This is a genomic window from Rosenbergiella nectarea (genome assembly GCF_900111105.1).
GTDB classification, from domain to species: Bacteria; Pseudomonadota; Gammaproteobacteria; order Enterobacterales; family Enterobacteriaceae; genus Rosenbergiella; species Rosenbergiella nectarea.
On the sequence record NZ_FOGC01000005.1, the window covers coordinates 34,557 to 92,227 of the forward strand.

55 protein-coding genes, 3 tRNA genes and 2 pseudogenes (1 of these 60 only partly in view) are annotated in these 57,671 nt (G+C 48.8%); 20 read left to right on the forward strand and 40 right to left on the reverse strand.

The genetic code is table 11. The features are described from left to right. The 3 genes from BMX14_RS07355 to BMX14_RS07365 form a co-directional block, all read left to right on the forward strand. Window positions 1–543 (forward strand): S-type pyocin domain-containing protein (locus BMX14_RS07355; protein ID WP_177173110.1); only part of this gene is annotated, 543 nt, incomplete at its 5' end. Then, entirely contained in the window at window positions 540–1,007 is a 468-nt protein-coding gene (locus BMX14_RS07360; RefSeq protein WP_092674909.1) for a DUF6392 family protein, read from the forward strand. The genes BMX14_RS07355 and BMX14_RS07360, both read left to right, overlap by 4 nt. 39 nt (window positions 1,008–1,046) lie before the next feature. Beyond that, a complete protein-coding gene (locus BMX14_RS07365) occupies window positions 1,047–1,544 on the forward strand; it encodes an S-type pyocin domain-containing protein (RefSeq protein WP_092674912.1) in 498 nt (165 codons plus the stop codon). A 66-nt stretch (window positions 1,545–1,610) separates the two neighbouring features. On the opposite strand, the gene BMX14_RS07370 is transcribed toward BMX14_RS07365, so the two are convergent. The 4 genes from BMX14_RS07370 to BMX14_RS07385 all read right to left on the reverse strand — a co-directional run bounded on the left by BMX14_RS07370 (window position 1,611) and on the right by BMX14_RS07385 (window position 4,095). Next, window positions 1,611–1,686 (reverse strand) — tRNA-Asn (locus tag BMX14_RS07370). 127 nt (window positions 1,687–1,813) lie between these two features. Continuing rightward, window positions 1,814–2,659 (reverse strand): S-formylglutathione hydrolase, encoded by an 846-nt coding sequence (gene fghA / locus BMX14_RS07375; RefSeq protein ID WP_092674914.1) that lies wholly within the window; start codon window positions 2,657–2,659, stop codon window positions 1,814–1,816. A gap of 9 nt (window positions 2,660–2,668) precedes the next feature. Beyond that, on the reverse strand, window positions 2,669–3,778 hold the full coding sequence (locus BMX14_RS07380; RefSeq protein ID WP_092674917.1) for an S-(hydroxymethyl)glutathione dehydrogenase/class III alcohol dehydrogenase: 1,110 nt from the start codon (window positions 3,776–3,778) through the stop codon (window positions 2,669–2,671). 241 nt (window positions 3,779–4,019) lie between these two features. After that, window positions 4,020–4,095: transfer RNA gene (locus BMX14_RS07385), tRNA-Asn, on the reverse strand. Between the two features lie 291 nt (window positions 4,096–4,386). Between BMX14_RS07385 and BMX14_RS07390 the strand changes: the two are divergent. Both BMX14_RS07390 and BMX14_RS07395 read left to right on the forward strand, forming a co-directional pair. Further along, window positions 4,387–4,632: pseudogene (locus BMX14_RS07390) on the forward strand (LysR family transcriptional regulator); the annotation flags it as partial. Between the two features lie 236 nt (window positions 4,633–4,868). After that, window positions 4,869–6,164, forward strand: a complete 1,296-nt coding sequence (locus tag BMX14_RS07395) for an NCS2 family permease (RefSeq protein WP_092674920.1) — start codon at window positions 4,869–4,871, stop codon at window positions 6,162–6,164. Between the two features lie 39 nt (window positions 6,165–6,203). Here BMX14_RS07395 and BMX14_RS07400 read toward each other — a convergent pair whose 3' ends face one another. Further along, a complete protein-coding gene (locus BMX14_RS07400) occupies window positions 6,204–7,649 on the reverse strand; it encodes an AMP nucleosidase (RefSeq protein ID WP_092674923.1) in 1,446 nt (481 codons plus the stop codon). Between the two features lie 221 nt (window positions 7,650–7,870). Between BMX14_RS07400 and BMX14_RS07405 the strand changes: the two genes are divergently transcribed. Further along, on the forward strand, window positions 7,871–9,313 hold the full coding sequence (locus tag BMX14_RS07405) for an EmmdR/YeeO family multidrug/toxin efflux MATE transporter (RefSeq protein ID WP_230527374.1): 1,443 nt from the start codon (window positions 7,871–7,873) through the stop codon (window positions 9,311–9,313). Between the two features lie 133 nt (window positions 9,314–9,446). Continuing rightward, entirely contained in the window at window positions 9,447–11,195 is a 1,749-nt protein-coding gene (locus BMX14_RS07410) for a putative bifunctional diguanylate cyclase/phosphodiesterase (protein ID WP_092674930.1), read from the forward strand. Window positions 11,196–11,236: 41 nt separating this feature from the next. On the opposite strand, the gene BMX14_RS07415 is transcribed toward BMX14_RS07410, so the two are convergent. The 3 genes from BMX14_RS07415 to BMX14_RS07425 form a co-directional block, all read right to left on the reverse strand. Further along, window positions 11,237–12,073, reverse strand: a complete 837-nt coding sequence (locus tag BMX14_RS07415) for a glycosyltransferase family 8 protein (RefSeq protein ID WP_092674933.1) — start codon at window positions 12,071–12,073, stop codon at window positions 11,237–11,239. After that, window positions 12,070–13,470, reverse strand: a complete 1,401-nt coding sequence (locus BMX14_RS07420) for a D-arabinono-1,4-lactone oxidase (RefSeq protein WP_092674936.1) — start codon at window positions 13,468–13,470, stop codon at window positions 12,070–12,072. Before BMX14_RS07420 ends, BMX14_RS07415 begins: the two co-directional genes overlap by 4 nt. Before the next feature lie 217 nt (window positions 13,471–13,687). Next, window positions 13,688–14,620 carry a 2-hydroxyacid dehydrogenase gene (locus BMX14_RS07425; protein ID WP_092675386.1) on the reverse strand — a complete coding sequence of 311 codons (933 nt, stop codon included), beginning with the start codon at window positions 14,618–14,620 and terminating at the stop codon, window positions 13,688–13,690. A 1,937-nt stretch (window positions 14,621–16,557) separates the two neighbouring features. Here BMX14_RS07425 and BMX14_RS07430 point away from each other — a divergent pair. The 4 genes from BMX14_RS07430 (at window position 16,558) to BMX14_RS07445 (ending at window position 19,790) form a co-directional block, all read left to right on the forward strand. Beyond that, window positions 16,558–17,940, forward strand: coding sequence for a hypothetical protein (locus tag BMX14_RS07430; protein WP_230527376.1), 1,383 nt, complete (start codon window positions 16,558–16,560; stop codon window positions 17,938–17,940). Continuing rightward, a complete protein-coding gene (locus BMX14_RS07435) occupies window positions 17,940–18,914 on the forward strand; it encodes a hypothetical protein (protein ID WP_092674938.1) in 975 nt (324 codons plus the stop codon). Before BMX14_RS07430 ends, BMX14_RS07435 begins: the two co-directional genes overlap by 1 nt. A 286-nt stretch (window positions 18,915–19,200) precedes the next feature. After that, a complete protein-coding gene (locus tag BMX14_RS07440) occupies window positions 19,201–19,458 on the forward strand; it encodes an AbrB/MazE/SpoVT family DNA-binding domain-containing protein (RefSeq protein ID WP_092674942.1) in 258 nt (85 codons plus the stop codon). Then, on the forward strand, window positions 19,458–19,790 hold the full coding sequence (locus tag BMX14_RS07445) for a type II toxin-antitoxin system PemK/MazF family toxin (protein ID WP_092674945.1): 333 nt from the start codon (window positions 19,458–19,460) through the stop codon (window positions 19,788–19,790). The genes BMX14_RS07440 and BMX14_RS07445 overlap by 1 nt, the downstream gene beginning before the upstream one ends. Before the next feature lie 322 nt (window positions 19,791–20,112). On the opposite strand, the gene BMX14_RS07450 is transcribed toward BMX14_RS07445, so the two are convergent. From BMX14_RS07450 to shiA, 4 genes are all read right to left on the reverse strand, one after another. Then, window positions 20,113–20,188 (reverse strand) — tRNA-Asn (locus BMX14_RS07450). Window positions 20,189–20,359: 171 nt separating this feature from the next. Further along, window positions 20,360–21,229: an EamA family transporter gene (locus BMX14_RS07455; RefSeq protein WP_092674949.1), complete on the reverse strand. Its 870-nt coding sequence runs from the start codon at window positions 21,227–21,229 to the stop codon at window positions 20,360–20,362. 63 nt (window positions 21,230–21,292) lie between these two features. After that, window positions 21,293–21,949, reverse strand: coding sequence for a RipA family octameric membrane protein (locus tag BMX14_RS07460; RefSeq protein ID WP_092674952.1), 657 nt, complete (start codon window positions 21,947–21,949; stop codon window positions 21,293–21,295). A 127-nt stretch (window positions 21,950–22,076) separates the two neighbouring features. Then, window positions 22,077–23,381, reverse strand: coding sequence for a shikimate transporter (gene shiA / locus BMX14_RS07465; protein ID WP_092674955.1), 1,305 nt, complete (start codon window positions 23,379–23,381; stop codon window positions 22,077–22,079). Window positions 23,382–23,561: 180 nt separating this feature from the next. On the opposite strand from shiA, the gene BMX14_RS07470 reads away from it, so the two are divergent. Both BMX14_RS07470 and BMX14_RS07475 read left to right on the forward strand, forming a co-directional pair. Further along, on the forward strand, window positions 23,562–23,837 hold the full coding sequence (locus BMX14_RS07470) for a hypothetical protein (protein WP_092674958.1): 276 nt from the start codon (window positions 23,562–23,564) through the stop codon (window positions 23,835–23,837). Between the two features lie 23 nt (window positions 23,838–23,860). Further along, window positions 23,861–24,814 carry a DUF808 family protein gene (locus BMX14_RS07475; RefSeq protein ID WP_092674961.1) on the forward strand — a complete coding sequence of 318 codons (954 nt, stop codon included), beginning with the start codon at window positions 23,861–23,863 and terminating at the stop codon, window positions 24,812–24,814. A 382-nt stretch (window positions 24,815–25,196) separates the two neighbouring features. On the opposite strand, the gene BMX14_RS07480 is transcribed toward BMX14_RS07475, so the two are convergent. From BMX14_RS07480 to fliF, 14 genes are all read right to left on the reverse strand, one after another. Further along, window positions 25,197–25,739 (reverse strand): flagellar biosynthetic protein FliR, encoded by a 543-nt coding sequence (locus BMX14_RS07480; RefSeq protein WP_268993436.1) that lies wholly within the window; start codon window positions 25,737–25,739, stop codon window positions 25,197–25,199. Beyond that, complete coding sequence (locus BMX14_RS17020) at window positions 25,627–25,974, reverse strand: flagellar biosynthetic protein FliR (RefSeq protein WP_329957804.1); 348 nt, start codon at window positions 25,972–25,974, stop codon at window positions 25,627–25,629. Before BMX14_RS17020 ends, BMX14_RS07480 begins: the two co-directional genes overlap by 113 nt. A gap of 3 nt (window positions 25,975–25,977) precedes the next feature. After that, window positions 25,978–26,247 carry a flagellar biosynthesis protein FliQ gene (fliQ, locus tag BMX14_RS07485; protein ID WP_092675389.1) on the reverse strand — a complete coding sequence of 90 codons (270 nt, stop codon included), beginning with the start codon at window positions 26,245–26,247 and terminating at the stop codon, window positions 25,978–25,980. A 16-nt stretch (window positions 26,248–26,263) separates the two neighbouring features. Beyond that, window positions 26,264–26,989 (reverse strand): flagellar type III secretion system pore protein FliP, encoded by a 726-nt coding sequence (gene fliP / locus BMX14_RS07490; RefSeq protein WP_092674964.1) that lies wholly within the window; start codon window positions 26,987–26,989, stop codon window positions 26,264–26,266. Next, window positions 26,986–27,360: a FliO/MopB family protein gene (locus BMX14_RS07495; RefSeq protein ID WP_092674967.1), complete on the reverse strand. Its 375-nt coding sequence runs from the start codon at window positions 27,358–27,360 to the stop codon at window positions 26,986–26,988. The genes fliP and BMX14_RS07495 overlap by 4 nt, the downstream gene beginning before the upstream one ends. A 10-nt stretch (window positions 27,361–27,370) precedes the next feature. Next, window positions 27,371–27,778 (reverse strand): flagellar motor switch protein FliN, encoded by a 408-nt coding sequence (gene fliN / locus BMX14_RS07500; protein WP_092674970.1) that lies wholly within the window; start codon window positions 27,776–27,778, stop codon window positions 27,371–27,373. Continuing rightward, window positions 27,771–28,775, reverse strand: a complete 1,005-nt coding sequence (gene fliM / locus BMX14_RS07505) for a flagellar motor switch protein FliM (RefSeq protein ID WP_092674974.1) — start codon at window positions 28,773–28,775, stop codon at window positions 27,771–27,773. The genes fliN and fliM overlap by 8 nt, the downstream gene beginning before the upstream one ends. 5 nt (window positions 28,776–28,780) lie before the next feature. After that, on the reverse strand, window positions 28,781–29,278 hold the full coding sequence (gene fliL / locus BMX14_RS07510; protein ID WP_092674978.1) for a flagellar basal body-associated protein FliL: 498 nt from the start codon (window positions 29,276–29,278) through the stop codon (window positions 28,781–28,783). Window positions 29,279–29,421: 143 nt separating this feature from the next. Then, window positions 29,422–30,492 carry a flagellar hook-length control protein FliK gene (locus BMX14_RS07515; RefSeq protein ID WP_092674981.1) on the reverse strand — a complete coding sequence of 357 codons (1,071 nt, stop codon included), beginning with the start codon at window positions 30,490–30,492 and terminating at the stop codon, window positions 29,422–29,424. After that, on the reverse strand, window positions 30,492–30,932 hold the full coding sequence (gene fliJ / locus BMX14_RS07520; protein WP_092674984.1) for a flagellar export protein FliJ: 441 nt from the start codon (window positions 30,930–30,932) through the stop codon (window positions 30,492–30,494). Before fliJ ends, BMX14_RS07515 begins: the two co-directional genes overlap by 1 nt. Then, a complete protein-coding gene (fliI, locus tag BMX14_RS07525) occupies window positions 30,932–32,296 on the reverse strand; it encodes a flagellar protein export ATPase FliI (protein WP_177173111.1) in 1,365 nt (454 codons plus the stop codon). Before fliI ends, fliJ begins: the two co-directional genes overlap by 1 nt. Next, window positions 32,296–32,997: a flagellar assembly protein FliH gene (locus BMX14_RS07530; RefSeq protein WP_092674990.1), complete on the reverse strand. Its 702-nt coding sequence runs from the start codon at window positions 32,995–32,997 to the stop codon at window positions 32,296–32,298. The genes fliI and BMX14_RS07530 overlap by 1 nt, the downstream gene beginning before the upstream one ends. Beyond that, the gene (fliG, locus tag BMX14_RS07535; protein ID WP_092674993.1) at window positions 32,981–33,973 is read right to left on the reverse strand and encodes a flagellar motor switch protein FliG; all 993 of its coding nucleotides are present in this window, start codon (window positions 33,971–33,973) and stop codon (window positions 32,981–32,983) included. The genes BMX14_RS07530 and fliG overlap by 17 nt, the downstream gene beginning before the upstream one ends. Beyond that, window positions 33,970–35,613 carry a flagellar basal-body MS-ring/collar protein FliF gene (gene fliF / locus BMX14_RS07540; RefSeq protein ID WP_092674996.1) on the reverse strand — a complete coding sequence of 548 codons (1,644 nt, stop codon included), beginning with the start codon at window positions 35,611–35,613 and terminating at the stop codon, window positions 33,970–33,972. Before fliF ends, fliG begins: the two co-directional genes overlap by 4 nt. A gap of 220 nt (window positions 35,614–35,833) precedes the next feature. Between fliF and fliE the strand changes: the two genes are divergently transcribed. Further along, window positions 35,834–36,133 (forward strand): flagellar hook-basal body complex protein FliE, encoded by a 300-nt coding sequence (gene fliE, locus BMX14_RS16855; RefSeq protein ID WP_268993440.1) that lies wholly within the window; start codon window positions 35,834–35,836, stop codon window positions 36,131–36,133. Window positions 36,134–36,330: 197 nt separating this feature from the next. On the opposite strand, the gene BMX14_RS07550 is transcribed toward fliE, so the two are convergent. Beyond that, the gene (locus tag BMX14_RS07550; RefSeq protein WP_230527380.1) at window positions 36,331–36,642 is read right to left on the reverse strand and encodes a hypothetical protein; all 312 of its coding nucleotides are present in this window, start codon (window positions 36,640–36,642) and stop codon (window positions 36,331–36,333) included. 175 nt (window positions 36,643–36,817) lie between these two features. On the opposite strand from BMX14_RS07550, the gene BMX14_RS16860 reads away from it, so the two are divergent. Then, entirely contained in the window at window positions 36,818–36,898 is an 81-nt protein-coding gene (locus BMX14_RS16860) for a helix-turn-helix domain-containing protein (protein ID WP_230527394.1), read from the forward strand. 220 nt (window positions 36,899–37,118) lie between these two features. Here BMX14_RS16860 and BMX14_RS07560 read toward each other — a convergent pair whose 3' ends face one another. The 4 genes from BMX14_RS07560 to ggt form a co-directional block, all read right to left on the reverse strand. Beyond that, entirely contained in the window at window positions 37,119–38,015 is an 897-nt protein-coding gene (locus BMX14_RS07560; RefSeq protein ID WP_092675004.1) for a formate/nitrite transporter family protein, read from the reverse strand. Between the two features lie 226 nt (window positions 38,016–38,241). Beyond that, on the reverse strand, window positions 38,242–38,421 hold the full coding sequence (locus BMX14_RS07565; RefSeq protein WP_092675007.1) for a hypothetical protein: 180 nt from the start codon (window positions 38,419–38,421) through the stop codon (window positions 38,242–38,244). Between the two features lie 645 nt (window positions 38,422–39,066). Beyond that, a complete protein-coding gene (locus BMX14_RS16395; protein WP_143056398.1) occupies window positions 39,067–39,165 on the reverse strand; it encodes a YoaK family small membrane protein in 99 nt (32 codons plus the stop codon). 94 nt (window positions 39,166–39,259) lie between these two features. After that, the gene (gene ggt / locus BMX14_RS07570; protein ID WP_092675010.1) at window positions 39,260–41,023 is read right to left on the reverse strand and encodes a gamma-glutamyltransferase; all 1,764 of its coding nucleotides are present in this window, start codon (window positions 41,021–41,023) and stop codon (window positions 39,260–39,262) included. A gap of 214 nt (window positions 41,024–41,237) precedes the next feature. Between ggt and leuE the strand changes: the two genes are divergently transcribed. After that, entirely contained in the window at window positions 41,238–41,876 is a 639-nt protein-coding gene (gene leuE, locus BMX14_RS07575; protein ID WP_092675013.1) for a leucine efflux protein LeuE, read from the forward strand. Between the two features lie 40 nt (window positions 41,877–41,916). On the opposite strand, the gene BMX14_RS07580 is transcribed toward leuE, so the two are convergent. Then, window positions 41,917–42,240, reverse strand: coding sequence for a DUF6388 family protein (locus BMX14_RS07580; RefSeq protein WP_092675015.1), 324 nt, complete (start codon window positions 42,238–42,240; stop codon window positions 41,917–41,919). A gap of 140 nt (window positions 42,241–42,380) precedes the next feature. Between BMX14_RS07580 and yedD the strand changes: the two genes are divergently transcribed. After that, window positions 42,381–42,821, forward strand: coding sequence for a lipoprotein YedD (gene yedD, locus BMX14_RS07585; RefSeq protein ID WP_092675018.1), 441 nt, complete (start codon window positions 42,381–42,383; stop codon window positions 42,819–42,821). Window positions 42,822–42,839: 18 nt separating this feature from the next. Here yedD and BMX14_RS07590 read toward each other — a convergent pair whose 3' ends face one another. Genes BMX14_RS07590 through fliD form a run of 3 tightly spaced genes read right to left on the reverse strand, consistent with a single transcriptional unit; the run spans window position 42,840 to window position 44,957 of the window. Beyond that, complete coding sequence (locus BMX14_RS07590) at window positions 42,840–43,154, reverse strand: hypothetical protein (RefSeq protein WP_143056399.1); 315 nt, start codon at window positions 43,152–43,154, stop codon at window positions 42,840–42,842. Further along, on the reverse strand, window positions 43,124–43,516 hold the full coding sequence (gene fliS, locus BMX14_RS07595; RefSeq protein ID WP_092675024.1) for a flagellar export chaperone FliS: 393 nt from the start codon (window positions 43,514–43,516) through the stop codon (window positions 43,124–43,126). Before fliS ends, BMX14_RS07590 begins: the two co-directional genes overlap by 31 nt. Window positions 43,517–43,526: 10 nt before the next feature. After that, window positions 43,527–44,957, reverse strand: coding sequence for a flagellar filament capping protein FliD (gene fliD / locus BMX14_RS07600; RefSeq protein WP_092675027.1), 1,431 nt, complete (start codon window positions 44,955–44,957; stop codon window positions 43,527–43,529). Window positions 44,958–45,133: 176 nt separating this feature from the next. On the opposite strand from fliD, the gene BMX14_RS07605 reads away from it, so the two are divergent. After that, a complete protein-coding gene (locus BMX14_RS07605; protein ID WP_092675031.1) occupies window positions 45,134–45,967 on the forward strand; it encodes a flagellin N-terminal helical domain-containing protein in 834 nt (277 codons plus the stop codon). Between the two features lie 229 nt (window positions 45,968–46,196). Then, the gene (locus BMX14_RS07610; protein WP_092675035.1) at window positions 46,197–46,913 is read left to right on the forward strand and encodes an RNA polymerase sigma factor FliA; all 717 of its coding nucleotides are present in this window, start codon (window positions 46,197–46,199) and stop codon (window positions 46,911–46,913) included. Window positions 46,914–46,951: 38 nt separating this feature from the next. Here the strand turns inward: BMX14_RS07610 and putA are convergent, their stop codons facing one another. Then, complete coding sequence (gene putA, locus BMX14_RS07615; RefSeq protein WP_092675038.1) at window positions 46,952–50,896, reverse strand: trifunctional transcriptional regulator/proline dehydrogenase/L-glutamate gamma-semialdehyde dehydrogenase; 3,945 nt, start codon at window positions 50,894–50,896, stop codon at window positions 46,952–46,954. Window positions 50,897–51,270: 374 nt separating this feature from the next. On the opposite strand from putA, the gene putP reads away from it, so the two are divergent. After that, entirely contained in the window at window positions 51,271–52,752 is a 1,482-nt protein-coding gene (gene putP / locus BMX14_RS07620) for a sodium/proline symporter PutP (RefSeq protein WP_092675395.1), read from the forward strand. Between the two features lie 85 nt (window positions 52,753–52,837). Here putP and efeB read toward each other — a convergent pair whose 3' ends face one another. The 4 genes and pseudogenes from efeB to BMX14_RS07640 all read right to left on the reverse strand — a co-directional run. Continuing rightward, window positions 52,838–54,097: an iron uptake transporter deferrochelatase/peroxidase subunit gene (gene efeB, locus BMX14_RS07625; protein ID WP_092675041.1), complete on the reverse strand. Its 1,260-nt coding sequence runs from the start codon at window positions 54,095–54,097 to the stop codon at window positions 52,838–52,840. Window positions 54,098–54,100: 3 nt separating this feature from the next. Then, entirely contained in the window at window positions 54,101–55,306 is a 1,206-nt protein-coding gene (efeO, locus tag BMX14_RS07630) for an iron uptake system protein EfeO (protein ID WP_092675044.1), read from the reverse strand. A 5-nt stretch (window positions 55,307–55,311) separates the two neighbouring features. Further along, complete coding sequence (efeU, locus tag BMX14_RS07635) at window positions 55,312–56,859, reverse strand: iron uptake transporter permease EfeU (protein ID WP_092675047.1); 1,548 nt, start codon at window positions 56,857–56,859, stop codon at window positions 55,312–55,314. Between the two features lie 177 nt (window positions 56,860–57,036). Further along, a pseudogene (locus BMX14_RS07640) lies at window positions 57,037–57,671 on the reverse strand (MBL fold metallo-hydrolase); it runs 198 nt beyond the window's last position.

Here is a 57,671-nt window from a genome sequence, read left to right on the forward strand (position 1 = left end):
CCGGTCGTAGTGGATCCGCTGCCGGAAGATAGCAGTATTGAGGCCACAACTAGCCCTGCACCGGAAGAGAAGAATTTTGCGGATTATATTCTTATTCTGCCGCTATCGGATATTCCGCCGATTTATGTATACCTTAGCAAGCCGCCTGTTGAGTTTTTGGATGTTGAGCGTTATAGCGATTTTTTGCGCAGATCTCGTCAAGGCAAGTATGAGGCTGATCATATGCCATCGAAAGCAGCAGTTAAGGCATATCTGAAAGCACATTATCCTGACATGACGCCTGAAGATATTGAGCTTGCTTCTCAAGATGTTGCTGCAATAGTGATACCTAAAAAGGTACACCAGCAAATCAGCGAAACCTACGGTGGGCGTAACACATCTGTACAAATTGAACTGGACTCAAAAAATCTCAGGGCCGCTCTTGATCGTAATCTTGATGTCATTAAACCAGCTCTAAAAGAGCAAGGGGCAACAGAAAATCAAATACAATCAGCAAGGCCGAAAATGCATAAACTAAACAGTGAAATGGAGTTATATAAATGACAGTGAATATTGACGCTTTAATAAGCTGTTTAGGGAAAACATATCAGGAACTTATTGATAATGAATTGATCCCTTATAAAAGCCCTCCTACAGGCTCATCTGGAGACCCTGACCTATGTCTTGATATGGCAAAAGAAGGCCTTTTCTTGTCCTTTAAGAGGGATGGCCGGATATTGCAGGCTATCGTCGTAAAAATCCAGAATGATAAGGCTAAAAACTGGATGTTTCCAAATGAATTACCACAGCCATTGCAGAGAAACATGTCGAGGAAATGGGTTCATGAAAATATAGGTGTGCCATTAAGAAGCAATCCTCCGAAGGTGGTTATGCGGCGGGCTTTTGGCTGGACAGATCTTTATGAAGCCCAAAACCGATTAATACCTACAATGATGCAGATAAGCTATGACACATCAGTTCAAGTCAGGTCTGTAACATTTCTTCCTGCTTCCGATCTTCGCTGGTAGCTTTCGTTCTTCTCATAAACGCAGCACACAAGATTTGTTGTGCTGCTTTATTTCTTATCCTTTCAAACTCAGCGGGCGATAGCCGCCGCGACAAGTGCTGCGAATGCTCAGACGGCTGTTGAAGGTGCCAGTGTTCTTGGATTGGTAGGTGGCAGTGCCATTACGTCAGGAACCTGGGCAGTAAAACTGGGTGAAATAGTAACCGGGCTCGGAAGGATTGCCGCCAGTGGCCCCGGTGCTCCGATCGCCGCAGTGGTGATGGGTATGATGCCCGGAAGACTCAATGACGGTGAACAGGATTATTTAGACCGGATAAGGTTGGCGCAACTGCGTGAAGCGCCAACGCGGGTACGCTATAGCTGGGAGCAGGACGATAAAGGCAATCTGGTTCCCCGTGGCTGGCATACGCCACCGGGTAAAGATAGGGTGCGTGTGCGTAAAATGGCGTGGGACAGCAGCCGAAAAGCTTATCCGTTTAGCGTATATCCCTTACGAGGGGCTTTGCATTTTTTACTAGACGTGAGTAGACAAGCTTGAGGGGGTAATCAATTGCTAGAAAAGCAAAAAGCCCGCTTAACTTGCGTTATGCGGGCTTCTTAAATATGGCTCCTCTGACTGGACTCGAACCAGTGACATACGGATTAACAGTCCGCCGTTCTACCGACTGAACTACAGAGGAATTGCTTGGTGCGTAATGTACGGCTTGTCAGCAGGCTTGTCAAAATAAAAATTAACGATAACAGTCTGATTGCCGCTTTTATCAGCAGAGTGATGAATAACTCAACACTCTGCTCAAGGCGTAACGACTAAGTCATTAACGCTTTGGCATGAAAGCGTAAATGTTCCTCGATAAAAGTGCTGACGAAATAGTAGCTATGATCATAATCCGGCTGATAACGGAAGGTAACCGGTAGCGCTTTCTCTTTACAGCGGGTTTCCAGCAGTTCTGTAGTGAGTTGTTGAGGATAGAAGGGGTCTGCAAGCCCTTGGTCGATCAAGGTCACCGGTAGCGAGTGACCCTGTTCCACTAACCTTAGACTGTCCCACTGTTGCCACTGAGTAGTATCGCTGCCTAGATAGGCGGTAAATGCCTTCTGCCCCCAGGGAACCTGACTGGGCGCAACGATTGGAGCAAACGCCGACACGCTCTCAAAACGGCCCGGATTATTGAGCGCGACCATCAATGCACCGTGTCCGCCCATCGAGTGACCGGCGATCGATTGCCGACCATTGCTGGGAAAATGCGCGCTAATCAGCGCGGGGATCTCTTTGGTCAGGTAATCGTACATCGCGTAATGGCTGGCCCAAGGCTGCTGTGTCGCATTGAGATAGAACCCAGCCCCTTGACCGAGGTCCCAGGCGTCATCATCTGCGATATGCTCGCCGCGTGGACTCGTGTCGATCGCCACAACCATCAGACCGAGCTCGGCGGCATAACGCTGAAAACCGGCTTTGGTGATCAGGTTTTGCTCTGAACAGGTTAGGCCCGATAGCCAGTAGAGGACCGGAACCGACTGATGAGCGGCCTGCGGCGGCAAGTACACCGCAAACTTCATGTCACAGTGTAGGGTCTCGGAGGTGTGTTGCCACACCTCTTGCCACCCGCCAAAGCTTGCGTGCCGCTCTATGCGGGTAAGTGAATCGGTAGCCATCTTTTCCCCTTAAAAACGAATGACGGTACGGATAGATTTACCTTCGTGCATTAGGTCGAAGGCTTGGTTAATCTCATCCAAGGTCAGGGTATGGGTCACAAAGGGGGCGAGATCGATCTTGCCGGTCATCGCTTGCTTCACCATATCGGGTAACTGACTACGCCCTTTCACGCCGCCAAAGGCCGATCCTTTCCAGCTGCGTCCGGTCACCAATTGGAAGGGACGGGTAGAGATCTCTTTCCCTGCACCGGCCACACCGATAATAATGGATTGTCCCCAGCCGCGGTGTGCGCTTTCTAAGGCTTGACGCATTACGTCGACATTACCGATACATTCGAAAGTATGGTCGATGCCCCATTTATTCTTCTCTAATAGGACATCTTTAATCGACTTATCATGGTCTTTAGGGTTAATACATTCGGTGGCACCGAATTGGGTGGCTAAGGCAAATTTCCCAGGGTTGGTGTCAATGGCGATAATTTTTCCCGCCTGGGCTTGGCGAGCACCTTGTATCACCGCCAGACCGATGGCGCCTAATCCGAAAACTGCGACAGAGTCGCCCGGTTGCACTTTTGCAGTGTTATGCACCGCACCGATACCGGTAGTCACGCCGCAGCCGAGTAAACAGACATGCTCATGATTCGCTTCAGGGGTGATTTTGGCTAAGGAGACTTCTGCGACCACGGAATATTCACTGAAGGTCGAACAGCCCATGTAATGGTAGAGAGGTTGACCTTGATAAGAGAAACGGGTGGTGCCGTCTGGCATGACACCTTTGCCTTGCGTCTCTCGCACGGCGACACACAGATTGGTTTTTCCGGATTGGCAGAACTCACACTCGCCACACTCTGCGGTGTACAGGGGAATAACATGATCGCCAGGTTTAACGCTGGTAACCCCTTCACCGACTTCAATAACGATCCCCGCACCTTCGTGGCCGAGGACAACCGGGAATAGGCCCTCAGGATCTTCTCCCGATAAAGTGAACGCATCAGTATGGCACACACCGGTATGGGTATTTTTGATCAACACTTCGCCTTTCTTAGGCGCTTCGACATCGATTTCAACAATTTTTAAGGGTTGATTAGGGGCAAAGGCGACCGCAGCACGTGATTTCATTTTAGCGTCCTTATTGGGATTGAGCAGGGCAAAAGATAAGTGTAGAGGGGGTTTGGTTCGGTGAGAAGTTAAAATTTTCTTATACTTAACCTTAGGTGCTATCAATGACTACCCGCCACGTGCGTAGCGGGTAAATACTCAGGGGGGAGTTTTTGTCTGTGGGAAACTAAGGCTTACCGAGTTAGGCAATCTATAGAAACCAAAAAACCAGACGTCAGTAGACATCTGGTTTTTTTAAATTTGGCTCCTCTGACTGGACTCGAACCAGTGACATACGGATTAACAGTCCGCCGTTCTACCAACTGAACTACAGAGGAATTGTCGTGAAGACGGGGCAGATAATAGTGTTGTGCTCGGCGCTTGTCAAAGCTCTTTTTCCATTACTCTGTGCGTTTGCTGGCGAAATAGCCAAGCTGGGCAGACTCTATACAATCGATGCTGCACTATAAGATCAGTCTTTGCTTTATAAGGGTGCAAGCTAGGGCAAGATGGGTAGGCGTGTAAGAAAAAGGCCTAGAAATGGGGGCTTAGTAACATTGGCCTGATAATTGCTTAGTAGTTTCACTTGCGGCGAGTCTCACGCCACTCATTCTTGGTAGGAGTTAATCATGAATCTAAGACGCTTAAAATATTTTGTGAAAATTGTCGACACCGGTAGCCTAACGCGTGCAAGTGAAGTCCTGCATATTGCCCAACCGGCACTCAGTCAGCAGTTAGCCACCTTAGAGGGCGAGTTTAACCAACAACTGTTAATCCGCACCAAACGTGGGGTAATTCCGACGGATGCGGGACAGGTGCTATACCACCATGCGAAATCGATTTTAAAACAGTGCGAATTTGCTCGAGTGGCAGTCTCTTCCACACCCTTGATGACACAAACCGCTTAATTCTCTGCTGATTACGCTAGCCGCCTGCAACTTTCTTGAACAAAGTGATAAAAAACTATTGCTCAGGCGGCTTCCCCCCTTTAGGATCCTTCGCCGGAACGAAAACGTTTACGTATTGGGTACGTTCCAACACCATGAGCACGCGATCAATCCTAAAGCTGGCATTGTATCGTGTATAAATGACGATAATTTGAGAAAACAACATGCTCGAAAAGCTCTTTAAATTGAAGGCAAACAACACCAACGTTAAAACAGAAATCATTGCCGGTATTACGACCTTTTTGGCAATGGCCTATATTCTTTTCGTTAACCCCTCTATCTTGGGCCAGACCGGTATGGACAAGGGCGCGGTCTTCGTGGCAACGTGTTTAGCCGCGGCCATTGGCTCAGTATTGATGGGCATGATCGCTAATTTGCCTATTGCTCTGGCACCGGGAATGGGGTTGAACGCCTTCTTTACCTACACCGTTGTGTTACATATGGGCTATCACTGGCAAGTCGCCTTGGGAGCCGTCTTTATCTCTGCCGTGCTGTTTTTCTGTCTTTCTATTTTTAAAATTAGAGAATGGATTATCCGCAGCATCCCCCTCGCGCTACGCTCAGCGATTGCCGCCGGAATCGGTCTGTTTCTCGCCATCGTTGCGCTTGAAGGTGCTGGTATTGTCGTCGATAACCCGGCGACCCTAGTGGGCATGGGTGACTTAACTAAACCGGGTCCTCTCTTAGCGATTGCCGGATTCTTCCTGATCGTCATCCTCGAAGCACGTCGCGTTACCGGCGCAATCTTAATTGGAATCTTAGTGATTACCGCGATTTCCATTCTGACGGGTCTATCACCTTTCGGGGGAGTCATCTCCTCTCCACCTTCGCTTGCACCGACTTTCTTACAGTTGGATATTGCAGGGGCCTTTAATGTTGGGCTGGTGAGCGTTATTTTTGCCTTCTTATTTGTCGATGTTTTCGATAACTCGGGCACGCTGATTGGCGTCACGCGTAAAGCAGGGCTGACCGATGAGCACGGGAATATTCCTTCGATGGGACGCGCGCTGCTTTCTGATAGCATCGCTGCGCTGTTTGGTTCGCTATTGGGGACGTCAACTACTACCAGCTTTGTCGAGTCCAGTGCTGGCGCGGCTGTCGGTGGCCGGACCGGATTAACTGCAATAGTCGTAGGCATCCTCTTCCTGCTGTCGCTATTCTTCTCTCCGTTAGCCGGTAGTGTGCCAGTCTATGCGACAGCACCTGCACTACTGTTTGTGGCCGTTCTGATGGCGTCAGGGTTGGCAGAAATCGACTGGAAGGATATTTCTACCGCTGCACCGGTCACCATTACGGCATTGGCCATGCCATTGACCTATTCTATTGCAAACGGTATAGCGTTCGGGTTTATCAGCTGGACGGTGATCAAGCTCTGTACCGGTAAATACAAAGAGCTGAACCCAGCCTTAATCGTGTTAACCGTATTGTTCGTGATTAAACTGGGTTGGTTAACCACCTAAAGGGTGAATAGCGTTAGGTCGATGACCTAACGCTTTTTTTTAACGGAATGGAGGTTCGACGAAAGTTCGTAACTTACGGGAATGTAGTTTATCGCCTTCCGCCCGCAGCAGGTCTACTGCACAAATCCCAATCTGTAGATGCTCAGAAATCGCCCCATCATAGAAACGGTTGGCTTGGCCGGGTAACTTAATTTCGCCATGTAAAGGTTTATCCGAGACACAGAGCAGCGTGCCATAAGGGACGCGGAAACGATAACCCTGGGCAGCAATGGTGGCGCTCTCCATGTCTACGGCTATCGCACGGCTTAAGTTAAACCGCAGAGCCGACGCGGCATAACGAAGTTCCCAATTGCGGTCGTCGGTCGTGACAACGGTACCGGTGCGTAGGCGCTGCTTGATGGTGGTGCTGTCGCTCTCACCCGACAGATGGCGTGTGGCGTCGTAGAGTGCACGTTGCACTTCAGCGATACTCGGTACCGGAATATCCGCGGGCAACACACTCTCTAATACATGGTCGTCGCGCAGATAGGCGTGGGCTAACACATAATCGCCAATCCGCTGACTCTCCCGCAACCCACCGCAGTGACCAATCATTAACCACGCGTGTGGCCGTAATACCGCGAGGTGGTCACAGATGGTTTTTGCATTTGACGGTCCAACCCCGATGTTAATCAGTGAGATCCCTTGATTATCCGCCGTCACCAGATGCCAAGCGGGCATTTGATGTTTCTTCCACGCATCTTGGCTTAATTCTTGCTCAATATTATCTACGTTTAACACATCACCGCCCGCGCAAACTAAGGCGATATAAGGGGAACTCGGGTCGGCGACTTGTTCTTTCCCCCAACGAATAAATTCATCGACATAGCGGGTGTAATTGGTAAACAGGATGTAGGGCTGAACGCTTTCGGGAGGCGTGCCGGTATAATGTTTGAGACGTGCTAAAGAAAAGTCGACCCGTAAGGCATCAAACTGGCCAAGAGGCAGCTCTTGATCATGGGTGACCAAGCCATCGGAGATATCATCGCCAATATTGGCCAAATCGGTGGTGGGAAAGAAACGGGTAATGGTGGCCATTTGCTGGCGTTCGATCGTTAATGCCAAACCATCCAATACATAGGGATAAGGGATCTCAACCGCAGAGCGTCGAACCTCGAGGGTGAATTGATATTCCTTGCTCAGCATCTCCAATTGTTCGCTCAGATAGCGGCGGAATAGCGCGGGTTGCGTAATGGTCGCGCTATAGGTGCCAGCATGGGTGAAGCGTCCCCACGCGCGCACGCGCTGTACCGGTGTTTGCTCGCCTTGCCAATGTAGCACCAGCTCAGGATACGAGAAGGCACCGGCTTGTCGTGCATCACTGCTGGGTAATTCGCCTGAGGTTACATAGCATTCTAACGCCGCTCGTAATGCTGTCACGGCACTCTCATAGTAGGATTCTAACTGGTCTAACGCTTGCTCGATGGCTAACTGGGGGTGTGACATGATGGTGAACCTCTCTTCATCCGGCGGGCATAAAAACGTAGATTTACTCTACCCCGTGTTTTTATACACTACAAACAGAACGCAGCCTAAGCCAGAGTTGTAGTAAATTTGTTAAATATTATTGAGTTATTAATTTTTAAACACTACAGTTAATCTATACCCATCGTAAGTGAAATCGTTGATTACCTCTGTCTTCTCCGTACGGAAAAAGGATGTGCATTGTGCAGCGTGTTATTCGTCCCCTTGCTCAAGTGATTCAACGAACGCCCTGGTACCGCCAACGACGTCGCTACCGAACGCTATTTTGGCGTGAAATAACCCCCTTCGCGGTCCCCATCCTTATTGAAAATCTCTGCGTCCTGTTAATGGGGGTGCTAAGTACTTTCTTGGTGAGTTGGCTTGGTAAAGCGGCAATGGCTGGGGTGGGGCTCGCCGATAGCTTTAATATGGTCGTCATTGCCTTTTTTGCGGCGGTCGATCTCGGGACCACCGTTGTGGTTGCCTTTAGCTTAGCGCGAGGAGATGGCGAACGTGCCTGCGCAGCGGCACGGCAATCTTTAGGGCTAATGACGGTCATGGGCTTTGTACTTGCCATCATTATTGAATGTTTTGGGAAAGATATTATTCAGGTGATTGCGGGCAGTGCCGAACCTGAAGTCAAGGCGATGGCGCTTAATTACCTGCATATCTCAGCGTGGAGCTATCCCGCCGCGGCGATCGCGTTAATAGGGAGCGGGGCGTTAAGAGGGGCTGGCAACACTAAAGTGCCGATGCTGGTGAATGCTGGAATGAATATTCTTAATATCATTATCAGCTCTATACTCATCTATGGATGTTTAGGCTGGAATGGTCTCGGTTTCAGCGGGGCGGGGTTAGGATTAACCCTTTCCCGTTATATCGGTGCGGTAGTCATTATTATTGTGTTAGCGAATCGCTTGAGTGGCGCATTGTTGATCCCGGTTAAGAGTTATTTCTCACGCTGGAATACACTCATCCTCAAAGAAGTGCTAAGCATCGGAGTGCCGGCAAGCGTCGAGTCGGTTCTGTTTAATGGCGGAAAGCTATTAACGCAAATGTATGTCGCGGGGATGGGGACCAGCGATATTGCCGGGAACTTTATTGCGTTTTCGATCGCCTCGTTAATCAATTTACCGGGCAATGCATTGGCGTCATCATCGACGATTATTACGGGTAAACGCTTAGGACTGGATCAGGTCTACCAAGCAGAAAAGCAGATCCGCCATGTATTTTGGCTGGCAACGGTTGGACTCACACTTATCGCTTGGTCAACTATCCCCTTCGCGGGACTTTTAGCTCGTTTTTATACTGCCGACCCTGAAGTTATCAAGGTCACTCAGCATCTCTTGTGGCTAAATGCAGCGTTTATGCCGATTTGGGCCTGCTCTTGGGTGTTACCTGCAAGCTTGAAAGGGGCTCGTGATGCCCGGTTCGCGATGTATGTCTCGATGTTCAGTATGTGGGGAGCACGCGTGGTAATGGGCTATGTGCTTGGCATCTGGTTAGGCTGGGGCGTGGTCGGGGTCTGGTTAGGGATGGTGATGGATTGGGCGGTCCGGGGCATCTGTTTCTGGTGGCGATTACACAGTGGGACTTGGTTAAATAATTATCAAAAAATGATCCAGCGGGCGACTAAAGCGAAGTAAATTATTTCGCCAGAAAATTCTTATTGCAATCCGCTTTATTAAGTCTAATGTGTAGAGTTGGCGATAAAATATTGTATTAAGCTTTCAACTTAACTCATCCGGTAAGCAAAAGTTCTAATCTTCTGAGGACATAATGACAAACACTTTACCTACGGCTGTCTCATCGCCTCCCTTCGATGATAGCAAACACGATAAAGGTCATTTAGAGACTTTACATGCTTACAAAGCGATGTTGGATGCGAGTATCGACTGCATTAACATATTGACCCCTGATGGGCGAGTGGTCAATATGAATCAATCTGGATGTTCTGCGTTAGGGGTTGACCCTCATTCTGGCTTTGGGATGGAGTGGCTACTCTTACTGCCAGAAGAAATTCGCAAAGCAGGTAAAAAAGCCCTACAGAAAGCCCGTTCTGGGGAAAATGCCCAGTTTCTTGGCAAAAGTATTAGTGAATGGGGTGAAACCACATTCTGGGACAACCTACTGACTCCAGTACTCGATGAGCAAGGGACCGTAGAAAGCATATTGTGTGTCTCACGAAATGTGACACAACAGTGCTCCGCAGAGACTAAATTACGTCACTTGAGCGAGTTCGACGAGCTCACAAATATTCCTAATCGCCGTCACTTCCAGTCCTATTTAAAAAAGGCGTTGCGTATTGCTAAAGCAACTGATCAGTCCGTCACGCTCCTCCACGCTGACCTCGATCATTTTAAGCTGCTCAATGATACGCGTGGCAGTTATTTCGGCGACCATGTTTTAAAAGTGGTTGCCAAAAGGCTGATCAAAAAATTATCCGGTCTGGGTTATGTCGCGCGCCTTTCAAGCGATGAATTTGCCATTATAATTCCTCAGACTATCAGTACTGAAGAAATTACTCAGGTCGCTCAAAATATTATCAGTACGGTTGCCAAGCCCATTAACCATAATGGCCAGTCAGTACGCCTTTCAATGAGTATCGGTACGGCAACTTGGCCTTACTCGGTTGATAACAGCGATATGTTAACCAAAGCGGCTAACGTTGCACTTAGCGACATTAAGCAGAATGGTTGCGGCGGGGTATTACAGTATCATAGTCAGCTGATGAAGAGCGTAACGCGTATTGCTGAACAATTAGAATTAGCCCAGTACGCTATCGATCACCATAAAATAGAGCCTTACTATCAACCTAAGGTCAGACTGGGTGATGGACAACTCGTGGGCCTAGAAGCTTTATTACGGTTTACCACTTCGACAGGAGAGCTAGCCTTTCCCGGAGCAATCTGCGCGGCGTTCGAAAATCGAGCGTTAGTCGAAAAAATTGGTGAGCAAATGCGTACCCGGGTGTTTAAAGATATTCAAGCCTGGACAGAGAAAGGTCTTAAGTTGGTGCCTGTGTCTCTTAATGCTTCACCGGGAGAGTTTATGTGGGACGACTATGCCGAAAAATGTCTCGCACAGATAAAGCATTATGGGATTGACCCACGCCTAATTGAAATTGAAATTACCGAACATATGATTGTCGGCCATGGTGCGGAGTTCGTCATCAGAGCCATTAAAGAGCTTAGAGCACAGGGTATTAGTATTGCTCTGGATGATTTTGGGACCGGTTACTCTACGCTAAGCAATATTAAAGATTATTCTGTCGACGTCATTAAAGTCGATCGTAGCTTTGTCAGTAGCTTACATCAAGGACGCGAAGGTAAGGCAATTATCAAGGCGTTATTATTACTGGCGAATTGCCTCGGGATGGATGTCGTCGCTGAAGGGGTAGAGGAGCAAGAGCAGTGCGATACGCTGATCGATGAAGGCTACGTAATTGGACAAGGTTTTTTATTCAGCCCAGCAGTGAGTATGACACAAATTGAAAAATTGCTAGAGTCAGAGATGACCTCTGAATAATCAACTGGCTTGGGATAAGTCCAAGCCAGTTGATGAGTAGCTTAACGTTCTTCTGATTGATAGACCTGCCACCACAGTGCATCCAGTGGCGTATCACGGTCTTGCTCATCCGCATTAGGATGACGAGGTTTCTGCCATGGCTTCTTAAGAATATAGTGAATATTCTTAACCTCATCGAATTTCCATAAACCCTTATGCTGAAACGGTAAGGTTTTTAGCGCGTTGTAGCCATAAGAAAGCGGTTTCCAGCGATTGTCATAGACTTCATTGAGCAAGTCCTGTTCTGAGAAGGGATAACGACTTAAGTCGTCAATTCCCTCAACTTTCTCCACTAAGTGTTGAGCCATTTCTGCGCTAGGCGTCAATACCAAAAAGCCACCATTCAAGTAAAGATCCAATGCCTCTGGAGGTTGCTGATGTTTCTCTTGCCAAGTGTAATGGCAGGCATTCGGTTGCCAGCTAGCAGGGTAACTGGAGATTTGATTAGGATTACAGCGGCACGCATGGCAAGCAGCGATATGGCCTTCTGGTAAAGGTAAGTCGAAAAGCTCGTCCATGTTCTTCACGGCTAACATGTCCGCATCGAGGAAAACGATACGACGGTAGTCGGTCAAGCCCCAAACACGTAATTTCGACCATACTTCGCCGAATTGGGCGGAGGCATAATGTTGACTCAGTTCAGCTTTAGGATACAGCGGGGTAATGTCTACCCAACGACAGCCTTCCGTCACCAGTTGTTCGCGCGTTGCCTGACTGATGCTGGGTGTCACCATTACCACTAAAGGCCACTTGCTCTGTTGCTGCTTAAGTGAGCGTTGAAGCGCAATCACTCCAACTAAATAGTTGTCTTGAGTGAGAAGGGTTGCCCAAGCGTTCATGCGTGATCTCCTATCAATGAGGGAAACAGTTGCTGGATATAGGGGTTGCTAAAGCGCTGCTGTGGATCGAGTTGCTGCTTCACAGCTGAAAAATCCTGCCACTTTGGATAGAGGCTCGACCAATCGTAGTGTTGGGGGTCATAGTATTTTCCCCAATGTGGTCGTCCACCATAAGTCGCCAGAATTTTCTCCACTTCGGTGAGAAAGTGCAGGCCATCTTGCGATAAAGAACCGTCATCGGCGTAATACACCACAAAGCCAAAGTAACACGTCTCCTGCTGATAAGCGGGACTTAACCAAGCTTCTGAAGCACCGGTGCAGCGTAAAATAATAGGGTAATGCATATGAGGCTGTTGCTCGGCATACCACTGTTTAATATGGCGGATAATGGCCGGGGTTTGGGCTAACGGCACACCGATCTCAACGTTGATTTGAGGTACAGCAATACCGCGACACAACAGTTGATAGATATCGCCGGTCAGATCGGTAAAATCTTTAAAGCGGGCAACAGTCCGAAATTGCTTACCCCCGTGTCCATGCACTTGGGTATCCGCATGCATCAGGGCAAGCGTCTGATCAATGGTGGCGTTTAAACTTTCGTTTTGATCAGAGGAATGGCGGACGACTTGCTGTGCATTCTCATGGTAACGTTGCAACGCTGACTCATCTGCCGGGTCGATATTCCAGACATGCAGTAAGTTATCATCGACAAACCACCAGGCCTTACTAAAAAGATGCTGGTTATTCCAATCGATAATATCGGTCTCAAGGGTATCAGCGCTAACGGCGGTTTTTTCGCAAGTAAAGAAGCCTTCAGGGGCTGTGGCGAGCGTCACTTCGGTGATAATCCCCAAGCAGCCTAGGTTGACCATCACCGCAGAGAATTCGGCATCACCGCGTTGGAAGGTCCGTTTCTCCCCATTCGCTAAGATCAGGGTAAAGCTTAGTACTTCATCAGTAATTGCACTTTGCCGAAGACCCTGGCCATGAGTACCGGTCGCGAGCGCTCCGCCGACCGTCTGTACTGCAATAACGCCAGGAGAGCATTTCAGCATTCGACCATTTTGTTGCAGGGTTTGAAACAGCTCTAGTAGTGGTGTACCCGCGGCGACGGTCACGCTGTTTTCATCAAGCGCTAACACCCCGCGAAAATGTTTTAAATCCAACAGGATGCCTTCGCTTTGAGGCGACACCATTCGTCCAGGGGATAGCCGGCTACCGATAATCCGGATGGGGCCTGAACTGTCTTGAAGCAGTGCTTGTAGGGTCGCCTCATCTTTTGGCGTATACAGCTGCTGCTTGGTGCCTATTTGCGCATTCCGTGCCCAGTTCAAGATCTGCTCTGCAGAAGGTTCATCCGTTGAACGCTGGGGGTAAAGTATTGGGTTCTGTATCACTTTCGCTCCACTCGCTCATTGGCATAAAAAAGGGTTATCGTTTAAGCGTAGTCGATTTTTATTAAAAACATGAAATAGATCACTGTTCTAGACGATCTTACCAAATTTTTTTGGCAAGGGGGCGATGTAAACGATGAGTGGGCGAATTTATACGGTAGAGTAGAGGAAGGGGGAAGCCACAGACGTTGTCGCGTAGCCTGGACTTCCCCACTCAGGGTTAATAGCCGTGATGCTTATCGACCTGATTGCGCAGTGGACGATGTTGCTCGACCCGCGCGATATTATCGATAAGCTGCGCCACAATTACTGAAACCTGAGCGGAAGAGGCCATGTGCGGCGTGACGATGACTTTAGGATGCGTCCATATCGGATCGTTATCGGGCAGCGGTTCGACTGGAAATACGTCAATCAATGCGCCGCCGAGCTGGCCACTGTCTAAGGCAGCCATCACCTCATGATTGATCATATGTGCGCCCCGTCCACAGTTAATCAAGGCCGCGCCCTGCGGTAATTTATTGAATAAGGGAGAGGCAATAATCCCGCGTGTCTGTTCAGTTAATGGTAGGACATTGATGACCACATCCAGATTACGGCAAAAGGCATCGAGTTGGTGTTCCCCGGCAAAGCATGTCACGCCAGCCAACGATTTTTCACTACGTGCCCAACCTGATACAGGATAACCGAGTAAAGCCAACTGGCTGGCGAGGTAACTCCCTATTTCACCTAGCCCCATTACCCCTACCTGAAATACATTACTCGCGCGTTGGGGATAAAGTTGCCAATGCTTGCGTTGCTGGTTACGGATCGCGCGATCAAAATAGCGTTGGAAATGTAATACCCCCCACAGCGCATATTCAAACATTCCATGGCGAAAATTATCATCCACCACACAGCAGAGAGGAATATCGCTCATGAAGAGTGCCTCCGGTAAGTGATCGACACCGGCGGAGGCGGCTTGTACCAGTTTGAGGTTGGGACAGTGAGTTAACAGTTGCGGATCAGGAAACCAACAACTGGCATAGTGTGCGGCGTGAGCCGAGGGATGAGTAGGTAATACGGCTTCGACCTCAGGGTAATAATCCAGTGCAGCACAGATTTCTTCTGCTAACAGGGGATCATCACAATCCACCACAACGATTGATTTATTCATAGTCATCTAAATAATCTCCCTTAAATCGGGTAGTCGCGAATGGTTGTTTATATACAATCAACTTCATGATGCGCTGCGAGATACGTTGTTCATATTAAGTTAAGGTGCCGCTATCTGGGCTCGCTGACTCTATCAGAGCGAAGCCGTGCGAGAGTACATAAGTGTCGGCTCTACAAACAGCTGTTTTCAAAAAAAATATTTATTCAGATTTATGATAGAAAATTATTTCTTTGATCCCGCGCAAGATTAACGGCGCTTCATTTTTTAAAACAAATTAATGGCCGGGTATACTTATGTTGCAAAGACTTTTTAATGATATGGACAAATAATAGAACATTAATAAACCAATGCACTAACTCCCAAGGAGCTGGCAACCTTGGATCCATAACCGTTTATGGTAGAACAATCGTCCTGGAGGTATGACGATGCATGTGTGCTCGTCCACGGGCAGCAGGTGCATTGCAACCAGCTTCCAGTTAACGTTCTATACCGCATTGCCATAAGGGGAGTCTTTCTTGGAAGGGGCAAGGTTCGCGCTGGAAGGTGAAGAGGTGGGGCGGAGAGAGGAAAGGATGCAGGGGGGCGTAATGGGGAACGTTTGAACTGCAATGGACGTGGAACAGCACTAGAGAGTTATAAAAACCACCAGGGTACTGAATGTATTACCCCAATACCCAATCATGCTGAGTTATCCTGCCGGGTCTAACTGGATTATTGCACCAGTAGGATTAGGGGCTGTATAACGTGCAATTGATTGTATCTTTGCCAAATTCTGTCTGCAGGGTCAGGGCTTTAATGATGCCAGAGAGGAGGCGGAACTTGATACCATTTTACGGCAATGGCATTTTTTTAGGCTATATCTTCTGCCACCCCTAACTCTGAGAGACTTGGTTCAACACGTCCAGGCCGCCAAGAAGAAAAGCTGTAGAAAATAGTATTAAGCTGAAGATGCGAAGCGCCTTGAATAGAGGGTAGTTTGCTCACCATGAGGACGTCGAATACCACTCGGCAACAGTGCAGCCAGTAAGCAGAGGGCGGATAAAGGTGCCAGTATTCTTGGATGGGTAGGTGGTAAACCTCTTATATCAGGAACCTTGGCGGGAAAATTTTGCGAGATGACGATGGGACTCAGAAGCATCGCTGCCGCCAGCAGTCCTCTCTAAATCAAGAATTGATGCATAGCATCAGGAGCCAGAACAATGCTATAAGGTCAACTGATTTTTTGCGCAGACTCAATACTACGCTTTCGTTCTGACTACGATGAAACAACAGCACTTCCGTTAATATCAATCCCAAAAACTATTTTTGCTACTGACCCTTTTTTTCTTCTCAAGTTCTTTCGTCATACCGCTCAGACCGATATTGAAGAAAAACACAGAAGCGTATCCAGTCAGTGGAAAAAAAGTCGGAGTCTCTTGCTGGCGCTACAGGAATGTCAAGCAGACAGTAAAATCCTGTTTCGGGGTTTTCCTCAGGAGTTGGTCGAGATTGCAGCTCAAATAAAGCGGGCTGAAGATGCCGGGCGTGGTACTAAACGCTATCAGCCGTTAATTAATTAGATAGAAAAAGAGTATCCATTACTACGGGAAGAATACCCGGAGAATATAGCGCAAGTACGGCAACAGGTTGAGCAGAGCGAGAAAACCTGGCAAACCTCTGCAATGCAAGTTCGGTTAGTGAAAGAGTTAGACAGAGTGCGTGCGCACCTTAATCCGGAATATGTTAATGCTCAGAAAATACTGGAGGATAAAGCTCAAGCACAAATCCTCTTATCTGGCGATCAAAAACGGCTGTAACAGGATGGCGAACGGATCAAAAAAGAACTCATCACTGCAAAAAATGAGTTAGCTGCAAAAGATAAGTTTTACTCGGATCTGATATCCGCGATTACTCACCACCGCGAGAATCGTGATGAGGCTAGAAGTAATCTGGATAATTTGTCATTTCCGTACACATTCGGCCTGGAAACTAACCTTGCCTCACAACTCGCGCATTTACAGAGCCAACTAAAAAAACTGAATAATAATTTAGGAGAGTGCAATACAACAACGTCTGAGACTCATCAGCAACGCTCAAACAAAGAATTAAACCTGAAAAACCAGAATGATAAACTCAGTGTCCTGATAGAAAAAAGTGAACAGATAACTCAGCAGCGCAACGCAATTATAAGCACATTAAAAACCGATGGCTCTTATGGTGAGCTGGAACCTGCAATGCGCGAGTTGCTGATAAATAGCAAAGCACTATCACCAGGGGCACCATTGCTGGTCGATCAATTCTTGCTGGCTCAACTGACCCGGCTAACTATTGAATATTCGATTTCTTCAGACGACCCTTTTATGCAGCAATTAGCGTCCTGCGGTCAGAGCACATCTGACATCGCTGAAGTCTGTGCCACGCTTTATAGCCACGCAGTGGCGCTGTTTCGCCGCCGAGCCCGTCAGGATATCCAGCGCACCACGCAACCCCGGGAAATGCTGCTGGCATTGTCCCAGGCGGCGAAAGATGCACAGATGATGTTGGCTGAAACCGAAGCCGAGTTTCGAATGCGCCGGGATGAACTGGCCGACGCGCTATCGCGCCGGATTAACGATGAAAAAAGAGCGATAAGTCGATTAAGTGCTGAACTCACCGGAATAGGTTTTGGGCAGGTTGCCAGCGTGCGTCTGGAAGCCAGAACGGTTAAACATTTCCAGGATACTCTGAACGCCCTGAAATCAGGCGGTTATGGCATGGACGATCTCTTTTCCACGGCAGGAACCGTTACCGAAGCGCTGGCAGGCCTGTATAAAAAAATCAATCAACATGAAATTGATGGTTCACATTTGCTGGATCATCGTAACTACCTGGATGTGAAAACGCTAATACAGCGTCGTGGTGCAGAGCAGTTTGAACTACTGAACGCTTCCAGCCTGTCAACCGGAGAACGAATCGGTTCTGGGCTGGCAGTGCTGGTTGCTGTACTCAGGCACTGGGGACGCAGCTCTCATGGCAATAAAGAGCCTTTCACTTTGCCGCTGGTAATGGACGAGGTTTCCCGTCTAGATGCCGCTTCTCAGGCGACTGTCCACGAACTGGCGGTAAGAACCGGGTGCCAGATGTTGGTTGCGGCCCCGGAAACGTTAGGGAGAATTACTGGAACCGGCTACCAGTTGGTACGGATAGTTAGGACAGATAACTCGGGGGTCAACGGACAAAGCGTTACACACCATCAGGTGAAAATCACCGGTGTTCGCGACGCCCAGCAGTTACCCTTTGACATTGATAGCTACCTGGCTACAGCAGAGAATGCCGAAAGTGACGAGGCGAAAGCAATTTAATGCATCAGGAACTATTTCAGTTAGGTTTCCCGGTCAGTGAACTTGGCGATATTCTTCAGCAACTAAAAGAACGGCAAATGATGTTCGAAAATGCTAAGGAAAAGTCGCTACGAAATTATCTGGCTGAACTGGGTATTATCATCCCTTCTACGCGCAATCGCTGGCGGCTGGTGGAAAGTGAACGCCTGGAAATTCTGCTCGCACAGGTACAGCAACAGATACAACAACAGACCATTGGTAGAAAAGAACTTCGTCCGGCTATTCCTCGCCGAATGCAGAGGATCCATCATAAATCAGCGTCAGCATGGCGAGGTAACAGCAAAGCTGGTCTGAGCCAACCCTTAGTCAAAGGGCAGACTGTTACATATGATGATGTACTACGACTTCGTAGCCAGGGAACGGATCTGCGACTAACGTTTACCTGCAATAATAGGGGAAACGTTTTGTTCGCAGATGATGAGAGTCGATGGCGGTCAGAGTGTTGTTTGCCAGAACGAATGCTACTTGACTTATTCTCAGTGGATATGTTTTCGGTGAAACTGGTCATGACCGTTGAAAATTTAGGTGCTTATGTTGATATGCCGCTTTTCGATGGTTTGATACTGATCTTCGCCCCTGGTCTAAATTATCTTCTCGCCTGCCAGTGGATTTCTCAATACGGACAGGATATACCCTGGGTACATTTTGCCGATCTTGATCCGAATGGTTTGATTATTGCCCGGCAACTATCTCTCTCATTGGCTCGACCTTGTCGTATCTGGTTACCGGACTTTTGGCCGTTAGCACACCAGGTTAATAACATTATTGGGGCCGGAAAAAATTCTTGGGATACCGCGCCAGATTGCCCTCAACTCAGGCAATTAAATCAGGAACAGCGCTGGATTGAACAGGAGGTGCTGGTAGTAGATTACCACTGCAATGCAGCGATACAGAAGTTGATAGGTAATCCGATGGAAGAAACGATAACAATATAAGTCACGAGGCTATTTAGCTGCGGAACCTACGCCGCATTTCTTTTTACCGATCGTCATAATTCCTTGAACCGCAAGAAGTTTTTTCTATTATTGACCTTATTACCATGAACCCGACACGCGCCTGCACAAAATGGTGTTGATCATCTAAAAGAACTGCCGGATCTGTTCTGCGATGAACTCATCTTACTCACAGTTTTTGCGTTAAGGAAATCACAATGGATCTGCTGAATAATTGTGCATCACCCACCTCAAGTGTTATATTAAAATATAATACTTGAGGTGTTCAATGTATACAACTCGTCTCAAAAAAGTAGGAGGATCCATCATGCTAGCGGTTCCTCCCGCCGTATTAAAAACGCTAGCGCTGACGACAGACAGCGAAGTGGGGTTGACCATTGATAATGGTTGTCTGATTATCGAACCCCAGCATAGGCCCCGTTATTCACTTGAGGAGTTGCTGGTGCAGTGCGATCCGCACGCTGAAATGAGTGAAGAGGATCGGGAATGGATCGATGCGCCTACGGTGGGTAAGGAGATCCCGTAATGGACAGAGGGGAAATCTGGCTAGTTTCACTGGATCTGATTGCTGGCCACGAACAAAGTGGAAAACGTCCGGTGCTGATCGTCTCCAAAGGGTCCTTCAATACGCTGACCCGGCTACCCGTTGTTGTTCCCATCACCCGCGGCGGCAATTTTGCCCGCGTAGCCGGTTTTACCGTTTCACTGAGTGGTGCGGAAACTAACACAACAGGGTTTATTCGCTGCGATCAGCCCAGAACGATTGATATGCAGGCCCGGAGCGGTAAGCGGCTTGAATGTATACCCGATGCCATTATGAATGAAGTGCTAGCGCGACTGGAAGCCATTCTGAGCTGATGTGTCTTATGTAACCTGAAATAGCAGAGGCGACAGCCGTAAGGATTGTTAAGTCGGTATAGGCCCTAAGAATCGGTCAGTTTAAGAGGTATTTCAGCAGGCATATTGCTGCGAATCTTCTCACTGGAAGGAGGGCGCGGATCACTCCATTATCGAACTCAAATGACTTAACTTCTTTCGCCAGGTGCATAACGCAAAAAGAGATTTAGTGACAAAGGTTTGTAAGCTAACGCCATGAATTAACGATTGAGGGGGGCTGGTGCTGAGAGGCATAAAAAAGCAAAAAACCCGCTAAACTTGCGTTAAGCGGGCTTCTTAAATATGGCTCCTCAGACTGGACTCGAACCAGTGACATACGGATTAACAGTCCGCCGTTCTACCAACTGAACTACAGAGGAATTGTCGTGAAGACGGGGCAGATAATAGCGTCTCGTCCTGAGCTTGTCAAAGTGGTTTTTAGCTAGAGGTGGCTGACTGCTGATAAAACAAGCAATCAGGTGGGTGAGTAGAGAAAATCCATGCCATTCGGGATAATAGGGCACCTTAGCAAGGTAAGATGCCCTGCAACATTAAGCTTGACGAGCTCGAATGTGCGCTGCTCCGAGGTAGTTAATCCCGACGGCTACCGCGATTAACGCACAGCCTGCCACTAAGCGGATTAAGGGGACGTCACTGCCCCAGAACAGTAAGTTGATCACTAGGCCGATGGGCACGTGAAGCTCGTTAAAAATCGCCAAAGCGGTCACACTGACCAGCGTGCTGCCTTTCGCTAACCATAGGCTACCTAATGCTGTAGCAATCAGTCCAAGGTAGACCAGTAATCCCCACTGCAACGGCGTTTGCGGCAATTGGTCGGTGTGACCAAAGAATCCAAACAGCAGTGCAGAAATGACTACCGCGCCCAAGAAGAAGTGGCCGAATATTTTGGTCATGCCCAGTTGTGGATGGCGCGCGAGCAACAAGCGGCGGCAAATCACTTGTCCTGCGGCGAAGGTGGCATTGGCTAACTGTAAAATCCAGAATCCACGCCAAAAATCACCGGTCAAACCATGATAGTGAATGACCATTCCTCCTGATACTGCGAAGGCGGCAGCCAGTAAGGTCCAAGGATTGAATTGACGATCCAGCGCGTTATTGATTAAGCCTATATAGAGCGGCGTCAGCGTGGTAAACAGTAACATTTCAGGTACCGTTAATAAGCGAAAGCTTTGATACGCCAATGCATAGGTGATCCCAAATTGTAACGCCCCGCACAGCCACAGGCCGACGATTAATTTTGCGGGAAGTCCACGCCACGTCATCATTGGCACAAAGACGATTGCCGCGATCAGCGTACGGACAAATACCGAAAAAAAACCATCAACGTGGCCGGCAAGAATATGGCCGGTGAGGCTGAATGATGACCCCCAGAGGAGGGTGACTGCTAACATATACCACACAATAATTAACCTTTACGAAATGAACACTGATCTAACCCGCTAGAGATGAAAGGCAACGCGAGATTAGGGAGCCTCGATGTGCTCGTCTGGTACCGAGGTTTGCGAAGCCTTAAGTAACTGAATATCTAACATCACATACACCATGGTACTGATAAACAGTGAAATAACACTGCCAATCACACCGCTGGTGGTAAAGGTGAAAAAGTTATACAGCACGACCCACGTCACACAGACAAACAGCGCCAAGGCGCTTTGTAATCCGGTATTGGAGTAATTTTGCGGGCCACAGTTTAAGCCCTCAATATACTGGCTGAGTTGTTGGCCAGCGCGAGTTTCTAAGGAACTAATAGTGGTGTGCCAGCTAAGGTTACGACGATACGCTCGACGGGTTGAGAAGAAAAACAGTACCGAGATAAAAAAGCCTGAGAACGAGATGAGTACCGGAATTGACTCAATGGCATAGCGTAAAGCGGTATGGCTGAAGTCTATCGGCGAGGTCGGTAGGGTGAGAGAGGCCCCAAGCATCAAATAGAGGAACATAAAGAGCACCATAAAGGCGCGGGTACGCTTATCCGCCAAGGCTTCCTCGTGGCGCTGCTGCTGACGCGCCGTTGTGAGCAGAGTGTTGAGGTGCCGCGAACTCTGCTCATCTAAGCAGGAGTGGGAAACGATAAGCGTTTCAATATTCGGCGTAGCAATTGACTCGGGGTTGATCGTCATAGTGTGAATACCTGTCATAAGGTGTGAACTGAATCTGGCCAGTGTAACACGTTAGCGCAGTGGCTAAGTGTAGGGTAATGTAGTCCTTTCAAAGAGAGCAGAACTTGCTGCTCCCTTTTACAGATCATTAGGCCGCACTGCGGGGTGCTTTTTTAACGAAGCAGACGGTAAACACCGAAAGCAGGCATCCCAAAGTTAAATAGAGTGCGACGCCGTGCCAGCTGCCGTGGGTTAAGGTGACCAATCCGGCAGCGACAAAGGGCGTAAAACCGCCGCCTATCACGCTGGCAACCTGGTAGCCGACCCCTGCACCGCTATAACGATAGCTCGGCCCGAACATCTCGGTAAACATCGGCTGCTGTACACAAACCACCATATCGTGGGCAAGATTCGCTAACAACAGCGAAAAGAGGATAATGGGCAGGGTGGCGCCCTGTTCAAGTGCCAAGAAAAAAGGCCACGCACTGACAGCACCTATGATTGCGCCAGTGACGTAGATGCGCCGGCGACCAAATCGGTCCGCAAGCCAGGCGAAACAGGGAATAGTCAAGCAACTGACCGCACCGACTATCAAACCTATCGATAGGAATAACTCGCGGGGTAAGCCGAGATTTTGCGTAGAATAATTTAGCGCGAAGGTGGTGACGATATACATCGTCAGTAATTCACATAAGCGTAAACCAATAATTAAGAAAAACGCGGAAGGGTGTCGTGTTAGCGCTTCAATAACCGGTAATCGTGGTTTTTTCTCCGTCGAGGCGACAACTGGCGACTCGTCGATCCCATTACGCAACCACAGCGTGACGGCGACGAGGACAATACTCAGTAGGAAAGGTAGACGCCAACCCCAGCTGGCGAACTGGCTTTCATTGGTTAAGGCGCTAATTAGGCTGACGGAGCCTGTGGCCAATAGAAGGCCTACACCATAGCCCATTTGTACCCCGCTACTGTAGAACGCCTTGCGGTGTTGAGGAGCATGTTCGACCGCCAATAAGGCTGCGCCGCCCCATTCACCACCGACCGCGAAACCCTGTATGGCTCTAAGGGTCACCAGTAATACTGGCGCCCACCAACCTAATGTATCAAAAGAGGGGAGTAGACCAATTCCAGCGGTAGAAATTCCCATCAACCAGACGGTGATGATCAACATTTTTTTGTGGCCTAATCGATCACCAAAGTGACCGAAGACAATACCGCCTAACGGCCTGAAGAGAAACCCTACCCCAAAAGTGGCAAAGGCCACTAAGGTTCCCATTGCCGGACTGATCGCCGGGAAAAATTGATGGTTGAAGACTAAGGCTGCGGTAATGCCATATAATAAGAAATCATACCAATCGACGACTGCTCCGGCGAAGCTTCCCCAAGCCGCACGTTTAGCTTGAGAAGATGAAGGTGACTGGGCGGGTGTTGAAAGGTTGCTGTTTGCTTGCATAATTATTTCTATTATCCACGACGAAGCGTTTTTTATTGGCGGACAAATAATACTGAGTTCTCATTGAAAAACAATCGCCCGTTACCAGCTTTACGCAGTGTTTTCGCTTGAAAATTGGCAGGATCCTGGGAATTGTGTAAAGCTAATTGAATGATCATCCCGACATTAACGAGGAAAGTTATGCCGAGAATACGTCTCACTGTTACCCGCCTCTACGCCTTGAACGATGAGCGGATGGTAGCAAGTAAAGCTACTGCCAAAATCTATGTGGGTGACGAGTGCATCGCGACGGAAGCGATCTCCGGGTTAACGGAAACCCCTGTCTATAAATATATCCACCACGCTTTTCCGGTAGGAAGACCGATTCGTGTGGAATGGGACACCCCGGGCTTTGCCGATATGACGGCAGTTGAAGAAAATGACTGCCCGTGCTGTCAAGACAGTCATATCATTTAACGCTACTGATAAGGATACCTATTTTGGCTGGAACAAGTTTATTTGCGCTGTTGGATGATATCTCGACCCTACTTGACGATGTCTCGATAATGGGGAAGGTCGCGGCGAAGAAGACGGCGGGCGTGCTTGGCGATGACCTATCATTGAATGCACAACAAGTCAGCGGCGTAAAAGCGAATCGAGAACTGCCCGTGGTTTGGGGCGTGGCGAAAGGCTCATTACTCAATAAAGTTATTTTAGTCCCTCTAGCGCTGTTGATTTCCGCCTTTGCGCCGTGGTTAATTACGCCATTATTAATGTTAGGTGGCGCTTATCTTTGCTTTGAAGGGATTGAAAAAGTTCTCGATTGGATTTTCCCGGAAAAAGATAAAAAAAGCCCGGAAGCCCGACAAGCGCGCTTAGCTAAGCTAAGCCAGGAAGATGCGGCGAACTACGAAAAAGATAAAATAAAAGGGGCAGTGCGAACTGATTTTATCTTATCGGCTGAAATCGTCACGTTGACGTTGGGGATTGTTTCCGACGCGCCATTACTCAATCAAATCGTCATTATGGCGGGGATTGCGTTACTGGTGACAGTAGGGGTCTATGGGCTGGTGGGCGTTATAGTTAAAATCGATGATGCAGGCTATTGGCTCGAAGAGCATAAAAATGGATTAGCCCGAGGCCTTGGGAAGTTTTTACTGCTGTTAGCCCCTAAGTTGATGAAATTCCTTTCCGTGGTCGGCACCTTAGCGATGTTTTTAGTGGGTGGTGGCATCGTCATCCATGGTTGGCCGTTACTCCATCACTGGATTGAACAGCTTACGCATAGCCTAACGCAGGCTCTGCCCTCGGCGATCAGTAGCCTTGGCGAGAGCGTGATTTCAAACCTCTCAAGCTTAGTCGTCGGGGCATTACTGGGCGGAGTGGTGTTAATCGTGGTGAAAGTGGTGAGCAAGCTGTTTGGTACCAAAAAATCAGAAGAGCAGCCCAAATAAGGGGTTAGCTTCGCGTGAACGGTATCGTCTCTTTCTTCGACGCGAGGCGTCGAAGAAAGAGCAATATACTGGATGCCCGTTAACAAATACCCCTCAACCTCATTAGCCTAATTTCCTCCTTCCACCTATCTTCGATCAACTTATCCTGTACAGAATAAAAAGCTCAGTTTGGATCCAAGCGCTATTGTTTCCCGTTAAATTAATACATACAAGAAAATCTAAAATAGCTAAGAGTAGAAAAAGGCTTATTTAAGCGCTGACGACTTTGCTGAGTAAAATACTTATTGTATCAATGAATCGAGGTGTAAAGCGTCCGTGAATTATCGAAAGGATTTTTTTGGTACCTGGGCATATTCTGACCCTGACAGCCTTTCGTTTCTTGCTACCTTGCACTGAAAATGAGCAATAGCTGTTGGCTTTGGTTCAGCAGCATAGCCTGGATGGCGTCCAATAGCATCGGCATACTTTGGTAGAGGGAAAAAATCCCTATCAATAATGTTAACGGAAAGCCAATCACAAACGCTGAAAATTGGGGCGTCATACGATTCAACAGACCCAGCGCTAAATTCACTGCTAACAACATAAAAATAAGCGGTAATGAGAGCTGTAACGCTTGAGAAAAAATAGCTCCGCCGAGTTGGGCGAGATCGATAAAGGACCCCGTTAACGGGGTAAGCGTATCGTAGGGTAACTGCTCAAAACTGTCGGCAAGGTGCTCGATCATCCAGACAATGCCATCGACATTGACAAACAGTAGCAAGCTCATATAGGTCAGTAGTCGAGAGACCACGGAAAGTGAGCTATGGCTGCCGCTATCGAAAAACGAGGCAAAAGAGAGCCCCATTTGTAGGGCAATGACCTCGCCGGCTAAGCGGATGGCGGCAAACACAAACTGCATGCTGAGTCCGAGCGCCGCGCCGATCACGCATTGATTGATAATGAGCAGGACACCCCGAGAGGAAAAAAGTGTCACTGGGTGAGAGGCACTGGGCAGGGGCAATCAGCAGGCTGATGACCAAGGCTAGCGCCACGCGTAGGCGAAGAGTGATCGATTTTTCTGACAGCAATGGGGCAAAGCTACAGAACGCGATCATCCGACAAAAAGGGTAAAATACCGAGGGTAAGCGGTCAAGCAAACCGAGCAGACTGAGCCATTCCATCGGTTAGCCAACCCAATGCGGAAAGGTCGTGAGTAGGCTCTTAATATACTCGGTCATTATGGTCAGCATCCAAGGGCCAGCAACCATCAGCGTGACCACTACGGCGATTATTTTGGGGATAAACGACAGCGTTTGTTCGTTTACTTGGGTAGCGGCCTGCAATAGGCTGATGATTAACCCCGTGATCAGTGCCGCAAGCAGTGGTGGCGCGGCGAGAAATAAAGCGACCTTCATCGCGGCTTGACCCAAGGTGGTGATCATTTCTGGTGTCATCATAGGCTCTCCCCCCTTAGCTTATAAAGCTCTGTGCCAACGAGCCGATTAACAGTTGCCACCCATCGGCCATCACGAACAGCATCAGCTTGAAGGGTAGCGCTAAGGTTGCGGGTGGAACCATCATCATCCCTAATGCCATTAAGACGCTCGCGACCACCAAATCAATAATCAAAAAGGGGATAAAAAGCGTAAAGCCAATCTGGAAAGCGGTCTTTAGCTCGCTGGTCACGTAGGCGGGAACCAGAACGCGAAAAGGCACCGCAGCGGGGCTCTCTGGTGCAGGCAGATGGGCTAAGCGGGTAAAGAGTGCCAAATCGGTTTCCCGTGTTTGATGTAGCATAAATTCCATTAACGGTTTTTTTCCGATATCCACCGCCTCAACTAACGTGACCTTTTGCTGTTGGTAGGGAAGATAAGCCTCTTGCCAGATGCGATCGAAAGTCGGCCCCATAATGAACCAGGTTAAAAACAGCGATAAACCTATTACCACCTGATTTGGCGGCGCAGCGGTCGTTCCTAACGCATTACGCAGTAAGCCAAACACGATGATCAGTCGGGTGAAACTGGTCATCAGTAATAAGGCTGCAGGAATAAAACTGAGCGCGCCAATCAAAACAAGGGTTTGCACGGGCAAAGCCCATTCTGGGTCACTGCCAAATAGGGGGGTAGCCCACGCGCAGTGCGGGAGGAGGCTTATCGCCACCACGGCAAAGACGCGATAACGCGTTGAATAACTCATAGTGTCTTCCTTGCGCGAAACTGTGCAAACTTCTCAGCAAAGCGTGAGGGGGGCGTAGGGGGCTGTGCCCTTGTCTCCCCGGTTGGTTCATTGAGCGTACAGAGAAACTGAATCGTCTGTGGAGTGACCCCGATAACAATCTGTTGATCCCCCACTTGAGCAATCATTAGGCGTTCGCGCGGCCCAATGACCAATGTTTCCTTGACGGCGAGACAGCGTGCGCCTCTGTATCGTCCGGCGTGAGGAAGATGCTTCAGTAACTTTTTGACCCCGAGCAGCAGCAGGATAATCACGATTAATGCCCCGCCTGAATGCAGCAGCATTTGACTCGTCGAGACTTCTACGAGGGGGGCAGTAGTAGTTGTAGTCATGACCGATTCACTATCGACTTAAGCGGCGCATGCGCTCGGAAGGGGTAATAATGTCAGTAATACGAACGCCGTATTTGTCATTGACCACCACCACTTCGCCCTGAGCAATAAGATAATGATTGATAAGAATATCGAGCGGTTCACCTGCCAACCCTTCCAATGGAACGATTGACCCTTGCGTCAACCGCAATAATTCCTTAATGGTCATACGGGTTCGGCCTAGTTCAACGGTCAGTTGAATAGGGATATCCATAATTAAATTAATATCCTGCAGCGGATCGACAGGCTCGGGCGGGGTGATCGCACGCTGAGTGTCCTGATCGGCCTGCTCGTCATTCACCTGTTGTTCTGCTAAGGCTTCGGCCCAAGGGTCCGCGGCTAAATCATTATTTTCTGGGGTTGCAGGGGTATCACTCATGGGAAGTTCCTTCTTGTAAAGTTGAGAGCAATGGCTTAATCAGTTGATTCACACTCAGGGCATATTGGTCGCGATGAATACCGTGAGAGGCGGTAAATACCGGCACATTGTCGACGGTCGCGATAATATTTTCTGGAGAATCAATCGCTAGCACATCGCCTACCTGTAGGCTCATAATTTGGCGTAAGGTAATGGAAAGCTCGGTGAGCCGTGCGGTGACTTCTAAGGGTGATTGTTGGACTTCATTAACCAAGTTTTCACGCCACAGACAATCCTCTTGCTGACTATTCTCCAACGGCGGATTCACCAACAGTTCACGGAGTGGTTCAATCATCGAGAAAGGGATGCAAATATTAAAATGTCCCACTAAATTACTGATCTCGACTTGGAAAGTGGTATTAATCACGATGTCATTAGGCGAGGTAGTAATATTGGTAAACTTAACCTGCATCTCCGAGCGCACATATTCCATGGTCAATGGGTAGATGGCTTGCCACGCTTCTTGATAATTATCTAATGCCAAACTTAATAAGCGACGGATAACCCGCTGTTCGGTATAGGTGAATTCGCGGCCTTCTACTTTGGTCGGAAAACGACCATCCCCGCCAAATAAGTTATCCACCACGATAAACACCAAGCTGGGTGAAAAGACAATCAGTGCCGTCCCGCGTAACGGTTTCATATGCAGCAGATTCAGGTTAGTGGGCACCGGCATATTGCGCGCGAATTCTTGATAAGGCTGAATATCGATCGATTCCACCGTAATGTCGGGGCTTCGACGCAGGAGATTGAAGACTCCCATGCGAAACTGGCGTGCAAAACGTTCATTAATAATTTCTAGGGCTTGCAGCCGTTCCCGTACTACCCGACGCTGTGTCGTCGGGTCATAGTCTCGAACGCTGTTCGGGTCACTGTTTTCGGTGATGGTTTCCGTTTTACCGGAATCACCGTTAAGTAATTGGTCGATCTCAGCTTGAGATAAACTCGTATCAGCCATTACTGCTACCTCAAGATAAAGGTGGTATAGAGAATGTCAGCGATATCTTGCTCAGGTAATCCAGGCGCGAAAGGGGGCTTTAATACCTTTTTGATTTCAGCTGATAACGCCGTTTTACCTTCCTCGGTTTGCAGCGCCGATTGTGCTTGATGACTTAATAGCAACAGAATCCGGCTTCTGACCTCGGGTAAATACTTCACTAAACGCTCTTCGGTGTGCATATCCTTGAGCCGTAAAGTGAAGCCAACATAGAGAACGCGTTCGTCTTGGGAGGCTGATTCCACTAAGTTAACGGTAAAAGGATCGAGTGGATAGAAAAGGGGCTGAGGGACGGTAATCTCCTCAGGGACCTGGGTTAGGGTCTGAGTTGGGGGTGAGGTCGTTAACGCCCGCAATTTCCATACCGCATACCCTGCAGCACCGCAGGCGATGAGCACGATAACGATTAAGATAATGATCCATTTTCTAGCGGACTTCTTAGGTGATTCGGATTTGGTCGACATGAGTCCCGATATCCTTTCATTAGCAATTAAATTGGTGTGGGGCTTATTATCCAAGGTTGAATTGGACGTAATTAGCGGAATAGCGGGGATTTATTTGGGGATATTACATCGTTCGCTCAGTCTGTAATCGACTGAGCGAACGCCTAGACCAGCAGCGATATTTGACTACCGTCACGCAGGAGGGCGGGCGAGTTATCCCCCGTAGGAGAGAGTTCGTTGCCGTCGCCTTGCGTCAGCGTGACCCTCGGGTGTGCCGGGGGCTGATTTGATGACGAGGTAGATTGTTGCCCAGAGGCTGAATCGTGCCCGACTTGACTGTTGCCTAATTGAATACCGTTATCGGCCAGCGCCTGGCGCAGTTGCGGAAGGGCCGCTTCTAAGGCTGATCTAACCTGACCATGATTGGAAAGCATGATTAACTCAGCATGGTCCTTATTTACCGTCATTGAGATCTTCACATCCCCCAACTCTTCTGGATGCAGCTTCAGATGGATAGTGTGTTGTCCCTGCTTATGAAAAATAATCTGTTGCGACAGGTCGCGTTGCCACTGTATCGAGCCTAGGGGGGCTTTTACTTCTTGAGCGCTAGCCGCGTGAAGGGCGAGTTCAGGAAATGCGGGAGGCTGGGTCAGCGAATGTGGTGCCGTGGGTGCTTGAGGCACGCGGCTATCCCTTAACGGGCTCTGTACGGTCCCCGCGGAGGATGATATGAGCTGTGCCGTGGCTGAGGTAATTGGGATGGAGACAGTGTTCGCTGAGGGTTGTCGAGAATCGATGGCCTGCTGCGCGGATCCTTGGCTCAGCGTATCGTTGAGCACACTCTTTTTCGCCGTTAGGGAAGGGGCTGAGTGCGGCGCTGTATTCATTAGGCTCACGGTGGGTTGCTGCGCTTCTGGCTCGGCCCGCGCTAGGGTGGCCGAGGGGGTAGAACCCAGGCTCGGCGGCTCGGCAGGTAACATTAAGGTCACTAGATTCAGTAAAGTCGTGGCCTGCGGCGGCTCAGAGAGGTCCTTATTGTCAGTCGTTTCACCTTTGGGTTCGGGGTGGGTGAGTGGGACAGTTTTTATTGCGCGTTGTTGAGGGGCCAGCAGCTCACCGAAAGAGGGCGTCAGGGAGTTTTCGGCGAGGAGTGTTTCAGTTTTGGGCATCAACGAATGCGATAGACTCGCGACTTTCCCGGGTGAAGTGAGCAGCGGTAATACGCTAATAGTCATTATTCTTTTCCTTGAAAACGACGGGTGGCAAATTCATCATTGGATTTCTGCTGGGCGCGAGCCTGACACCGCATAGTGCGTTGATGACGCCGTTCAATTAATACCTGTAAAGCGTTAACTTTCTGTCGCGACGCTTGCCAATCACTAAGCAGATGCTGCTGCTGTTGGTCGAGGACCTCGACCGCCGCGTTTTGCGCGGTCAGGGCGTGCTCAACGGTTTGTAAAAAGGCATGATAATTATCGCGTCGATAACCATATATTCCGCCTTCCGACTCATGACGTAACAGCTGTTGGTAATCATGCTGATAGTGATGCAGTAATTGTTGCTGTGCATTAGCTTGTTGACGTTCGTGTTGCAACGTCGCGAGCTGTTGGCTGACGTTATCGAGTTGAACCGTTGCTCGCTCTTTTAAGACCTCTAACACGCTTTTATGACTCATTATTGCTCCTCATTGACCGAGACCAGCGCCGCCAGCTCGGTACAGGCTTGCGTGTAATCGCAGCGCTCATTGATCTCTTGTTGAAGATAACGGCAAATATCGGGGTAACGCTCAATCGCCCGATCCACTCGTGGGTCGGACCCGGCGGTATAGGCCCCGACACTGATTAAGTCTTGGTTACGTTGATACAATGCTAATAATCGTTTGCATTCGCGGGCACACTGCAGTTGTTCCGGCGAGACAATTTCATGCATCACCCGGCTGATCGACGCTTCAATATCGATAGCAGGGTAGTGACCCGACTCGGCCAGCTCCCGTGACAGCACGATATGGCCATCGAGGATGGCGCGCGCCGCATCGGCGATGGGATCTTGTTGATCATCGCCTTCTGTTAAAACGGTATAAAAAGCGGTAATCGACCCGTTAAGACTCTCGCTGTTACCCGCCCGCTCGACGAGTGCAGGAAGTTTGGCGAAAACCGATGGGGGATAGCCTTTGGTGGCGGGGGGTTCGCCAATCGCTAACGCTATTTCCCGTTGCGCCATGGCATAACGGGTTAACGAGTCCATGATGAGCAGCACGTTATAGCCTCGATCGCGAAAGTCCTCGGCAATCCGCGTGGCGTAACTTGCGCCTTGTAACCGCAATAAGGGCGAGACATCTGCCGGGGCAGCCACGACCACCGCGCGTGATAATCCCTCTTCACCGAGGATGTGCTGGATAAAATCTTTCACTTCGCGACCGCGTTCACCGATAAGGCCAACCACAATCACATCGGCACTGGTATAGCGAGCCATCATGCCCAGTAGCACGCTTTTCCCGACGCCTGACCCGGCAAATAACCCCATCCTCTGCCCTCTGCCGACCGAGAGTAAGCCATTGATCGCCCTAACACCGGTATCCAATACCTGATCAATTGGCTTGCGCAGTAAGGGATTAAGCGGTGGGGTAGTCAGCTTTCCCGTCTCTAAGGGGGTAAGCGGACTGTTATCCAGCGGTCGGCCACAGCTATCGACGACCCGTCCTAGTAGGGCGGGGCCTAAGGGGAGGCTCCCTTCCATCCCCGCTTTACCTTGCGAGGCATAGACCCTGCATCCCGGACGGATCCCCTCCATTGCCTCAAGCGGCATTAAGTACAGCTGGTTGCCTTTAAAACCGACCACCTGCGCTTCGCATTTTTTTTCTGCTGCGCCATGTTCGCGTTCAATCCAACAGTGGCTGCCTAAAGGCAATTGCAAGCCACTAACTTCCAGTACTAAACCTGTCGCGCGGGTAAGGTAGCCATAATGGCGTGGGGCGAAGGGGGTACTTAGCCGTTGTTCAAAGCGATCTAACCGTTCCATCCAGCGATGTAGCGCAAGCATTAGTAATCTCCCTGCTGCGCGAGCTCGCATAAGCTTTGCCAACGCGTTGAGAGGGCACTTTCTAGCTCACCTTCTTCACTGACCAGACGGCAGTCACCGCGTGGTAAGGTATTATCCACCACCACTTCCCAACGCGGATGCTCAGTGAGTGTGGTCAGGTGGCCTTGTAAAAATTGGTGATCCTGTGGATTGATTTTTAGCGTAAGCTTGCCACTGAGCAAGGCCTCTTGCGCCAACAACTGCTTCACTTGTGTCATCACCATTCGCGCATCGTGGCTGACCTCTTCCCCTGTCAGTTGGTGGGCGATTTCCAGCGCTAATTGCACCAATCGATAGCTGACGGTCACCTCGAGCAGATCGAATGATAGCGTCACTTGTTGCACCAGTTTTTCCACACTGGCCAGTGCTTGTTGCTGTTGTTCGCTGGCCTGCTCAATAGCCTGTTGTGCGCCTTGTTGTAAGCCTTCTCGCTCGCCTTTAGCTAAACCTGCGGCATAGCCTTCCTCCCAAGCCTTGTCGCGTACCGAGGCACGAAAAGCCTCTATCTCTTGTTGCGCTTCAAGAGGGGCCGAGATCACTGGCGCACTGGCCGGAAGCGGCTCGGCAGGCACGGTGACCGCTGTGTGTCCTGGCTCGGCAAACTGTTGTGGCTGCCATTTCTGCCAGGCTATTGAGGGATCTTGTTTAGACATAGGCTTCATCGGCACCTCCAATTACCATATCGCCACTTTCGGCAAGTCGTCTCACAACCAGTAGGATCGCTTTTTGTGCTGTTTCCACATCGGATAGACGAACAGGGCCACGGTTGACGAGGTCGTCACGTAAAATATCGGCAGCACGCGTTGACATGTTATTCAAGAATTTGTCACGAAGTGCGTTATCTGCCCCTTTCAGTGCAATCAACAATTGTTCTGCATCGATCTCTTGAAGTAAGCGTTGTAGGCTGCGGTCATCGACGTCCACCAGATTTTCAAAGAGGAACATTTCGTCAATAATTTTCTGAGCCAGATCGCCGTCAAAAGCGCGAACCGCGTCGATAATGGTTTCTTCTTGCTGAGATTTCATCAAATTGAGAATTTCAGCCGCGGTGCGGATCCCACCCATCTTGGCACGCTTAATATTTTGACCATCAAGTAGGTTATTCAGCACTTCGGTAAGCTCCGCTAAGGCTGCCGGTTGAACACCACCGAAGGTCGCAATACGTAACATGACATCCTGACGTAAACGCTCATCGAAATGAGCCAAGATGTCGGCAGCTTGCGAGCGTTTTAAATGGACCAAGATTGTGGCGATAATCTGCGGGTGCTCCTCACGGATCAAGTCAGCAGCAGAAGGCGGATCCATCAGGTTCAGCGTATCCATGCCCGAGGTGGTATCGCGCGTTTCCAATAGATCTTCCAGCAAACTGCTGGCGCGTTCCTCGCCCAACGCTTTCACCAAAACCGTCCGCAGGTAATCATTCGAGTTAATCGACAGCGCAGCATACTGTTCTGCGTCTTGTTCAAATTGTTGCAGCACATGGGTCAATTGTTGATGGGACACTTGGCGCATGGTCGCCATCGCACTACTCAGGTGCTGGACCTCACGCTGATTAAGGTGTTTGAAGACCTCTGCCGCCCGTTCTTCGCCGAGGGTCATCATTAAAATTGCACTACGATCCGTGCCGGTCATTTTCATAGCTCGCTTCCCATCCAATCGCGGATCACTAAGGCCACCACTTGGGGCTCATTTTCTGACATCGTTCGAATACGTTGACTCATGTGTTCAGCATTTATCCGTAACTGTGCTTTACGCGCCACTTCGTTAAGGCTGGGATCAACCTCACTGGCTTGTGGAGGCGTCTCGGTAACCGGTGGATTGAGTGTCTTCTGGAATTGCCTGAAAGCGGGTGACACAATTTTGCGGTAGAGCACTAAAGCGATAATCATGACCACCAGCCAGCGTAATGCTTGGGTAGCCAGGGAGGTCCACTGGGACTGCTGCCACCAAGGGAGTGCGTCGTCAGCAAATTCATGCGTGGTAAAAGGTGTATTGACCACATTGACGCTATCGCCGCGAGCCTCTGAATAGCCCATCGCTTGCTTCACTAAACTGGTAATTTGGCTGATTTGCTCAGCGGAGAGGGCCGCTTCTTTACCTTCCTTATCCTGCTGATAATTCACCACGACTGCCACGGATAAACGCTTGATGCCCCCGGTACTCAATTGGGTATGGCGAGTAGTTTTATCGAGTTCGTAGTTGACGGTGCTTTCGTTATTCATTTGTAACGGCGTTTTCTTGATACCAGAGGCGGTGTCAGTCTGAGAAGCCGTTTTTTTATCCCCTTCAATATTGGCTTGTGCCGGGGGCGTCGGTTGATTCGATAATGCCCCGGGAACCCCTTCAGCTTGCTGTGAGTTTACTTCACTTTGGCTACGCTGAGCGGAGCGAATGGCTTGTTTAGCGGCATCGCTATTAGGTTGGTAGCGTTCATCTGTCTGTTCTTGGCGGTCAAAATTGATCTCAGCGGTCACTTGCGCGCGCACATTGTGTTGGCCGAGCATCGGTCGGAGTAACTGTTCGATACGTTGCTGGACCGTTTTTTCAACACGCTCGGTGTATTTTAGTTGGGTGGTATTTTGCGTTTGTGCAGCCAATCCGGCACCTGAGAGCAGTTCGCCAGCTTGATCGACGACAGTAACGTTATCGGCACTCATGCCCGCCACACTGCTAGCCACTAAATGAACGACAGCATTGATTTGTGAGGCATCAAGCACGCGGCCAGGTTGCAGTTTTAGCGTCACGGCAGCCGTTGGCGGTTGTTTTTCGCGAACGAAGACGCTGGGGCGGGGGATGGCGAGATGCACCCGTGCGGTGACCACTGGGTCGAGCGTTTCAATGGTTCGCGAAAGCTCCCCTGCCAAGGCACGTTGAAAATTCACTTGTTCGTTAAATTGGCTTAACCCAAACTTTTCATCATCCAATAACTCGAAGCCGGTAGTGCTGCTTTTCGGTAATCCTTGACTGGCGAGACGTAAACGGAGTTCTCGTACTTGTTGACTGGGAACAAGGATCGCGCCGGTATGCGGATCAAGTTGGTAGGGGACGTTCATTTTGGTTAAGGCGCTGACGATGTTGCCACCCTCGACTTCCGACAGTGAACCATAGAGCGTACGATAGTCTGGGCTACGAGCCCATAATGCTAGGGCCGCAATCACCGCAATAGACATCGCGGCAGCCACGATAAATACCACCTTCTGTTGGTCGCGTAAGGTTGCAATAGATTGCTGGACTCTACTCCAAAGTGACGTGGGTAGGGTGGCAGTGTTTATGCTCATGCAGACACTCCTAACATAGCCCAGCGGTGGATGTGATGTGACAGCACATGATTCTCCTCATTGACACAAATTAATAATGACTCTTTATCAGGCTTATTATTTGAGTTATGAGAGGAAGTAATGGTCGAATGAGGGGATCTTTTCGTGGCTAATTTTTAGATTTGAATCATTAGCAGGCTGGTAGAGTGTGATGATACATTAATACTTTAGGAGATTTATCGTGACCACGGTATCATCAATTAACTTAACCCAGCCGACACCACTCTCTTCCACTTCATCCACTGGCGACCGTGCCGAACAACCCTTTTCGTCGGTATTTTCATCCATGCTCAACGGGATCAGTCAGTACCAAGATCACGCGGCTCAACAAGTCCGAGAGGTGGAGCTAGGCCAAAGCGAGGTGGGGATCAATGATTTAATGGTCTCGATACAAAAAGCCACGGTTTCACTACAACTGGGTGTGCAAGTGCGTAATAAAATGATTGCGGCCTATAACGAAGTCATGAATATGTCGGTGTAGGGTAGTGATTTACCGCCTGCGAGGTACTTAACTGTATTTAATCGCTTAGGAAAAATTAATAGAGTTTTCGTTAAATAATTATTTATTATTTTTGATATGAGAATCCTAATATTCTTATCGCTAAGATAATATCAGGCTTCTCTATTTGTTTGCTTGAATCTACCCTAGGATAGGGTAGACAACACGATTAATGAATTCTACTGGAAAAATAATGAGAAGAGCCCAGCCATCATAATAATTCCAGCGATCAATTCAAGCACGATCACAACAAGAGCCAGCACTCCCCAAAATCTAATCTTATACTTAAGTTGAAAAATGAGTCCTGAACATACGGCCAAAAGAAGAATTTCTCTCAAGCAATAACTAATAGGCAGCCAATACGGTGAGTCGGTATAAATGCCTAACGAACCGATGAGATTAAGCAAAAATCCGCCACAAAATCCCCAGCCCCAGAAGGTCTTGGGTAAACTTAATTTACCCGTAATGAGCTTGTTTAACATTCCCTGCATGGATTACGTCCTGACGTTAAAGACTTCAAAAAGGTAAATTATTTGACGACTTGATGCGGTTTGCTCAGCGAATACTACCCTCTTAGTATGCGATGAGTCGATATGATTACGGCAAATCACTATGAGTTGTTCGGTCACCATTAGCCAAATAGCTTGGCAGAATGGCTTCAACGATATGTCATACTTTTCTGGTGCATTTAAAAACTTTTATCAATGTTCGCCTAGTGACTATCGGGGCTTTACTCGGTCACAATGAGGCTAGCGGTAAATTACGGCGAAACCTTTTCGTCAAATTATTGAGTAATATCCCCACTGACTTAGTGGGAATAACGGATCCACTGCGGGTCTCAGCCCTTGATATGACGATCACAGAGCAAGGAATAGCGTAACGTGACGCGCCATGCATTCCCCTGCCAGAATGGGGAGTGATATCGTCTGAAGCAGCGAAGTCAGGCCCAGAATGGGCCTGATCCCTTTTAGTATTTGCCGTCGCGATGTTCCACTGAAGCGCTATGATCCTTTTGCATATCCATACGAATTTGCGCATGACTGAGCAGGGCAAAAATAAAGGTGCCGCCGCAAATATTGCCTAATAAGGTCGGAATCGCAAATGGCCAAATAAAGGATTGCCAAGGTAGCGCGCCAGTGAACACCAGATAGAGGACTTCGATGGTACCTACCACAATATGCGTCGTATCGGCCACGGCGATAAGCCAAGTCATCAACAAGATTACCAAAATTTTGGCATTCCCGGCCGACGGCAGCATCCATACCATGGTGGCGACAATCCAGCCAGATACCACGGCTTTAGCAAACATTTGTGTAGGGGTATTTTCCATTACCTTCATTCCAATATCGTGGAAGGCATGTTTAATGGAAGGGTCGAACACCGGCATGTAGCCAAATGCCCACGCCGCGATAGCGGTACCAATCAAGTTGCCTAATAGGACGACGGCCCATAACCTCAATAGTAAGTAGAGATTATTTGCAGTGGGTTTCTGCATGACAGATAGCACCGGAGTGATGGTATTTTCGGTGAACAGTTGTTGATGGGCCATGATTACAATAATAAAGCCGAAGGTATAGCCAATACTCTCGATGAGCATGCTACCGGAAAAATGCCCTAATTCTGCATGGAAGATCCCTTTAGCCATTAGCGAGGCGCTCATCGATAACCCCGCAGCAATCGCTGACCATAACAATGCCCAGACGTCACGTTCGAGCTCTTTTTCACCCTCTTGGCGAATATGCTCGTGGGTGGCCATGGCCTGCGAGGGGAGATTCTCCTCATCCACTTCGATGTTTTCACCCCGTTTGTTTTCTTCACTCTCTACCTGTGGAGAATGCGTATCATATTGTTTATTTTGATTCATCGGCCCTACTCAGAAAATAGCGTGGTACTTCAAGCCTAGCATTGTTTAGTAAAATTGCAGTACTCAAGGAAGAAGGAAGGATTTTTTTTCGACAAACTGCTCCGGCGCTTAACGGAGACGCCAGAAAGCATTGGGTCGCGAGCTATTTTTACTCAGCCGATCGGTAAGGTGGGGAAGGCGGCCTGATATGATCTTTTGACCTGATCGAAGAGATGCTTAAGGCCTATCAGGACGACTGAGGAGGATCGTAGAGCTTAATGAGTGCGTTATTCACGATTAGTGTCGAGAGGGCTAAAAGTCGTTCTTCCTCCTGCTCATTGTAGAGGCGGTAGGAATAGAGCTCGACAATTTGAACGTCGACGATATCCACCTCAAAAAAGGGGGTAAGGAACGCTATTTTTGTCATGAGCAATCTCCTTCCAACAGGGGCTGAGTTATTAGCACCTTAACCTATACAGTAGGAACGGTGGGAACCTCTCCCTCTAGGGCAGAGATGAATAAAGCATAGTGTATTATCGGTCAGCTAAATGAAAAGTTAACACGGGAAGGATATTTTTGTGATAGTTGCTTAGTTCATGTTGTTTACTGCTAAGCCTACGATGAGGAGGCGGTTACGCGGAGCCGGAGCAAAGCATTGCCCAATCCTCGGTCGGGATGACGCCTGGGTCGCCGTAAAGTCTTAAGAATATTATCCACGATGTGATCTTTAGACAAAAAAAACCCGCACGAAGCGGGAAGTAGGAACATAACAGGATTTCGAATGAACATACTGACAGTCACCGGGGAATGACTGCGACTTTCCGGACGAAAAGAGTATGTCTTCAATGATTAAGCCTAGTACCGACTTGCGTGATAATCAATTTTTTAATAGTTAACTTTATGATTATTAGTGCTATAACGCTTTAATGATAATTGGAGCAGTTTTTCAAAAAAAAACCCGCCAAAAGGCGGGAAAAAATTTTATTGCAGTTTTCAGGATGTAACAGCATTGAGGTGCTATACCTACTCTGACTGGTGCTTTTTTATTAAGTTCACAAAGTTTGCGAAAAAATTACGATCCTGGCAAATAAGCGCCACTGGCAATAAACCAAATCAGTAATGCAACGCCTGCAACAATGATCGCTACGGGAAAAAGATAGCCCAATTTCATAATGAATCATTCTCTGGTTGGTAAAACGCCCATTATCCCACGGTTTCGATGCCAGGCAATCCCCATCGATAAGATAATGGGCTGGTGCGTAGCGTTAATAGCCACGGGCTGATCCTGCTGGGCGTCTCACATCATTCGCCCCATACAAATAGCCTGGTCTAACATTACCCGAGACGGCGCTGTCGTTACCTGAACTCGTGGTTCCTACCCCCGCAGCCCCCGGTAGACCGACCATAATCAACTCGGCAGCTCCCCAAGGCGTTTGCTCTACCATGCGATATCCCATTTTACTCAGGATATTTAACGTATCGGCAGAAAGGCCGTTCTTTTCGTAGTACACCTCATCTGGATACCATTGATGATGGATCCTTGGGGCATCTACCGCTTCTTGGGGCTTCATCCCAAAGTCGATAATATTGAGCGCGGTCTCTAAGGTGATAGTGATAATTCGCGATCCCCCAGGTGAACCCAGCACTAAGAAGATTTTACCCTCCTTCGTGACCAAACTCGGGCTCATGGAAGAGAGCGGACGTTTACCCGGCGCGATACTGTTTGCGGTGCCCTGTACTAATCCGTAAAGATTTTTTGCGCCAATTTTCGTCGTAAAATCATCCATCTCGTTATTCATCAATACCCCTGTGCCGGGAGCCATCACCACAGCCCCGAAGCGTCCGTTGACGGTATAGGTGGTCGAAACAGCGTTACCATAATGGTCAACAATGGAGTAATGAGTCGTTTCAGGTTTTTCACCGGTGGCGACCAATGGCTTAATTTGTGTGGAAGGGGTCGCTTTATCTTTCTGAATCTTCTCACGCAACGATGCCGCGTACTGCTTATCCATTAATTTGGCTACCGGGTTTTGAACGAAGGCGGGATCACCTAAATAGGTATTCCTATCGGCATAGCTGAAGCGAAGTGCTTCAGTTAAGGTATGCACCATTGCGGCAGAATTAAAGCCCATCGATTTAAGATCATAACCCTCCAATATATTCAGGGTTTCGCAGAGTGTTACGCCGCCAGAACTTGGTGGTGGGGCGGAGACAAAAGTGTAACCACGGTAAGTACAGGTGAGGGGGGTGAGTTCGGTGGCGTGGTACTCTGCAAAGTCTTGTGCGGTAATGATCCCGCCACCGGCTTTTGAGGCCTGCTCGACGGCTTTAGGGAATTGACCCTGATAGAAGGCATCAGGACCCTCTTTAGCGATACGTGACAGCGTGCGTGCGAGGTCTGTTTGCCGTAAACGGTCTCCCGGTTGTAACGGCGTACCATCAGGGCGCAGGAAGATTCTTGCGACTGCTGGGTCTTGTTTAAAATGCGCCACCGTAGTGTCGAGAATATCGGTATCTGCGCGGGTTAGAATAAAACCGTCTTGCGCTAATTTTATGGCGGGTGCCATCACTGCTTGTCGGCTTAATTTGCCATATTGCCGGCGTGCCATTTCCATGCCCATTACTGTCCCTGGGACTCCTGTGGCTTTCCACCCATAGAGACTGCTTCCAGCAATCAGATCACCTTGGGCATCTTGGTACATTGCCGCACTGGCTGCTGCCGGTGCCATCTCACGGAAATTAATAAAGGTGTCTTTACCGTTTGCCAAATGGATGGTCATAAACCCGCCGCCACCAATGTTGCCACAGCAAGGATTGACGACCGCTTGGGCATAGCCAACCGCGACGGCGGCATCAATGGCATTGCCGCCCTGTTTAAGAATATTGACCCCAACCTGTGTGGCGAGATCTTGAGACGTGACGACCATACCGTTTTTGGCTTCGACTGCGGGAGCAGAGGCGGCTTGTGCGAAGTGGGGGGACGATAAAACAAATAGGGCGAGGGCGGAGAGCGTGTGTTTCCTTAACATTAATAAGTACCTCTTTGATGATTTCCTTCTACCATAACCTGACCAGAAAAAAACTCCAGTAATTCAATAAGCTATCATAAGTAAAAACAATATCTGTGATAGCGCACAAATAATCATCATCAATACTGGAGTTGTGGCGCGGCAATCTTTATCATTAAATCCCTTTTATTCGCTAATTTTTGACATGCTAAGAGTGTATTGAGCGAGGTTTATCGTGTTTGCAGAGTATGGTGTGCTAAATTTTTGGACTTATGTCGCAGGAGCTATTTTTTTAGTGTTAATCCCGGGGCCCAATACGCTCTTTGTGTTGAAGAATAGTATGAGTGGCGGGGTTAAGAGCGGTTACCAAGCCGCAGCGGCGGTTTTTATCGGTGATGCAGTATTAATGTTCCTCGCTTATACAGGGGTTGCCACCCTGATTAATACCACGCCGGTGTTATTTAATGTGGTGCGTTATCTTGGTGCGGGCTATTTGCTATGGCTGGGGATTAAGATGCTCTATACCACGTTTAGCCAGCGTGAACAGGCCGCTGTGACGCCAGGCAAGAAAGTCCGTGGAGCCGTCTTTAAACGTGCATTAATATTAAGCCTGACCAATCCTAAAGCGATATTATTTTATGTGTCGTTCTTTGTGCAGTTCATCGATGTGCAGAGTGCTCATCCGGGCGTTGCTTTCTTCATTTTGGCTACGGTGCTAGAAATGGCGAGTTTTTGTTATCTAAGCTTGCTGATTTTCAGTGGTTCATCGCTCACCCGCGCAATTGGCTCACGCCAGCGTTTAGCCAAGGTAGGAAATTCAATGATTGGTTTACTCTTCCTTGGGTTTGCCGCCCGTCTCGCGACTCTCCAGTAAGTAACAAAAAAAAGCTCACCTTAACGTGAGCTTTGACTGACTATAAATGGTTCTTCTCGCAGAACTCTTCCCACGTCATCCCCAGCGCCTCGGCGTGGCTACGCAGGTAACTCTCTATCGCTTGGGCGGCGACTGCATTATCCGTTTCGACTAACTGAATAGAGAAGATAATGCCGTCTAACTGTTTTTGACGAATAAACGCGGCGTAGATACGTTCAGCATGAAGATTTCGCAGTTGTTCAACCGTCATTCCATTGTCACGAGCATCTTTTTCAGTCACTTCGTCGAGTGCAACTTGAAAATCAGGGTGTGCTGAGAAAAAGATATCGCGGGCTTGGGCGTAGTATTGTTCAGGGGTTTTCATCGAGGGGCCTAGCTTTTGAAAGAATCTTACTCGATTATACCGGTTTCAAGCAAAGATGTCAGCGGAAGTCATTCCCTAGCTTGCATTGTGCTAGCGAAACATTATACCTTAGCGCCAGAAAAAATCTGTAGGGATGCCATATGAAAACTCGATTATTACTGTCTCTTTTTGTGCTTGCGGGTTGTAGTCCGATCACTAATTATCAAACTATCGTTAAAACCCCTGCACCGCAATCACTGGAAGGTGTGTGGCGGACATCAGGACCGCAATCGGGGTTGGTCAGTAAGGATGCCGTTGGCTATTTGATCATCGATCAAGCCGGTAACACCCTAGACTGCCGCCAATGGCAACGGGTGATTGCTAAACCTGGGAAATTAAGCCGGATAAACGATCAATGGGTAAACGTTAACCATCAAGTGAGAATTATGCCGCTAAAGCGTAAAGATGGTATGTTGCACTATGATCGCCTGACCTTGATTAAGGTTTCCTCGGCGAGTGAGGAGTGTCAAAAAGCCCTTGCCGAAGCAAAGGCTCAACCTCAAGCAGAAACCATTCAAAATATCGAGATTAACGGTCAATAATCGTCGTGTCAGGCGGGGTTAGACCGCTTGATACGCATGATTGATTTTATCTTGTGTCCCTTGGTCTATCCGCGAGTTTACATCTCTCTGTAATTGATAGAGAGATGTCTCCACACCCTCCTGGGCGAGCAATAACTGCTTAACTACCGCTGCATTATCAATTTGGCCTAAATGCCTCACAGATTCTGAATAAGCCTCTGCCATTGGCAGCAATGCCGTAAAATCTTTTACCTCAAGCGCCTGCCGCATCTTATCAAGCAGATCGAGGCTTCGTTGTACCTCGGGTAATGCCACCATGATAGTTATCCCTCTTGGCTTAGTGATGTCTGCCATGCCCCAGCAATCGTCTGCAGTAACTCACGGCAGTGTCCGAGTTTATCGCGATCATTATGGAGATTGGCTAACATCAATTGTTGTGCGACATAGTGAAATAATGACAAAAGTTGTCCTGCGAGTGGGTCTTTAGCGAGCGGTTCAATGGCCTGTATTAGGCCAGTATCGATGATCGCGACGGCTTTCGCGATCATGTTGCCTTTATCGATGATGTCCTGATTCTCCATTGAGATGGCGGCACGCCCTAAAGCATTCAGTGCACCGTCAAATAGTAGGGTCGTCAATTGATGTTGACTGGCACTTAACACCGAACTTTCTAGCCCCACTTGAGCATACACATTCGCGAGCTGACGTTTATTCATAGCGGTAACCTTAATCGTCCGAATTGGCGAATTGTGCCGTGAGATAATTTTTAGTGGTGTCCATCTGCGATAGGGTCTTTTTCAACTGGACGAATTGCGACTTGTAACGCGCCATGGTGGCATCAATCCGTGATTGCTGCTGATCGTAGCGGACCTCTAATTTATCGTAAGAATCATTTAACGCCTTCACCGCCGTCGTCAGCGTGCCTTTTGATGAATAGTTATCGCTCAGAATCGTATCGAGGGTGTTGTTGGCAAGTGTACTAAAGCCAGTGGTCTTGCTATCGCCCAAAAAGAATTGATAGACCGCCTGAGGAGTCGAGGTTAATGCTGACGTAAGCTTTTTTTCATCAATATTTAAGCTACCAATGCTGCCGTCTGCCCCTTTAGTGGTGTTTTGCGTAATGCCAAGTTCAGCCATAATCGTTACGGCACCCGCCTGCGTTGTGTTCAACACTGAGCGCAACTGGTTCTGAATATCACGCACCGTGCCATTACCCATTAATGGACCATTTGAACTGGTATCGCTCGATAATGTGCTGCCGCCAGCGTACTTAGTGATACTGGTGACTACAGATTGCACATTATTGTAGGCGGTCACCCATGCTTTAATATTTTTTACGGCATCTGCGGTGTTATTAGCAACTTCTAAACGTTCTTCGCCATTAGAAACCGCCTTGAGGTTTAACGTCACGCCATAAGGCGCATCGGATACGGTATTTGAGGCACTTTGCACCTCTATACCATTGACGCTCAATACGGCATCTTGCCCAGCGACAGATTGATGCATGCCGGTTGCAGAATCACCCCCTTGGTAACCTATCAGTGCTTGAAGCTGATCATCGCCGGAGACCGTGACGCTAAGAGTATTTTCTGCGCCAGTCTCTTTTGAGGAGAGAGAGAGATAATACTCCCCGTCATTCGACTTGATGCTGGTCGCAACGACTCCTGCGCCACTTTTATTAATGGCATTAACAAGTCCATTTAGACTGGTGTCATTGTCGTCCAAGGCAATTGTCACCGGTTCGCTATCGCCAGTCTGTAACGTTAACGTGCGGCCCTGCGCGCCAGTAGTCCCTAGAGGCTGGTTATTACTGCTGATTACACTCGAGAGCAGCGTCTGAGCGGTGGCAAGTTGTTTCACATTGATTTGATAATTACCAACACTTGCATCGCTATTACTGGTTGCAGTGAATGATTGATTGGTACTAACGATACTGGTTGCATTCAGCGCAGAGGCCGAACTGAGCGTTGTCGTCGCTTTTTGTAAAGACTCTAATGCACTACGAAGCTGGCCAAAGGCTGATAGTTGACTTTTAACGGTCGTCGCCTGTTGAGTGATCGGCGTTAAACTTTGCGTCTCATATGTTTCTAATTGCGTGTACAGTGTGTCTAAGTCAAAAGCACTGTTGCCAATATTCAAATTACTAATAACCGCCATGGCGTCCTCTCTTTCTAATAAATTGTAGAGTCTTTATCGGCAAAATAGAGAAAAGGGTTAATAGGGGACGTTAATTTTACGCTGTCGGTAAAGTTCATTCAGCACCTGCCGATAATCCCTTTGACCACGTACTGAGAGGCAGTACGTAACATTAACTCCGAGCAAAGGAATTGAATATGGCTGTTATTAATACCAATATCATGTCTCTAACCACTCAAAATAACCTGAATAAATCACAATCGGCGTTGGGGACGGCGATTGAGCGCCTCTCTTCTGGGCTGCGTATTAATAGTGCTAAAGACGATGCTGCAGGTTCAGCGATTGCCAACCGTATGTCGTCTAATATTCGCGGATTAACTCAGGCTTCTCGTAATGCGACAGATGGTATTTCACTGGCGCAAACCGCGGAAGGCGCATTAAACGAAATGAACACCAACTTACAACGTATTCGTGAGCTGACTGTTCAAGCGAAAAATGGGACTAACAGCGCTGAAGACGTTAAATCAATCCAAGCAGAGGTGGATGCGCGTTTATCGGAAATTACGCGTATCGGTACGGCAACCACCTTTAACAACATCCAACTGTTTGATAGCGACCAAAGTATCAATATCCAAGTGGGTGCGAATGATGATGCGGCGGCCAACGTTATCACCATTTCACTGACCGACGATGGTTTTAAAGCTAGTGCACTGGGTGCAGCGTTCTCTGTCAGTGGCGGGGACGCCGGCAGTGCCGATGCTTCGCTGGCAGAAATCGATAAGCGTATTGCTTCAGTCGACTCCGCACGCAGCAGCTTAGGTGCGATACAAAACCGTTTCGAATCAACCATTAATAACTTGAATACCACGGTTAACAACTTAAGTGCTTCACAATCCCGTATCCAAGATGCGGACTATGCGACGGAAGTTTCAAGTATGTCGCGTGCACAGATCCTGCAACAAGCAGGTACCTCTGTCCTAGCCAAAGCGAACCAAGTGCCACAAACCGTATTATCTCTGTTACAAGGCTAATAATGACTGTTTGGGGTGTTAATCTGCCCTAATAGTCACCGTGATGACGGCCTGGATCCCTGAGAGGATCCGGGCCTTTTTTTCGTATTAATCCATGAAACTGAACACCCTAGAGTACGAAAATCTTCTACACAAGCTCACCGTAAAACCGTGTTTTTTTCCTGCGATAAGAAACGGTTACTAGCCTCGATAATATTCAGTATGAATAAATGGAGATAGGAACTGCACAGTGGAGTGTCTATATAATCAAGAAGGGCTACAGGATGAAGCGATCGATTGGCCGCGTTACTTACAATTAGTACGCCATGAGGCATTAAGGTTGCAGGTTCGTCTGCCAGCCAGTGTTGATGTAGACGATTTAATCCAAGCTGGCGCAATGGGCTTGATGAATGCGATTTCGCGATTTGATGCGCAGCAAGGGACTGCTTTTACCACCTACGCGGCACAGCGTATTCGTGGCGCAATGCTTGATGAATTACGTAACCTTGACTGGGCACCACGACGGGTCAGGCGTGATGCTCGAAATGTTGCTGCGGCAATCGCAAAAATTGAGCAGCAAACTGGCTGTAATGCCACGGAAAAAGAGATTATTTCAGCGTTGAATGTCAGCCGAGAAGAGTATCGCACTATTTTGAGGGAGACGAATAATAGCCAGCTTTTTTCGCTAGATAATCTCTATGAAGACCATAGCGATGCCGCTGATCAATTTTTTGCCGCGATGGACGATCAGAATCCACTTGATTCACTTATTGATCAAGATCTGCGTCAACAAATTATTGCGGCGATCGCTCTCCTTCCAGAACGAGAGCAGCAGGTTCTCAGTCTTTATTATCAGGATGAATTGAATTTAAAAGAGATTGGCGCAGTGTTGGGAGTGGGGGAGTCGCGGGTCAGTCAGATCCATAGTCAAGCAATCAAAAGGCTGAGCAGCCGATTACGCGAATAAGCAAGGCATGGGGACATGCCTTGCTTATTTAGTTTTGATTAACCAATCGTCATTAGGCTAGCATTTCCCCCGGCAGCAGCGGTATTGACGCTTAGTGAACGTTCGAATAAGAAGCGTTCCAGCGCGATATTCGTTTCACCTTGATCATAACCTTGCACGATAGCAATTGGCCCAGATCGTTCGGCCACTTGTTGACACAATGCGGTAAGTTGGTCGGTATCTCCATGGTAGATCACGGCATCATAGCGATCATTGACAGCCTCTGCGGAGAGGTCAATGCAGTTGCGCACCGCATCCGGTAAGGTGGCCAGTAGCTGCTGGTGTTCAGAATCGTCAGGCCATAATGCACGACTGCCACAGGCAGTCACGGCGGCTAATTGTATTAATCGATCTGAAGCCTGTTTAGCGATACAGAGTACTCGGGCGCGAGGCAGTAATTGATAGGTGTTACGCTCACCTGTGGGACCCGGCAACAGCGCAATACGATTCGATACCGTGGTATCACGGTATATCTCACAAGCTTGTGCAAGAACATTATGCTGATTCTGTTCCGCCCATAGCTGTAAAGCGCTCACTGGAGCGACATCAGAAGGTTGATCCGCCGTCGAATGCAAAGGCAGGCGTGACAGTGTCACTTTTGAGGCATTGTTCGGTGAGCTGGACAATAAGCGGGTGAGGTAGAGCGGGCCACCGGCTTTCGGTCCGGTACCGGATAATCCTTCCCCGCCAAAAGGTTGTACGCCGACGACCGCACCCACCATATTACGGTTGACGTAGAGGTTTCCTGCCTGCATACGCTCAGTCGCCAGGCTAATGGTTTCATCAATACGACTGTGCACACCGAAGGTCAGTCCGTAACCTAATTGATTAATTTCAGACAGTAAGCGAGGTAGATTTTTACTGTTGTAGCGTACCACGTGCAATACTGGGCCAAAGATTTCACGGGTTAAGTCTGCCGCAGAGTTGAGTTCAATGAGTGTCGGGCGAACGAAGGTGCCTTGTGAAAGGCTTTGACTGTCGCGCTCTCCATGCCAGCTGAACTGTGTGACCTTAAAGCCTCGTTGCTGCATAGCGTCAATATGATTGACGATATTATCGCGGGCCTCTTCATCGATAACTGGGCCAATATCGGTGGTCAGTAATTCTGGGTTTCCGACACGATATTCTGCCATTGCCCCTCGCAACATTTTTAGGGTGTGGTCAGCAATATCTTCCTGTACACAGAGTAGGCGTAACGCTGAGCAACGTTGGCCCGCGCTATCAAATGCCGAGGCAACAATATCGACCACAACTTGTTCAGTAAGGGCGGATGAATCGACTACCATTGCATTGATTCCGCCGGTTTCTGCAATTAAGGGAATTGGACGGCCTTGCGGATCGAGGCGCTTAGCCAGTTCGCGTTGTAGCAAGGTGGCGACAGCAGTCGAACCCGTAAACATCACGCCGCGTGTGCGTTTATCGGCAACTAAGCGCGCGCCAACACGTTCACCATCACCTGGCAGGAATTGCAGCACACCTTGTGGAATGCCCGCTTCTAATAATATCGAAACGGCCTGATAGGCGATTAATGGCGTCTGTTCGGCCGGTTTAGCCACTACGGTATTGCCAGCGGCGAGCGCCGCAGCGACTTGCCCAGTAAAGATTGCCAGCGGGAAGTTCCACGGGCTAATACAGACGATCGGGCCAAGGGGACGATGGGTTTCGTTATCGAAATCTTGCGTCACTTGGTCAGCGTAATAGGTGAGGAAGTCTACCGCTTCGCGCACTTCAGCGATGGCGTTTGCATAAGTTTTACCGGCTTCTCTGACCAGTAAGCCCATCAACGTTTGTAACTGACCTTCCATTAACATCGCGGCGCGTTTCAGGATGGCCGCACGCTCTTCAGACGGCGTCGCAAACCAGATAGCACTGGCTTCATGGCTAGCATCCAACGCTAAATCGACTTGTGCTTCACTGGCGTTAATGACTTCACCGACGATATCGGTTAAGTAGGATGGGTTGCGTACCGGTTGTCCGGCCTCGTTTTCGCTTTCAACCCCCAGCACCGGCTTGGCGACCCAAGATTGCGATGCGGTAGTGAGTAGGGCGCTGGATAGCGAGGCTAACCGATGCTCATTCGCCATATCCAAGCCTGATGAGTTGTCACGGCTGCCATACAGCTGGCGTGGAAGGGGGATGCGCGGATGAGGAAGACCCACTTGCCCTTCTTCTCGTGTAAACGTATTAATTGTCGCGACGGGATCGACAATCAGCTCTTCAACGCTTAACGATTTATCCGCGACGCGATTAACAAAGGAGGTATTCGCGCCATTCTCTAATAGTCGACGGACTAAATAAGCGAGCAGCGTTTCGTGAGTGCCGACCGGAGCATAGATCCGGCATGGGCGGTTGAGTTTTCCATCGGTAGTTTTTCCTACTACCTGATCATAAAGCGGTTCACCCATGCCATGTAGGCATTGGAATTCGTATTGGCCTGGGTAGTAGTTATTACCGGCCAATTGATAGATTGTCGCTAAGCTGTGTGCATTGTGCGTGGCGAATTGCGGATAAATGAGATTGGGGGCCGCTAATAGCTTTCTCGCACAAGCAATATAGGCGGCATCGGTATACACCTTACGGGTATAAACGGGATAATCTTCAAGACCTTCGGCTTGTGCACGTTTGATCTCGCTATCCCAATAAGCCCCTTTCACTAAGCGGATCATTAGGCGACGTTGGCTACGCGCGGCCAAATCAATAAGTTCATCAATCACGAAAGGACAGCGTTTTTGATAAGCTTGAATAACGAAGCCAATACCGTTCCAGCCAGCCAGTGCAGGTTCAAAGCAAAGTTTCTCTAATAAATCCAGAGAGAGTTCGAGACGGTCGGCTTCTTCCGCATCAATATTGATACCAATATCATACTCGCGTGCTAATAGCGTCAGTGATTTGAGAATAGGGTAAAGCTCTTCCATCACGCGATCGTACTGCGCACGTTGATAGCGCGGGTGTAAGGCAGAGAGTTTAATGGAGATGCCTGGGCCTTCATAAATCCCCCGACCATTAGACGCTTTACCAATCGCGTGAATGGCCTGCTGGTAAGAGTGTAGATAGGCTTTGGCATCCTCGGCGGTCAGCGCCGCTTCACCCAGCATGTCGTACGAGTAGCGGAAACCTTTGTCTTCTAGCTTACGGGCGTTCGCTAACGCTTCGGCAATTGATTCGCCGGTCACAAACTGCTCGCCCATTAGGCGCATCGCCATGTCGATACCTTTACGAATTAGGGGCTCACCACTTTTACCGATAATGCGGTTAAGGGAGCGCGACATATTGACTTCATTATGGGTCGAGACCAGTTTTCCGGTGACTAACAATCCCCAGGTTGCCGCATTAACAAACATAGAGTTGCTTTGCCCAAGATGAGAGTACCAATCACCGTGGCTAATTTTATCGCGAATGAGCGCATCACGAGTGGGTTTATCGGGGATCCGTAGCAGCGCTTCGGCTAAGCACATCAAAGCGACTCCCTCCTGAGAGGATAGGGAGAACTCTTGCAGAAGACTCTGCACTAATCCTGAACGGCCACCTTGGTTCTTTTGATTACGTAGTTTTTCGCTTAAGTGTAGGGCAAGGGCATGAACTTTCTCTGCAACCTCTGGGCTCACTTTTGCTTGTTCCAGCACCATCGGTACCATATCCACTTCTGGACGACGCCATGCGGCGGTCACAGCAGAACGTTTCACGCTCTGTGGCAGTACGTGCTCGGCGAACTCAAGGAAAGGCTGGTAAGGCGTGGCAATCTCTGCCGTTTCATGGGCAGAAGACTCGATGGATGAGACGGAAGCGGTAGGGAAAATGGTTTCACCTGCTTCGACCTGTGCAAGTAGATTAAAAATGGCCTGTTTGATTAGCCAGTGCGGTGTGCGATCTATTTTTACCGCAGCACGCTTAAGTCGTTCGCGGGTTTCATCATCAAGTTTCACGCCCATTGTGGTGTGTGCCATGCCAGTTCCTCATCATAGAATTCAATAAAAGGTTGCACCTTGACTATCGCTTGAGTTGCACCTTTGGCGCAACCCATTTGTAGTAAAAAAGTGAACAAATTTAATTAAAGGATATTTATTAGTGGATTAATTCAAAATAAAAGCCGTGATAAGTGGGATTTAGTTCAAATAAAAAGCTTTGCAGAATAAAAAAACTTGACCAAGATCCCTGTTTTATAAATCGGGAAGTGAAGCCTATCGCTTTTATGTTAAAAGTTTGTATACATTGCAACCGACGGTGCAACTCTCACAATTCGAAATGTAGGCGACAGCGATAAAAAAAGAATATCTTAATTAGGAAAACTCATTGATAATACTAATAAAATAGAGGATTGATCATGGTAAGTACTCCCTTGTTAGTGACATTCTGTATCTATATTGCAGGAATGTTACTTATCGGTTTTATGGCATGGCGATCGACGAAAGATTTCGACGATTTTATTTTGGGTGGCCGGAGTTTAGGCAGTTTTGTCACCGCATTGTCTGCGGGAGCCTCGGACATGAGTGGTTGGTTACTAATGGGATTACCCGGGGCAATTTTTCTTTCGGGGATTTCAGAAAGTTGGATAGCGATTGGTTTAATACTGGGTGCTTGGATTAACTGGAAGATTGTGGCGGGTCGTCTACGGGTACAAACCGAGCATCATGGTAATGCGTTAACCCTTCCTGATTACTTCACTCATCGTTTTGAAGATCGTGGTAAGATTTTAAGGGTAATTTCAGCCCTGATTATTCTGGTCTTTTTCACCATCTATTGTGCCTCAGGCATTGTTGCGGGGGCGCGACTCTTCGAAAGTACCTTTGGTATGGACTACACCACGGCCTTGTGGGCAGGGGCTGCCGCGACGATTGCGTATACCTTTCTAGGGGGATTTTTAGCGGTCAGCTGGACGGATACTGTTCAAGCCAGCTTGATGATTTTTGCGCTGATCCTAACGCCGGTGATGGTTATCATCGCGGTGGGTGGTGTCGATACCTCGTTAGAGGTCATTCGTCACATCGATCCACAGCGATTGAATATCTTTAACAATCTTAGCTTCGTAGCGATTATCTCCTTACTGGGATGGGGGCTAGGTTACTTTGGTCAGCCCCATATCCTAGCGCGCTTTATGGCCGCAGATTCTCATCATTCTATGCGCAGGGCTCGCCGTATCGGGATGACGTGGATGATCCTCTGCTTAGCAGGCGCGGTGGCGGTCGGTTTCTTCGGTATTGCCTACTTTGCGGATAATCCCTCACAGGCAGCGGAAGTAACGGGTAACAGTGAGCGTATTTTTATCGAGCTAACGCGTATTCTGTTCAACCCTTGGATCGCGGGTATCTTGCTTTCCGCTATTTTAGCGGCAGTGATGTCAACCTTGAGTTGCCAACTCTTGGTGTGTTCAAGTGCATTAACCGAAGACTTCTATAAAGGTTTTATCCGCAAGAATGCGGGCCAACGCGAGAAAGTCTGGGTTGGTCGCTTAATGGTGCTGATTGTTGCCCTTGTCGCGATAGCCTTAGCCAGCAATCCTGATAATAAAGTACTTGGACTGGTAAGTTATGCTTGGGCTGGTTTTGGTGCAGCGTTTGGGCCAGTCATTCTGCTCAGTGTTTGCTGGTCAGGAATGAGTCGTAACGGCGCGTTGGTTGGCATGGTTGTTGGAACGCTCACTGTCATCATCTGGAAACAGTTTGCGTGGTTGGGTCTGTATGAAATTATTCCAGGCTTCCTGTTCGCGACAGCGGCGATTGTATTGGTGAGTCTGTGTGGTAAAGGGCCTTCACAACAGGTGCGTGACCGCTTCCATCATGCCAATCAAGAGTATTCAAAATAGCGTCAGATTGCTATTTTTTGAGCGGGTTTCCTTAAAAAATCATCCGGCAGCTAAGCGAGAAAATGCTTATCTGCCGGGTTGTTATCTAGCTAAATAGCGCCGCTCCGATGTAACTCCCTTCTTTTGCCGCAGGGGGAATAAAGAACAGTCCGCTACCGATATGCGAGATATACTCATTCAGGGCATCGGCTGCCCCCAACTTACGCTGCAGTGTTTCGAAATGAGCCGGATCATTCTGGTAACTGATAAACAGTAAGCCAGCATCGAGTTGCCCATACTGATTCAAGCCATCGGTGTAGTTGTAAGAACGCCGTAAAATTCTCACACCTTGATTATTTTCATGAGCCGCTAGCCGAATATGAGCGGTAGCCGGTATCACTAATTCTCCCTCGCTGTCCTTTTTATGGAAGTCAGGCGTATCGAATTCGTGGGTGCCCGATAATGGCGCGCCGGAAAGTTTATGGCGACCGAATACTTGGTTTTGATCGCTGACGCGGTCGGTATCCCAGTTTTCAATGTTCATCTTAATTTTGCGTACCACTTGGTAACTTCCTTCTTGTTGCCAAGCGGGGCCATCCTTAATCCAAACATGTCGAGTAAAGTCTGCTGGCTCAACTAAATTGCGGGTACCGTCTTTAAAGCCAAACAAATTACGAGGTGTCTCTTGGCCTTTTCCTGCTGAGGCACGTCCAAAGCCCATCACTGTCCAGCGGGTTTGGGCCGAACCCGTACTTTTCGCGATACGGGCCAATACACGAATGGCATGGTAGGCCACTTGCGGGTCATCGGCACAGGCTTGCAGTGAGAGATCGCCTCCACTCAGTTCAGGTTGCAGATTATCACTCGGCAAGGCGGCAAGCGGCCGTAAATGTGGGGGACATTTTGCGGCAAGGCCGTAGGTATCGGTGAAGATCGAGGGGCCCATCCCTATCGTTACCGTTAATGAAGCAGGGTCTAAGCCTACTGCCTCGCCGGTATCCGTACCCACACTACCCGTTCTCGAGGGTTCGACGGTACCGACTGCCGCGCCTTGGACCAGTTGAGCAATGGCAGCCGACCAGCGAGCGAGCAAAATTTGCAGCGCTTGCGCGGTAGGCGTTGTCATATCAAACGTCATCAACATAATATGGCGCTGGGGGGGTGTCGTAACGCCTGCTTGCCCACGGTCACCATAAAATGGCCATTGATGGGAGAGGTCTATATTATCTTTCTCACCAGCCCCTGCGGCAGAGGCCAGTGTTGGTGAGAGGGCGGGGAGCGTTAGCGCGCTGGCTAACGATCCTTTTAACATATTACGACGTGAGACGAGGCCATGAGAAAAACCTGGCTTATCGTGACGACTCATGACTTAGGCTCCAGCGTGGGTAGCGACTTTCTCAGCAATGTGTGAAAGTGGCTCTTGTAAGGCTTGTATTGCACGGCTTAATTTTGCCGCATTTTCTGCTTTCAGCGTGCGAGTGTAAGGGCGATAGCCTCCTAAACTTTTACTATCACGGTATTGATCAAGCAATTTACGCACCGCACTAAATTGTTCACTGACCTGTTTGGTCAGTGCCGGGTCAATTTTTGCTAATCCAGGCTGTAAATAAGCAAAGGCTTGCATTGCCCCTTCAACATTTCCTGCAAAGTCGACCAAGTCGATATGGCTGTAAGCTTCTTCCTCACCATTGATTTTGGTATTTTGGACTTCTTCAAGGAGGTCCGCCGCACCGTTGGCTAAATCTTCAGGTTTGTAAGTTAGGCCTTTCACCTGTTTGTTTAATTCCGCAACGTGAATCACTAAGCCTTTGGCGGTTTGCTGTGTATTCTTATCAATTTTTCCTTTCTCAAAGAGATCACGCTCAATCGCATGGAAGCCATGCCAGCCGACCGCCGGGTCGAGGTTTGAGGCGCGCATATCAATCAGATAATCTAAGTTACCGGCATTATCCGTCGCTTTAAAGCCGGGTAATAAGAAACCGTCCACATCAGATTCAATACGCTCATACAAAGGACGAGCCTGTGCGTAGGCGACTTTCGCTTGTTCAAGCTGTCCGGCATTGATTGCCGTTTGGAGTTTCGCCACGGCGTTAACCATGCCAGCCACGGTACTCTCCACATAGCGTCCATAGTTATCTGTCCCTTGTTTTAATAGGGCGCTGATGCTGTCGGATGATTGTGCGTTGCGCTGGCCACTTACCGTAAAGTTAACCAATTCTTGTGACGCACCCGGGCAGTAAATTTGATAATTACCCCCCTCTAAGTTCAATGTAAATTTCACCGCCGGTAAGCCGGGCGCTAAGTTCTCTTTCTCGCCTAAAATACGGTTGTTATTGAGCAGTTCGATCTCAGTGATCGCGGTGGCGGTTTTGTTCACAATATTGAAGGTGATGGGACCGGCATTTACCTTATTGTTATCGAGCAGACATTGACCCCCGTTATCGCCGGTTAACGTAATATTAACCTGAGTGACTGCGGGGGTAGGGGCCGCATGAGATGCACCTGCGGTCAGTAAAAGTAACGCAAGGGCGCTCATTTTTAGAGCGGGGTGACGTAATGGTTGCTGTTTCATCATAGTTGTTATCTCATTATGTTTTTAGCGTTATGGATTAATTTTTTTTTGCTGCCGACACTCAGTGCCAGCGCACCGAGGCTAATTACCCCTAATAGGATAGGTAACTTATGCTGCAGGAAGTCGTAGAGGGTTTCTGTCTCCTGATAGCGGGTCAACGCTTGGTTTGTATAGCGTTGCCATGCAGCACTGGTCTGCCATGGGCAGCCTACGATAGTTGGCGATAGGGTCACACTCATTAATCTTGGCGATTGTAAGCCACTGCCGCTTAGGGTTAACAGGCTATTAGCGGTACTGTGTGCCGCGATAATCTGCCCCTGCTGTACTGTCAGTGTAACCTGACAGCTTAATTGCCATTGGCTTTGATAGGGGCCAGGGTGCTGTTGAGGATGCAGCCCTGGTGGAACCCGTTGGTGATAGAGCGCAATCACTTGGTCCAGAGAGAGTTGAGTGGGAGCATCAGGCCATCCCCGCTTCATCGTGATTGTTTTCTCCTCTGGCGTAGCCGCCACGGGCGGGTCGCTGAAGGGGATAAAGCGCGTAGATTGCCCGCTAAGGGTCAACTCAAGCCCATCGGCTTTGCGTGCCAAGGTACCCACAGGAAGTTCTGTTGCATCATGTTGATTGACCAGTGGCAGAGACGGCGACAGGTGAAACAGGGGCGGCGATAACAGCTTGGCGCAAATCACTGCGCCGATAAGCGTGACTAAGCTTAAGCCTTGTAACAGGCGGTAAGTCACCTTCGGGCTTGGCTTATAACGATGGGGCCAAGCTAAGAGTAAAACGAAGAGTGCCAGATAGCTTATCCAGCCTAGCACCTCTGCAGTACGTGGGTCGGCAGGGATCCCTAATACACCGGTGACTAGCGCGGCGCGAATAGACCCCGCTGGTAGTAGCCAGTAAAGATCCATTACCTTGTGTTGGCCGATGAGTAGCCAACCGGCTTCGTGAGCACTGCGCAGGGCAGAGACCACTAACCCTGCAGCAACGACAATCAGGAAAATACCGGTAATCTTAAAGAAACGCCCAAGGTTAAGGCGAATCCCCCCACGGAAGATCCCCCAACCGATAATCAGTGCCAGTAGTAGGCCAACCACTGCGCCAACGGTGGCCCAGACCGATGATTGCGCAGCGGAAAAAGTTGCCAACATAAAGACGCTGGTCTCGAATCCCTCTTTGAGTACGGCTAAAAAAGCCATAGTGGGTAATGCCCAGCGGCTCGATTGGCGTAAGGCCACGTTGGCCTCACTCTCGAGCTGATGCCGCAGTTGTGGCGCGTGTTGCTGCATCCAGATAATCATACTGCTGACAAAGATGACGGCAATGCTACCAATTATTGCCTCCATCGCTTCTTGCCCAGCTTGCGGCAAGGCGCGTTCTGTAAGACTGAGTCCAATCCCTACTAATAAAGAAAGTGATACGGCACCCAATACACCCCACCACATCGGGGATAACGGCTGATGATTTTTTCGTAAAAAGGTCGCGATAATACTGACGATTAGAACGGCTTCTAACCCTTCACGTAACGCGATGACCAAGGTGGCTAACACGCTCACTGTCTCTAAGTAAAGTAATGTAAATAGGAATGGTTAGTAATATCATTTCTATTAAGGTCTGTAAAAGTATTCTCACAGGTTAGCCGAGCCAGACATCCGATTTTTCGTATCAGAATATGTCGTTGGAGTCTCGAATATTGGAAGGTGAGACGTCACCCAGTCTTGTAAGCGCGGAGCCTAAGATCGCGTCACACGTCCATCGTCTTGTGATGAGCCGATGGACTGTAAGCAGGCAAGGTATTTTGCACTCGACTGTCTCACAATATCGTCACCCCGCTGCAGGATATCTTGTCCGCTAAAGGCACCATAAATTTTGGCAAAACGTAAGGGATTTAACCGATCCCTAATCGAGCGGACACTATGGGCGGGCAGTGGCAACAGGTTGGGATAGCTCCACATAAAAGAGACCGCATCGGCACCGGGAGTTACTTGAATAATATCTCCTGCTAATAGCACGCCCTCTGCCATCGACCAATGTAAAACGCTGCCTCCCGCAAAGTGCCCACCTAAACGTATTAGGCGTATCTGTGAGGTCAGTGAGAAGCTTTCTCCCTCCCACAGCCTGACCGCAGGGGATTTACGCATAATCCACTGTTGATCATCGCTGTGTAGATAAATCGGGGCATTAAATTCAGCGGCCCAATCTTGCATAGTGGTGGTGTAGTGGGGGTGTGATAAGGCGATAGCGGTTAAGCCACCTAGGGCGTGGACCAGGGCTTTGCTTGCATCGTCCAGACAGGCAATACAATCCCATAAGATATTCCCCTCAGGGGTCTGGATAATAAAAGCGCGTTGGCCGATAGCAAAATGTG

Coding starts and splice junctions, on each gene's coding strand:
- fliM (WP_092674974.1), bottom strand. CDS start 28,775: ATGGCTGATACGAGTTTATCTCAAGCTGAGATCGACCAATTACTTAAC.
- efeB (WP_092675041.1), bottom strand. CDS start 54,097: ATGAGTCGTCACGATAAGCCAGGTTTTTCTCATGGCCTCGTCTCACGT.
- fliJ (WP_092674984.1), bottom strand. CDS start 30,932: ATGAGTCATAAAAGCGTGTTAGAGGTCTTAAAAGAGCGAGCAACGGTT.
- fliD (WP_092675027.1), bottom strand. CDS start 44,957: ATGGCGGTTATTAGTAATTTGAATATTGGCAACAGTGCTTTTGACTTA.
- BMX14_RS07530 (WP_092674990.1), bottom strand. CDS start 32,997: ATGAAGCCTATGTCTAAACAAGATCCCTCAATAGCCTGGCAGAAATGG.
- fliF (WP_092674996.1), bottom strand. CDS start 35,613: ATGAGCATAAACACTGCCACCCTACCCACGTCACTTTGGAGTAGAGTC.
- BMX14_RS07395 (WP_092674920.1), top strand. CDS start 4,869: ATGCTCGAAAAGCTCTTTAAATTGAAGGCAAACAACACCAACGTTAAA.
- BMX14_RS17020 (WP_329957804.1), bottom strand. CDS start 25,974: ATGGAATGGCTCAGTCTGCTCGGTTTGCTTGACCGCTTACCCTCGGTA.
- BMX14_RS07560 (WP_092675004.1), bottom strand. CDS start 38,015: ATGAATCAAAATAAACAATATGATACGCATTCTCCACAGGTAGAGAGT.
- yedD (WP_092675018.1), top strand. CDS start 42,381: ATGAAAACTCGATTATTACTGTCTCTTTTTGTGCTTGCGGGTTGTAGT.
- BMX14_RS07495 (WP_092674967.1), bottom strand. CDS start 27,360: ATGACTACAACTACTACTGCCCCCCTCGTAGAAGTCTCGACGAGTCAA.
- putA (WP_092675038.1), bottom strand. CDS start 50,896: ATGGCACACACCACAATGGGCGTGAAACTTGATGATGAAACCCGCGAA.
- efeO (WP_092675044.1), bottom strand. CDS start 55,306: ATGATGAAACAGCAACCATTACGTCACCCCGCTCTAAAAATGAGCGCC.
- fliS (WP_092675024.1), bottom strand. CDS start 43,516: ATGAATAAACGTCAGCTCGCGAATGTGTATGCTCAAGTGGGGCTAGAA.
- BMX14_RS16395 (WP_143056398.1), bottom strand. CDS start 39,165: ATGAAATTGGGCTATCTTTTTCCCGTAGCGATCATTGTTGCAGGCGTT.
- BMX14_RS07515 (WP_092674981.1), bottom strand. CDS start 30,492: ATGACTATTAGCGTATTACCGCTGCTCACTTCACCCGGGAAAGTCGCG.
- BMX14_RS07580 (WP_092675015.1), bottom strand. CDS start 42,240: ATGAAAACCCCTGAACAATACTACGCCCAAGCCCGCGATATCTTTTTC.
- fliI (WP_177173111.1), bottom strand. CDS start 32,296: ATGCTTGCGCTACATCGCTGGATGGAACGGTTAGATCGCTTTGAACAA.
- BMX14_RS07605 (WP_092675031.1), top strand. CDS start 45,134: ATGGCTGTTATTAATACCAATATCATGTCTCTAACCACTCAAAATAAC.
- BMX14_RS07400 (WP_092674923.1), bottom strand. CDS start 7,649: ATGTCACACCCCCAGTTAGCCATCGAGCAAGCGTTAGACCAGTTAGAA.
- fliP (WP_092674964.1), bottom strand. CDS start 26,989: ATGAGTTATTCAACGCGTTATCGCGTCTTTGCCGTGGTGGCGATAAGC.
- BMX14_RS07590 (WP_143056399.1), bottom strand. CDS start 43,154: ATGGCAGACATCACTAAGCCAAGAGGGATAACTATCATGGTGGCATTA.
- BMX14_RS07470 (WP_092674958.1), top strand. CDS start 23,562: ATGCCGAGAATACGTCTCACTGTTACCCGCCTCTACGCCTTGAACGAT.
- BMX14_RS07460 (WP_092674952.1), bottom strand. CDS start 21,949: ATGACGATCAACCCCGAGTCAATTGCTACGCCGAATATTGAAACGCTT.
- BMX14_RS16860 (WP_230527394.1), top strand. CDS start 36,818: ATGTCATACTTTTCTGGTGCATTTAAAAACTTTTATCAATGTTCGCCT.
- shiA (WP_092674955.1), bottom strand. CDS start 23,381: ATGCAAGCAAACAGCAACCTTTCAACACCCGCCCAGTCACCTTCATCT.
- BMX14_RS07415 (WP_092674933.1), bottom strand. CDS start 12,073: ATGAACGCTTGGGCAACCCTTCTCACTCAAGACAACTATTTAGTTGGA.
- BMX14_RS07440 (WP_092674942.1), top strand. CDS start 19,201: ATGTATACAACTCGTCTCAAAAAAGTAGGAGGATCCATCATGCTAGCG.
- fliN (WP_092674970.1), bottom strand. CDS start 27,778: ATGAGTGATACCCCTGCAACCCCAGAAAATAATGATTTAGCCGCGGAC.
- ggt (WP_092675010.1), bottom strand. CDS start 41,023: ATGTTAAGGAAACACACGCTCTCCGCCCTCGCCCTATTTGTTTTATCG.
- BMX14_RS07410 (WP_092674930.1), top strand. CDS start 9,447: ATGACAAACACTTTACCTACGGCTGTCTCATCGCCTCCCTTCGATGAT.
- BMX14_RS07425 (WP_092675386.1), bottom strand. CDS start 14,620: ATGAATAAATCAATCGTTGTGGTGGATTGTGATGATCCCCTGTTAGCA.
- BMX14_RS07435 (WP_092674938.1), top strand. CDS start 17,940: ATGCATCAGGAACTATTTCAGTTAGGTTTCCCGGTCAGTGAACTTGGC.
- fliQ (WP_092675389.1), bottom strand. CDS start 26,247: ATGACACCAGAAATGATCACCACCTTGGGTCAAGCCGCGATGAAGGTC.
- BMX14_RS07360 (WP_092674909.1), top strand. CDS start 540: ATGACAGTGAATATTGACGCTTTAATAAGCTGTTTAGGGAAAACATAT.
- fghA (WP_092674914.1), bottom strand. CDS start 2,659: ATGGCTACCGATTCACTTACCCGCATAGAGCGGCACGCAAGCTTTGGC.
- BMX14_RS07380 (WP_092674917.1), bottom strand. CDS start 3,778: ATGAAATCACGTGCTGCGGTCGCCTTTGCCCCTAATCAACCCTTAAAA.
- BMX14_RS07445 (WP_092674945.1), top strand. CDS start 19,458: ATGGACAGAGGGGAAATCTGGCTAGTTTCACTGGATCTGATTGCTGGC.
- BMX14_RS07565 (WP_092675007.1), bottom strand. CDS start 38,421: ATGACAAAAATAGCGTTCCTTACCCCCTTTTTTGAGGTGGATATCGTC.
- fliL (WP_092674978.1), bottom strand. CDS start 29,278: ATGTCGACCAAATCCGAATCACCTAAGAAGTCCGCTAGAAAATGGATC.
- BMX14_RS07550 (WP_230527380.1), bottom strand. CDS start 36,642: ATGCAGGGAATGTTAAACAAGCTCATTACGGGTAAATTAAGTTTACCC.
- fliG (WP_092674993.1), bottom strand. CDS start 33,973: ATGAAAATGACCGGCACGGATCGTAGTGCAATTTTAATGATGACCCTC.